Origin of the sequence: uncultured Salinisphaera sp., from assembly GCF_964012375.1 — a bacterium.
In the GTDB taxonomy this organism is placed as follows: Bacteria; Pseudomonadota; Gammaproteobacteria; order Nevskiales; family Salinisphaeraceae; genus Salinisphaera.
The window spans coordinates 1-56,531 of sequence record NZ_CAXGSH010000001.1; the positions used below are offsets into that span (position 1 = coordinate 1).

Genomic DNA, 56,531 nt, shown 5'->3' on the forward strand with positions numbered 1-56,531 from the left:
CTCGCTTATGTAGCGTTGCTACACAGCGCTCCCGGTGCCTTGTCTTGCAGCCTCATGACTCGCGCCGGGCGGTTCCTGGCGATGTCGCTTCGTTCCGCCCGCTTCTTGAACGCACAATCCGGCCCGCGGGCCGGTCAAGGTAGTTAAACCATGGCGCAGGAAATCAAGGTTCCGGACATCGGCGATTTCGACTCCGTCGAGATCATCGAAGTGCTCGTCGCCGAGGGCGACACGGTCGAGGAAGAACAGCCGCTCATCACGCTGGAATCCGACAAGGCCACCCTCGAAGTGCCGTCCACGGTCGCCGGCAAGATCACCGAACTGAAAGTCTCGGAAGGCGATACCGTCTCCGAAGGCGACGTGATCGCGCTCATCGAAGCCGCCGATGAAGACGGCGGTGAGGATGAAGGCGACGACGATCCGGACGACGCCAGCTCAAATGAAGGCGATGACGGCGAAACCGAAAGCGACGAGCAGAAGGACAAAGACGACAAGGCCGCGAAATCGGACAAGTCCGGCAAGTCGGACAAGTCGAACGAGAAGAAATCCGAGTCCAAGGACAAATCGGCCGACAAGAAACAGTCGTCCGATTCGAAGCAGCCGAAAAAGAAGGCGGACAAGCCCGCGAGCGGCGATCACGACTACGATTGCGACGTGCTCGTTCTCGGCTCCGGCCCGGGCGGCTACAGCGCCGCCTTCCGTGCCGCCGACCTGGGTCTGAACGTCACCCTGGTCGAGCGCCACAGCGTGCTCGGCGGTGTATGCCTCAACGTCGGCTGTATTCCCTCCAAGGCCCTGCTGCATTCGGCCAAGGTGATTGAAGACGCGGCCAACATGGCCAATCACGGCGTCACTTTCGGCAAGCCCGAAATCGATCTGCCCAAGCTGCTCGACTACAAGCAGTCCGTCATCGACCAGCTCACCGGCGGCCTGAAATCCATGGCCTCCAAGCGCAAGGTCAATATCGTCAACGGCACGGGCACCTTTGCCGACGCCCACACGCTCAAGATCGAAGGCAGCGACGACACCGACCAGATCACCTTCAACAACGCGATTATTGCGGTCGGCTCCGAGCCGGTCATGCTGCCCGGCTGGCCCGAGGACGAGCGCATCTGGACCTCGGAGGAAGCCCTATCCCCTGACGAAATCCCAGGCTCGCTGCTCGTTGTCGGCGGCGGCATCATCGGCTGCGAAATCGCCAACGTCTATGCCGCCCACGGCACCGAAGTGGACGTGGTCGAAATGACCGACAGCCTCATTCCCGGCGCCGATAAGGACCTCATCAAACCGCTCACCAAGCGCATGAAGAAGCGCTGCGGCAATATCTGGGTGTCCACCAAGGTCACCGGCTTGGAAGCCGGCGACAAGCTCACGGCGAGCTTTGAAGGCGACGACGCGCCCAAGTCCAAGGACTACGACCGCGTGCTGGTCGCCATCGGCCGCAAGCCCAACGGCGCCAAGATTGGCGCCGACAAGGCCGGGGTCGAAGTCGACGAGCGTGGCTTCATCGGCATCGACAAACAGTGTCGTACCAACGTCGACAACATCTTCGCCATCGGCGACGTCTCCGGCGAACCCCAGCTCGCCCACCGGGCGACGCATCAGGGCAAGGTCGCCGCCGAATGCTGTGCCGGCGAAAAAGCCGCCTTCGATGCCAAGGTCATCCCCTCCGTCGTCTATACGGATCCGGAAGTCGCCTGGACCGGTGTGACCGAAACCCAGGCCAAGAAAGACGGCATCGAATACACCAAGGGCGCCTTCCCCTGGGCCGCCAACGGCCGTGCCATCGGCCTCGACGCCACCGACGGCAACACCAAGCTGCTGTTCGGCAGCGACGGCCGCATCATCGGTGCCGGCGCGGTCGGTAGCGGTGCCGGCGATCTCATCGCCGAAACCTGTCTCGCCATCGAAATGGGCGCGAACGCCGACGATATCGGCCTGACCATCCACCCGCACCCGACGCTGGCCGAAACGGTGGGTATGGCCGCCGAGGCAGAAGCCGGGACGCTCACGGATTTGTATATTCCGAAGAAGAAAAAATAGCGCGGCTCACACTCTGCTGCGATCAAAAGGCCGGCCGTTCGCCGGCCTTTTTTATGTTCGCCCGCGACAGTTGCTCAGGTTGCATGCTGGCGCTACTGTGGTGATGAACATTTGTGGGGATGCCACGTGAGCCGCTTGAGCATCGATATACCCGACGAACTGCACCGTGCAATCAAATCGGAAGCCTCGCTGAGGGGGCTGAGCTTACGAGACTACGTCTTGCGTCGGCTGGGGACGTCAGAACACCGCGAACCCAAAGCAGACGGACCGCGATTCAGCGACTCCGGGTTGAGCGGCCTTTGGGCCGATCGAAACGACATGGCGGACCCGGATGCCTGGGTGCGTGATCAGCGCAAGGGCCGTCGGTTTGAGCAATCGCCGGGCGATGATGCTGATTGATACCGATGTGGTGATCTGGGCGACGCGCGGTGATGCGTCCGCGGTGCAGACCGTCGATGCAATAGATCAGCCGGCTCTATCGATCGTCACGGTAATCGAGCTCATGCAAGGCGCACGGGATGCGCGGGAGCTTGAGAATATCGAACGTGGTCTCGACAACTGGGGCGTCAACGTCGTGCCAATCAATGCGGCAACTGGCAACATCGCCAGAGATTTGATTAGAGATCACGTGCTCTCCGACGGTCTATTCCTGGCGGACGCTCTCATCGCGGCTACAGCGATACATAATGAACTCACGCTGTTGAGCGGCAACCGAAAGCACTTCGAAAAGATTGAGCGCTTGGATTTCCGAGCGTTCATGCGATGAATGCTTGCTGTTTCCGCCGCCACCGGATGCGTAGACATCGGATCAGTGTCGAGATCGTCGACGACTACTAGCGGGTGCTCCGATGACCGAACTAACCAACATTCACCCGGGCAGAAATTCTGCTTGATGACTTTCTGAAGCCGATGGCACTGAGCCAAAACCGACTGGCCCGTGCAATCGACGTGCCGCCCGTCGTATTAACGAGATCGTGCTGGGAAAGCGGGCGATCAACGCGGATACCGCGGTACGGTTGGCCCGGTATTTTGGAACGAGCGAGCAATTCCGGATGGGATTGCAGGCCGATTACGATCTGGAAGAGGTGCATCGCGCCGAGGTCGCGTGAGCAACCTAGATAAGGATACTGTCCTCGGATATCCTTATACGCCTACGACTAAAAGCCGGCATTTTGCCGGCTTTTTTTATGGTTCTTGCGTTTACGCGAGTAGGCGGTTCGCCTATTGTTGATTTCCGTAGCTGCTCGCTAACGAAGGATCATGGCAGTGCTGCGAATGTTCAGCCGAGCGCCGTTATGCGCCAAGGTGTTCTCGGTCCGATGGGTTTAATCGTTCGCGACGTAGCGATCGAAAATACGCTTTCTTACGCGCTCTAACGTGATACATGCGCAACGAGATTGGCGGCTTTTAATAAACTTCGCTTAAATCTGAGTGCGAAAAGGGGAAATAGTGGCTTACGAATGGCTTCAAAATCGTTACCTACGATCAGTGGATCAGCTAAGACTCTGGCGCGAGAATCCGCGTTTAGACCCCGAAGAGACCCATTTAACTAATACCGACTACGCGGCCGATCTACTTAATCATTCTGGCGAACGCCAGTCGTTTATTGAATTAATAAAATCGATTGCGAAAAACGGTTTCATACCCGCAGACCCAATCGTCGTTTGGAAAAACGATAATAACGAACGGTTTTACGTTGCTGAGGGTAACAGGAGAGTTTTAGCGCTTAAGCTATTACGTCACCCGAGTAAAGCGCCTAAATCCATCCGAAGCATCGTTACAAAACAGGCTAGATTCATAAATCGCGATAATATCGCGAAGATAGAGGTTTCTATCGCCCCCAGCTTTGAGTCAGCCGAGTGGTATATCAATCAAAGACATGCAACAAGCGGGTTACAAAGGGGTTGGTCTCGACATCAGCAGCAACGTTGGATCGCAAAGCTTTACGATAAATATGAAGGCGACGTTTCTATAATCACGGAAATAACAGGGTTCACCAAACCGGAACTGGAGAGCACCCTTAGAATTCTCTATCTCAGAGACATCGCACTCAAACGTGAAGTTTTAGAACTTCTGGAGCCAGAAGAACGGGAAGCGGTTCGCTCTCATCGCTTGCCTATGACAATTCTTGAGCGTTGGTTCGATAACACAGTCGTTCGAGAAACGTGGGGTTTAGAGGCCAACGGAAGCAAAGCGAGCATAACATCTGACGAGTCGTCCTTTTACAGAGCTTATGCATTATGGATTTCTTTAGTTTTAAGACGGAACGAGCCCGATGTGCCTATCCAAATTAATACTCGAACTATTACGACAAATTTAGATCAGATTCTGGCGTATCTGCCTGCCGTAAAAAGCAGCATTTCTAACCGGAACGACGAAGAAGGCGAAGACAGTACTTCGGAAGAGGCAGCAGATGATGCGAGCAAAAACGACGCAGAGTCAGATGACGAAGTAAATTCTCCCAAGAAGACTCGAACGAACGTAAAAAACCCCAACAGGCCAAGGTTAGTACCGGAAGAGTGCGACCTCGATACTGGTAATCACAAACTTGAATCTCTTTTCGAAGAATTCAAAATTATTCCGTATCGCTACAAAAATTGCGTGGCGGCATCTTTGAGAGTATTCGTAGATCTCTCAGTGCTCGAACATATCAATTCCCAAAATCTAGTGGGCGCTATAGAGGCGCGCTATCATTGTGCTCTTAAGGATGTTCCGTTGAAAAAGCGATTGGAATATCTGAAGTCTAATACAGAGTTAAATAAGGACGCGGTGAAGGTGATTAGTAAGTTAGTAAACTCAGATAATGAATATAGCCTAGATACGCTGAACAATTACATTCATGGCACGAATAATCATCACACTAATAAAGCTTTTCTAAACGGATTTTGGGACTTTCTCTTTCCTCTCTTAGAGGTATTGCTGGATATCGAGTACCGCTGATGAGCTCAATGATTTCACCATTACGCTACCCAGGAGGGAAGGCGAGACTAGCGGTTTATATAGAAGAGCTTTTGACAAAAAATCGGCTGGACGGTGGCACGTATGTCGAGCCATTTGCCGGGGGCGCCGCTATTGCGTGGACGTTACTCGATCGAAAAATAGTGAGTAAAGTCTATTTAAATGATCTGAGCGAAAGTGTATACGCGTTTTGGTATTGCGTTTTTAATAGGACAGATGACCTTTGCAAAAAAATTAAGGCGGCGAAAGTAACCGTCGATGAATGGGATATACAAAAGAAAGTTTATCGCTCGGTTAACGCGAGCGTATTGGACAGAGCATTTGCGACGCTTTTTTTGAATCGTACGAACCGATCAGGAATCCTTTCTGCAGGCATGATCGGAGGACGGGAGCAGAAGGGGACATACAAGATCGATTGCCGGTTCAATAAAGATAGTTTGACGGACCGTATTAAACAGATCGCTGCACACGGGTCGAAAGTTATTCTATCTCGGATTGATGCGCGTGAATTTCTCATCGAAATTCAGGAAGGTTTAGGTGCGAAAAGTTTGATCAATATCGATCCTCCGTATTTCGACCAAGGGAGAAAGCTCTACTTGGATTTCCTACAACCGGATGATCACCGCGACCTCGGCGAAATAGTACGAAGTATTGGCAGCCCGTGGATTGTGACCTACGATAATACGCCGGAGATAAAGGAAATTTATGAAGGATGTGTGCAACGGTATTATGGGATTACATATACAGCGCAGACAAAAAGAAAAGGCAGAGAGATCCTTATATTGTCCCGCCTACTCAAAGACGTTGATATCCCGCCGGATATAAATAGGACTACGTTTGAAAGAATGCGGCGGGATGAAGCGCGAGCATTCTGTTGTGAAGTCGTAACTTAAGTGGGTGGGCTCGGCGGAATCGCGATATCGGTACTATGCGGAACAGTATGAGTTGCGGAATCAGGGGACAATATGAGATGGCCCGGCTATTTCGGACACCGAGATCAGGGGTTAGTGGCTAGCTTACGTTCGTAGTTTTCGGGTGTTTGATAACTCAGCGACTGGTGTAGTCGCTGGCGGTTATAGAAGACCTCGATGTAGTCGAAGATCGCAGACTTGGCCTGGGATGGCGACTCAGGATATCGGGGGACAGTATACTAATCTCTGATATTGGGCGGTGAACTCGACTGCCAAAAAGGTGTGGTGCGACTCGACCCAGGGCCATTCAGCCGCTTTATAGACAATAGCGTGCGGCCCTTGATGGCGGGTAATCGTTCAACGCTGTAGTTTCTTCATGATTTTTCCGAAGGGAAATTATGAAGTATCTCGCCCGTGCCACCACACTGATGGTGATCAGCTTCCTGACCGGGTGCGCCGGTATCGTCGGCGGCGAACTCGCCCGGGTCGATCAGACGGCGGTAGCTGTACCGGTGTGTGACGTGCACGACGGCCCGACGCCCTATTACTTCGAGGTGGATACCGGCTCCGGTAACGATTACATGGATGAGAATCCGGCTGGGTGGTTGTCCGGGTGGACGTTCGGGCTGTTGCCGACCTATTGGCTGTCGCCGGTGCATGCGCAGGCGCGTTTGTACCACCAGAATGTGCAGATCGCGCGCTATCAATATGGCGCGCGGGTTCACAAGTTCTATGGCCTGCTGTGGGCCTTGCCACTTGTCCCGATCAATGCCTTGGTGGCGGATTACAACGAAGTGCCGGCCAACGAAGGTCTTGGCCTGATGGTGGGCCCCATGATTGTTCGCAAGGCGAAGGCACAAGCCTATCTGGATGCGATCGAGAAGCGCGGCCTGGCGCCGGACGAGGTTTGTTACCAACAGGCGGACAGAAAGCGTTAGCCGGCCGCGGTACATGTGCCGCCGGTTTTCGGCGGGATATATACCGGGCTGCAGGCCTGAAGCGACGCCCTGACCCGCGTGCCTGGATCCGGGGAAAGCATTCTTATCTCAGTCCCGGCTCTTAGGCTTCGGCCCGGGCGCCTGTCTGTGAAGCGTTCGCCCGAGGCGCTTCTCGGCCCGGTTGATGAACACCTCATTGCCCAGCGGGCGGCCGGTACGTAGGTGTTGCTCGACCTGTTCGGCTTCATCGGCGGGCACGCCGGCAGCCAGATAATCGCTCCAGTCGTCAGCCAGGTTGGGTCGGCGCGATAGTTTGATATGGGGATCGCCCCGGTTCGATACATGGGTCTTGGCACTCGACCACGGCCATTCGGCGGGGTCGGTGACGATATCCGCCGCTACGGGATTGCGTTCCACATAGCGTATGGCAGCCCAGAGGTGGGCGTCGTCCATGGGGTAGGAATGAAATCGCTCTTGCCAGAGGTGGCCACGCCAGTTTTCGCGGAAGTTGATATGTCGCGTATAGCGCCGATGGGCTTCGCCCAGCGCCGCGCGCAGGCCGTCCGAGTGGCTTGGCGTCAGGATGAAGTGCACCTGGTCGGGCAGGAGGCAATAGGCGATCACCGTGGTATCCGCCTTCGCCGCGAACTCGTTGATCAGCGATAGATAGAACCGGTAGTCGTCGTCGTCGAAGAAGACGGGCTGGCGGCGATTGCCGCGCTGGGTGACGTGGTGCGGTGTGCCGGGTAGGACGACACGGGCGAGGCGGGCCATGCGGATGCTCTAGCGGGGTCGGGTGTGGGAGTTAAGTATACTGTCCCCGAATAGATGCTGCGTGATTTGCTTTTGCCGTTTTGTGATTGGCGCGGCTCTCACTTCGTTGCAGAGACTGTCGGCCTGCGGTGACGGCATGGGGCCGCGCCGATGCGTCTTTCGATGGAGAGCAGCGATGAGTGCAGTGTCTATCAAGCAGGAAGTGGTCGATGCGTTCGGTTGGCAGCAGGATGCCTGGCCGGATACGGCGGATGGCTGGATCGAGCGGGCCCGTAGCGTCGGCGATCTGCTGGCCGAGGATGCGGTGGTGCGCGATCGCGCCAATCGCAGCCCGCATGCCGAGGTGGAGCTGCTCAAGAACGCCGGGCTGGTCACGCTGCTGGCGCCGAAAGCCCTTGGCGGCGGTGGCCAGCGGTGGTCGACCGCCTATCGGGTGATTCGCGAGGTGGCCCGGGGCGATGGCTCGATCGGTCAGCTGCTGGGGTATCACTATCTGTGGGCCTGGGCGGCGCGTCTGGTGGGCACGCCGGATCAGATCGAGGCCATCGAGCGCCACTATGCCGCCGGGCAGCTGTTTTTCGGCGGCGCGGTGAACCCGCGCGATAACGATCTCAAGGTGACGGATACGGGCGATACGCTCGTGTTCAACGGCCGCAAGAGCTTTTCCACCGGCAGCGGGGTGGCGGATCTGACCGTACTGGAAGGCGTGCTGGAAAACAGCGGCGAGCATGTGTTCGCGGTGGTGGATTCGCGCCAGGACGGGCTGGAATTTCTGGGCGACTGGGACAACCTCGGCCAGCGTCTGACCGAATCCGGCGGCGTCGTTATCCGCGACGTGGAAGTGCTCTGGAGCGACGCCCTCGGCTTCGTGAACAAGCGCTATCAGCCCAGCGTGTATGCCACCCTGAACGTGCCGGCCATACAGCTGGTGTTCACCAGCTTTTATCTGGGCATTGCCGAAGGTGCGCTGGCGGCCGCGCTCGAATACAACCGCCGGCACACGCGCCCCTGGCCCTACGGCGGCGACAACAAGACCCGTGCGGCCGACGAGTTCTATGTGCTCGACGGCTTTGGCGATCTGCAGTCGCGGCTGTGGGCCAGCCAGGCATTTGTGGAACAGACCGTGGCCGTGGTCGATGCGCTGTTGCACCGGCCGCGCGAGGCGGTCAAAGCCCGCGAGCGCGGTGAAGCGGCCGTGAAGGTAGCCGCGGCGAAACAGCGCATCGTGGATACCGGGCTGGATATTGCGACCCGGCTGTATGAATTGACCGGCGCTCGGGCCAGCGCTAACAAGTACGGCTTCGATATCTACTGGCGCAACCTGCGTACCCACAGCCTGCACGATCCGATTGCCTACAAGCGGGTTGAGGTCGGCCGCTTCGCCCTGCTCGATGAGATCCCGGAGCCGACCTGGTACACCTGAGCGTTTGTCGAGCTGGGGATGCCGCGCAAGGGACGTCGCGAAGCGTTCCAATGCTGCGCAATCGTTGCCAGCCAGCTCGTCTTTCTGGGTCAGAGCCGTTGGTCAAAGGAGGGAACCGAACCGGCTCGAATACCAGGCGTCGTTAGCGTGCTGACCGGCGTGGAACGAGCCGTGGACTTGCGGCTAGCCGGCGAGCTGGCCCTGCACATAGGCGAACAGGCGCTGAAAGCTGGCGTTTTCGCCGGCGCTGAGAAAACCCTGCTCGGTAATCAGCGCCTGGGCGTCGCGCCAGACCGCCGCCAGGTCCCGGTCGAGCGCGGCGGCCTTATCCTTGGACAGCGCGCCGGTGCGGCGCGCGCTGGCGACTTGATGGCGCAGCGTATCCACGCGCTGCTTTACCGCCTCGCGGTCGGCACGATTGACGGCGTAGTGGCCCGGGTCGACATGCGCTTCCAGCCCGGTGCCCCGCACCAGACGGATAAGCGCGTTGGCCGCGGTGAATCGACCCTGTACCGGATTGACCTGCAGGGCCGCGTTTTCGCCCAGATCGGTTTCCACCAGGCAGCCGCTGGTATGCGCGAACTGCTGCAAGGCGCTATCCAGCCGGCCGGCATCAATCGCGTAATCGCGCGCGCCGGGCGAACAGGCCGCAAACGCGGGCGCGGCGGCGCTGGCCGCAAACAGGGCGAGTATCCAGAGGCCGAGTGATTGACGGGTCATGGCGATTGGGTCAAGAACATGGTCGTCTTGTGACCGCGAATGGCGCGCGAAATTGCTGATCAGCCTATCTCCGGTCGCGGCCACACGGCGGACAGGCAACTCAAGCCACAGTCACGGCTGCGTGACCTTGCGGCGTAATACCTCGGCCGGGCAACGGCCCACCCAATCCGCTACAAGGGCAGGAACTGGCATACCGCGTCGTGCCGCCGGCCATGCCCGGTTAAGGCATAGCCGGCAATCGGTCTCGGGCTGATTGTTTGCCTGGGCGCTCTAGCTGTACGCGGGGGCGCCCATGTCGACGGCCGGGTACGCCTGCGGCGACGTAACCGAGCGCTCCGGTTGCGCGTCGACGCCACGCGCCGGCTGGCTGGCCAGCTGGAACTGCTGTACCAGTTTCACCAGTTCGGCCGCCTGGCCGCGCAGGCTTTCGGCCGCCGCCGCGGATTCCTCCACGAGTGCGGCGTTCTGCTGGGTGGTTTCGTCGATCTGCGTTACGGCCTCGCTGGCCTGGCGTACGGCCTCGTTCTGTTCGCGGCTGGCGCTGCTCATTTCCTCGACGATGGTGCTGACGTTGGTAATCGCCGACACGACCTGCTGCATGGTGGCGCCGGCACGATCGGCAAGCGTGGTGCCCTGGCCAATACGCTCCACGCTCGTCTCGATGAGCACCTTGATTTCCTTGGCGGCGTCGGCGCTGCGCTGGGCAAGGTTGCGCACCTCGTTGGCCACCACGGCAAAGCCGCGGCCCTGCTCGCCGGCGCGCGCGGCTTCCACCGAGGCGTTGAGGGCAAGGATATTGGTCTGGAAGGCGATACCGTCGATCACGGCAACGATGTTGCTCACCTGAACGCTGCTGTCGTTTATCTCGCGCATGGTCGCCACCACCTGCTCGACGACGTCGCCGCCTTCTGCGGCCACTGAGTTCGCCTCGCCCGCCAGCCGGTTGGCGGTGGCCGCGTTTTCGGCGTTGTGGCTGGCGCTGGCGCCCATTTCCTCCATCGAGGCAGAGGTCTGTTCCAGAGCCGCGGCCTGTTCTTCGGTGCGCTGGCTCAAATCGCTATTGCCCTGCGCGATCTGGCCGCTGGCGGTGGATACACTCTCGGCATTGCGCCGCACTTCGGCCACCACGGTGGTCAGGCTTTCCACCATGGCCTGCTGGGCGGCCAGCAGCTGGCCGATCTCGTTGGTCGAATGTACGTCGATGCGCTGGGTTAGGTCGCCCGCGGCCACTGCCTTGGCCTGGTCGACTGCGCGCCCGAGCGGCCGGGTTATGCCGCGAGCGATCACGATGGCCACGCCCAGGGATATCAGCACCGCGATCACGCCCAGGCCGATCGTCTTCATCATGGCGGCGTCGTATTCCGCCTGGCTGGTTTCCATGCCACGTGCGGCGACGGTGAGCTGGAGGTCGATGAGCTCGTTGATTTTGTGGCTGATCGGATCAATCGTGGCATAAAGTTCGCCGTCGTGATTTTCCAGCTGGTTGCTAACCAATCCGGAATAACCCTTCAGATCGCGCAGCAGGCTGTCGACGGCGGCGTTGGCGGGGCCAAACAGTTTTTCCGCCTGCTCAACCAGCGCGGTTTCGGTTGCGGTAAGCCGGGTGGATCGATACGCCTGCCAGTCGCTGTTGATCGTGGTTCGAGCGGACTGGATCGCCTGGGTGGCCTCTTCGGCAGTCAAGAGCCCGGCGTTCGCCTTGTTGAGCGCATCGATCACATCCACCGCATAGGCGTCGGAGATTTTTTTCAGCCCCTTGAGCGGCACCACGCGGTCGTTGTACAGCGAGCGCATCTCGGCGTTGACGGTGCTCAAGCTGTAGGAATTAAGCGCGCCGCTTATCACCAGGAAAAATACCGCTACCAGAATGCTCAGGCCCAGTTGTTTGCTAATTGATAGGTTGCTGATTTTCAAAAATGTTCTCCGATATTTGGAGCCGGGATTAGGGGCCGGTTAAATGATGAAGCGGGCGAAATGGGTCGGGCGCGCAAGCTGTGGCCGGCCGAGTGCAGCGGTTAAAAGCGCGGCTGGGCGTCATAGCGCTACCGGGCCGGGCCAACGCCGCAGCCGTATGCGGTGATGCAATACGTGCGTTGCGATTCGTATGGCGCGCTGTCCTTGAATGTCGTGGGTGCCCGGCAGAGCCGACAGCAAAAGCGGCGCTTGGCATGACCGGCGTTTGGTTTGCGAGCGGCTGACTTGCCTTAATTTCTCGGCGATTCGAGGGATAACTTTAGAGAGATGAAACGAAATTTCGTTATCGTTGGATGGTGCGCTTACGCGACAGCATGGCGGCGAAGCCGAGGCCCGGCGACGACAATGCGGCTGGCCGTGCTGGTGCGGTTCAATGCCGGGGCGTGGATCGTTTGATCGGTGGCGCAGTGGGGAGCGCGGGACTTTATCATCGAGCAATGATACGTATGATGGCGTTCTAACCGATTGCAGTCTTACTGGCAGGAGCCACCCTATGTCCGACTACACCCAAGGCCTTGTGAATGCATGCCGGTTCGAGCGCGGGATCACCACTGCCGGCCAGCCCACGGCTGCACAGCTCGAAGCGGCCCAGGCCCAGGGGGTGAAGACGGTCATCAACCTGCGCCCCGACGGCGAGATGACCGACTTCGACGAGGCCGCACTCGTTCGCAAAACCGGCATGAACTATGTGCATATCCCGGTAGCCGGCGCGGACGACATCAACGACAAGAACGCGCGCCTGCTCGACGAAGCCCTGGTGCCCGGTGCCCTGCCGGCGCTGGTGCATTGCGGCAGCGCCAATCGTGTGGGTGCTCTGATTGCCTACCGGGCCCGCTTCATCCAGCACAAGAGCGATCACGAATCCATGGGCCTGGGCATTGCTGCCGGCCTCGACCCGGATGGGTCCCTGCTGGACGCGGTGGCGCGCAAGATCGGCTGATCGGTGACGACCGCGGGCATGTGCCCGCAGGTGAAGCGCCCGGGTCAGGCCACCGGGGTCAGCAAGGCGCGCCCGTCGAAGTGCGCCCGCAGATTATCCACCACGAGCTGGCCCATGGCGGTGCGCGTTTCCATGGTAGCGCTGGCGTAATGCGGCGCCAGCACGACGTTATCCAGGGCGTGCAGGGCGTCGGGCACCTGCGGCTCGTTGGCCAGCACGTCCAGGCCGGCGCCGCGGATATCGCCCTGCGTCAGGGCGGTTATCAGCGCCGGCTCATCCACGGTCGAGCCGCGGCCCACGTTGATTAGAATGCCTTCCGGCCCGAGCGCCTCCAGTACGACGGCGTCCACCATGCGGTCGGTCGCAGGCCCGCCCGGCACGACCACCACCAGAAAGTCGCTGTCCGCGGCGAGTGCGACGAGGCTGTCGTAGTAGCGATAGGCGACGTCTGCGTTGCGACGGCGCTGGTGATAGCCGATGGTCATATCGAAAGCGGCCGCACGCTGCGCGATCGCCTGCCCGATACGTCCGAGGCCAAGAATGCCCAGCCGCTTGCCGCTGACACGATGCGCCAGCGACAGGCCGTCCAGCCAGCGCCCGGCGCGGACATTGCGATCGGCGCGCAGCAGCTGGCGGGACGTGGCCAGCATGAGCAAGAGCGCGAAGTCGGCCACGTCGTCGGTGAGCACATCGGGCGTATGCGTAACGCGAATGCCGCGTTGGCGGGCGTAGTCGAGGTTGAGCGCGTCCGTACCGATGCCCGAAGACGCCATGATTTCGAGCACGGGCAGCCGCTCCAGCCGGTCGATCGGCGGTGCCTGAACGGCGTTGGTGGCCATGCCGCGAATAAGCGGGCCGACCGCGTCGATCATTCTATCGGCCTCGTCTGCGCTGTCGGGCAGGCTATATACGATGAACGAGGCCTCGAGCTGGTCGAGTACGTTCGGCGGCATGCGACCGGCAACGAGTACCGCCGGGCGGCTCATCGCACGGCCTCGGCCAGCGCGCTCAGGTGGGACATGGCTACGGCTTGTGCTCATGAATACCGCCATGCTGACGCGTTATCGCTCGTTTGGCGAGCGAATGGTGGGTACGCGCCGCCGTGGTCGCGCAGTGCTGGTTCAGTCGCTGAGCAGGTCCGCCAGTTCGCCGGGCAGGTCGAGCTCGGTGTTTTTCGCTTCGCCTTCGCTCAGCGCGTGGTCGAGCGTACGGGCCACGCTGCGGGCCAGCATTCTGGCGTCGGCCTCTTCCAGTTCGGTCCGAAACATCAGCTTGTAGTAGAACTCCTCCAGGCTGACGGGCACGTCGGTCGTCTCGGCGCGATTGCCGCCGGCGATGACCGCGTCCGCGATTTCGTCCGGTAGTTGCGCTGCCATGTCCTGAGTCTGACCCTTGGGCAGATGTTCGCATAGCGCATCGAGGGCGATCAGCGTGCTCTGGTGGGCCACATCCGGATCGAGCTGCGGACAGCCCTCGTAGACACGGGCGATGAAACGATCGGTTTGCATAGGGATATCCTGATGCGTGTCGCGTGCTTGCGGCACTTTTCAAATACCCGCTCAGCTTGGACCCGGCCGCTGCCCACTGAAATACCGATAAACCCGTAGGTACAGGCCGCCGCGACCCGCCTGCGCGCAGCCGGTTATTAATCCGGCCCAAAAACAGGCTATTCAATAGCTGATTTTTCGCGTTGACGCCGCGCGCATGCGAGAGCATTGCTGCCACGGCCAACGGTCGTGAAGCGTTGGGAAGAAACGACGCATGAGTGCCGCCGTTTCGTCCAACGGCATTGAAAACGGCCGACGTCGTCAGCTGTTTTGGTGCCGGATTAATAGGGCGCGCCAGATAACGTCGGCGGCTGCGGCGAGCCGTACCGCGATTCGCCGACGCGATTCTGCCGTTGGCCCGCCACCGGGTAGGCGCCAACAAACGCGGTCGCACCCCGGGACGAGCACGCGCATGCGTGCGGCTATACAACTTGTGCCGCCATTTAATTCGACCGCGCTGCCAGGCACGGCATGGCGAGCAAGCGAGCGCCGGGCGCAGCTAGGCTGGCGTAGGGGCGTCGCTTTCAAGCAGTTCGAGGGCCATGCGTACATAGTCCATATGCGACACGATACCGACCAGCGTGGCGTTATCGACTACGGGCAACGTGCCCTGGCGACCGCCGAGCAATAGCTTTCCGGCCTCGATCAGCGAGGTTTCGCTGCTCACGGTGTCAAAATTGTGCTGAAGCACCTCGACCAGCGGAATCTGCGCCATGCGCGGGCCAAGCTGATCGGAGCCGTGGGTTTCGGCAATCTTGAGCGCTTCGCGCAGTACGATCTTCTGGGTCACCAGCCCGACCAGCTGCTCGCTTTCGTCGAGTATCGGCACGTGGCGGATCTGATGTACGCCCATCAGTTCGCGGGCGTCGTAGAGCGTCTGGTCGTGTTTGAGCGTGAAAACGTCGGGGGTCATGATGTCGGCTACGCAGGCACGGGTGGCGGTGCTCATGAGTGTTGTCTACTCCAATGGCGCATATACGCGGGCGATCTCGAAGCGCGCTTGTCCGCCTGGGCACGCGGGCTGCCGTAGCGGTGGTGGTGAACGCGGTTTGTCGGTTTATAGCAGCCATCGATGTGGCCGGCTTATCAGGGGACTATCGGCCGAAACATCGCGGGCGTGAATCGAGCAGCCGCCAACCCGGGTCGTCGTGGCCGTCGCGCCCCTTTCTCATAGTCTGCCAGCGTGCCTGTCACGGCAGGCGGTCGCCGCGCCGGGCAACGGTCTTCGCCTGTTTTTTGCCGTAACATGGCCCGCCTGTTCCATCCATTAAAGCAGGATCACACCATGGCCAAAGCCAGTGCCCGTCATATTCTTGTCGACAGCGAAGACAAGTGCCTCGAACTCAAGAAAGACATCGAAAACGGCAGCGACTTCGCCGAAATCGCCCGCGAGCATTCGTCCTGCCCCTCGGGCCGCAAGGGCGGCGAGCTGGGTACCTTCGGGCGTGGCCAGATGGTGCCGGAGTTCGACGAAGTGGTATTCAGCGCCCCGCTCAACGAAGTGCAGGGCCCGGTGAAGACCCAGTTCGGCTATCACCTGCTGGAAGTCACCGAACGCGGCTGAACGTCGCAGGCGATCAGCCAGACTGAAACGCAACCCCAACGCCCGGTTTCGACAGCGCGCCCGAGGCGTGAGGTCGAGCCGGGCGGGTTGCGGGTCGCGAGCGCTACGCGGGCGCTCGCGACCAGGATAAACGCCCGTTAAGCCGTGCATCGAGTTCGGTTAATGTCGAACGGGCGTCCAACGGCCAGGCCACGGCCAGCCTTACGCCTTCGGCGTGATAGGCCGCATCGACGACGTCGCCCTCGTGTTCGGCCAGCCAAGCCCGTACTGGCTGCTCGTCGGCGAACGCCAGTTCGAGGGCCAGGCGGCACCGAGGCACGTATTCCCGTGTCGGCAGATCGGCCAGCAACGCGCTTACCGTTTGTGAATAGGCCCGAGCGAGGCCGCCGGTGCCCAATTTGATGCCGCCGAAATAGCGAATGACCACGCAGGCGATCCGGCCCAGGCCACTGCCTTCGAGCACCTGATACATCGGTCGGCCCGCCGTGCCGCCCGGTTCGCCATCGTCGGCAAAGCCGATAGCGTGATCTTCGCCCGGCGCACCTGCGATATAGGCCGAGCAATGATGCGAAGCGTCGGGGTAGTGCTCGCGTGCGCGCGAGATCAGTCGCGGTACGTCGTCGGGCTCGGCAACCGCCGCACACCAGCCGATGAACTGGCTTTTGCGTATTTCGAGCGTGACGCTGTAGGGGGCGTCGAGCGGTGCGCTCGGCATGCGAAAGCGCATGAACATTCCTCGTCAGGCGTGGCTTGTCGGCCACGGTGGTGACCCATACGCGTATTGCACCACAGCGAGGTGTGCGACACAGGCCTGCGGTTATTTGCCAGGCCGCCGAGCCGGGCTCGGCGTTCAGGGCGACGAGCGCGGCGGGTTGCGAACGGCAATCGATTCGTCGTCTTCGCGTACTTCCGTAGCCACGGCATGCGCATCCGCACCTTCCTGGCGACGCTGCCGTGCGTATTCGATTTCGCTGTCGATGGGGTCGCGCTTGAGCGCGACGCCCAGCTCGCGTACGAACGTGTTGTCCGCATCCAGGTCAATGACCTGGGATACGATCTGGGCGATGTAGTGGGGGTGCCAGTCGGCCTCGCACAGTGTTTCGGTGACCGCGCGGGCGGTGTCGTTATCGACCCGCGAATTCAGCGCGCTGTTCACGCGGGCGAAACAGGCGTCGGTATCGGAGTTGTTGGCCATGCGTGGCCTCCTTGATTAGCGTTCCATATTAGTTGCGCGCAATAGTATGTCGCATTTCCTATTCCGGCAGCGTCCGAACGAACGCAGCGGCGCCGCCGTTGGCTTGTTGGGTACGCACAGGCCCTAGAATGCGTGGCATGTTTCATCGGTTTTCGAAAAGTCATGATCGATCCTGTCCCTGATCGGACGCTGGCGGACTGCGCCGAGCGCTTCGGTTTCAGCCGCTCGGCCATGCAGCAACTCTGGGCCGCCGTGGTCGAGGGCGGCGGCGATATGGCGATGTTCGACCATCCCGAGTTCGCCGGGCCGGGGCAGTGGATGCGCGGCGGCCTGATCCTGATCACCGAGCCGGGCAACCAGGTACTCAAAAACCGTATCGATGCGGCATGCAACACGTTGTCGCGGGTAATGCGGGAGAGCTGGGACGTGAATACGTCGGATCATCGAAGAATCCATGCCGGTGCCCGCGGCTGGGATACCGTGCGCGTCGAACGTGAGGTCTGGTGGCCCCACCATCTCGGCGAGCCGGACGCCACGGGCGAACAGAACGCGATGGCCTACGCTTATTTCGCGGCACCCCGCCGGCTAGCGGTTCGCCGCGCCGAGCGGGTTTCGCTCTACGATACCGGCGACCATCACATTACGGGCCTGGCGCAGTCGCAGCAGCAACAGGCCGGGGAGATGGTCTTTACCAGCCAGCTCGGCGAAGTCGCACTCGCGGACATGGTCGCGGTGGCGACGCCTGCCGCCTCGGATCCGGAGCCAGCGACTGAACCGACGCCCGGCGCCGGCTCATCGAGCGCCGAAATCCTCGACGCGCTGGAGCGGCTGGGTCAGCTCCAGCGCCAGGGCGTGCTCACCGAGGCCGAATTTGCGGCCAAGAAACAGGAACTCCTGGCCCGGCTGTAGATCGTATCGACAGCGGCATGACAGCCTGCATACGGCCCGCGCACGCCATACCTGCGGCCAGGATGAACGAGACTATGAACAGAAACCATGTCCTCTCGCTCGCTTTAAAAGGCGAACGCCGCACGTTCGAAACCGATAGCGGCACAATCAGTTATTACTTCGCCAACGAGGGCGAGTCGGGCCAGCCGCCGCTGGTGCTGATTCACAGCATTAACGCGGCCGCCTCGGCCTATGAGGTCAAGCCGATCTATGATCGCTATCGGCGCCAGCGGCCGGTGGCTGCTATCGATCTGCCCGGCTACGGGTTCAGCAGCCGGCGGGCGATGCGCTATACGCCACGCCGCATGACCGATGCGATCCATGCCTGGGTGGCGCGTATCGCCGCCGATACCGGTGCCGCGCAGGTGGATGCCATGGCCTGTTCGGTGGCCTGCCAGTATCTGGCCCGGGCCGCGCAAGAGCGCCCCGAGTGCTATCGCAGCATCGGCCTGGTGAGTCCGGCCGGCGTTGACGGCGATCCGCAGCCCGGCGCCAACGCCGACGCCACGCGCGGCAAGACCTGGTTGTATGGGGCGCTGACCGCATCCTCCGCGGTGTCGAAGACGCTGTTCGCCGGCCTGGCGAGCCGGCCGAGCATTCGCTACTTTCTGGAAAAGACCTTCGGCGGCAAGGACGTGGAGCCGGGGCTGGTGGACTATGCCTACCGCAGCGCCCATCAGCCCGGCGCCCGCCATGCGCCGTGGTCGTTCCTGTCCGGTTATCTGTTCAGCGCCGACGCGGCCGGGCTCTACCGGCGTCTGAGCCAGCCGGTATGGCTGGCCTACGGTACGCGCAGTGATTTCTCCGATGCAGCCGCGCGCGATATCGTGCAGCAGCATACGGCCTCCACGGTCGTGTCCTTCGATGCCGGGGCGCTGCCGCACTTCCAGCAGCTCGAAGCCTTCGTTGCCGGCTACGATCGGTTTCTGGCATCGCTCGAGGCCTCCGCCTGAGGCCCGTTCGGCGCGGCGGGGCGACCGAATACCCATGGATAGCGCAGACCTGCAAAAGCTGGTGACGCGGACCATGCCCTTCGGCAAATACGAAGGTCGCGTGATTGCCGATCTACCGGGGCATTACCTGAACTGGTTCGCCCGTAGCGGTTTTCCGCCGGGCGAAACAGGTCGCCTGCTCGCCCTCATGCACGAGATCGACCACAACGGCTTGAAGCCGTTGCTGGCGCCGCTGCGCCGCCCTCAGCGATAGAAACGTGCCTTGAGCAGCGTATCGATGTCTTCGTAGAACCCGGCAAAGCGATCGGCCGCGTTGGCCATGATCTTGGACAAACCCGGATCGGGCTCGCGTTCGGCCAGGGTGGCGGCCATGTAGTGCTGCTGGTCGACCGCGCCGAGCAGTCGGATGAGCAGCCCGCGCTCGAAGGCCGTGCCGGAATCGCCCACCACCGGCGCAAAGCGTTCGAGCGTGGCTTTTTTCTGCGCGTCGCGGGCTGCCTTGATGATCGGCGGGTCGATCTTGCGCTCGATATCCAGGGCCGGGTAGTCGGCGGTGAGGCTCTCCAGGCGGGCGGCGAGTTCGCCGCAGTAGTCGGTCACCTCGGTGACGACCTTTTCCACGTCGTCGGATTCGAGCTTCACGTAGAAGATCTTGTCGACCTGTGACAGCCCGTCCACGTTGGAATACAGATCGCTGTAGCCGGCGTTGAGCTGGTCACGCAGGGACTTGCCCTGGGTGTTCGACTGGTCGTGCGTCGCGGTGTCCGGGGCCTTGCCCGTGTCGCGATCCAACGCTGCACAGCCGTTGAGCGTGGTCATCACCAATAGCCCGATAAGCAGGCGTGTGGTGACGAATAGCATGCGAGCGGGGGCGATGGGATGGGTCATGGCGTCGACTACCTGGGCGCGGCCGCGCCAATGGATTCACGCCATCCTAGCCTGTTCGTGCCGCCTGCGTGTTGTATCAAAAAGACGACTTTGCGTGATCACCGTCAGGACGCTGCGACTGTGCCGTACCCGCGTGATGCGAGTACGGCACAACCGCTATGCCAGATCAGCGCGCCAGGCTGTGCAGCAGCGACTGCAGCTGCCGTGGCGGAATCTCGTGGCCGTTGAGCACGACAGCATCCTTGCCGGAATGCAGCTTGAGCCCGACCGCGCCGTCTTCGCGCATGAGAAAGCCCTGCTGAACCAGCATCTTGATCTGCGAGTTAAGATCGCGGGCCATGGCCGGCCGCTCGCTGGCGAGGTTGTCGGCGACCCAGTCGATGAGCTGCTGGTCGACGAATACGTTGGCGTCGAGGGTCAGCCGCTGGGCCATGGCCAGCATGGGCATGTCGCGGGTGGCCTCGGCCACGCGCGACGGTATTTCGCCGCTGTCGATCAGCCCGGCCGCGATCTTGCCGCGAGCCTGACCGTGGCCGGTTTCCAGCGGCGGCACCGTTACCGTCAGTTTCGGCGTGCCGGCCAGAATCTTCGGTGCCAGCTCCATGAGCACGCGCCCGGCGAGTGCCTGTGCCTGCTCAGGCGATTGCCGGGTCGTGTCGATATCGCGCAGTGCCAGCACCGCCTTTTCCATCGGGTCGGCGTTGAGGCCGGTCAGGTCAAGCTTTATGGCGGCCTTGTCGAGGTCGATATCGATCGGCTCGCCTTGATCGGGCTGCGCATTAATCTGCAGATCGGTGATGTCATAGCCGGCATGCAGCTCGACGGTGTCGTTGTCGCCGTTGGCGGTGTCGGCGTGCAGCCGCATGCCATAGGCGATATCGAATACGCCGTCCTTGTCGGAGATTTGATAGCGGCCGAGGCTGGCTTCGAAGCGGCTGTCCCAGTCCAGCTCGCCATCGCCAAGATCGTCCATGGCGCTGCCATCGCCGCTGAGCCGGATATCATCGACCACGATACGACCCTCGGGCCCGTCGAGCTTCAGGCCGCCGCCCTGCAGCTGCAGCTCGATCTGGTTACCGTCACGGCTGTAGTAGCCGTCGAGCCCCTGCCAGGCGACCTGGGCGCCGGGATGGTCGGGCACTTCCTTGTCGAAGGCCGGCGATTCGATATCGATACGATAGCCGCCGCCGAAACCGAGCCGGGTGTCGGCTACCAGCGGCGATTGATCGAAAAAGCCTGCAACCTCGGGCGTGAAATCCTGGGGCAGCTCGCTATGGATTTTCGCCCAGCCGAACACGAACAACGGGCCGTGGGTGATCTCGTGATCGATATCGAAGGTCTGGTCTTCGATCTGCACGCGCGTTACCGCATGCGAGTGCAGCCAGCCGCGCTGGTACTCGGTGAGCTCGATGGGATAGCCGTACTCGGCACTTGCCTTGGCTATGCCGTCACGAAAGCGCGTTTCCACCTTGGCGCCGATGAAGTATGGGGCAACGCCCGCGATCAATATCAGCAGTATCACGACTACGGCGATACCCATTCCCTTCTTGCTCATCGACGACTCTTGGTTGGCTGAAACAGGCGCGAAGTCTAGGGATTGACATGCGCGAACGCAGCAATTTCCTGCACGCCCGCACCGCGACGCCGCCGGGCGGCGTGCAAGCATCTGTTTCGGCGGGGTAATCGATGTATCCGGAAGCTAGCGTCTAATGTGCTGATCGAAAAAGATATTTTGTCTGCGCGAATGTGAGGGTTCAGTTCGGCCTCGAGTAACGTTCGGACGGCCCTGTATAGAACGGTCGTTGCCGGCATCCGTGTCGGGTCATTTCGCTTGGCCCGGGATTCGCCGGGCGACGGCGGCCATGCGTAGACTCGGGTTGCACCTTCAATCCTATGCCGGGTCTGCCATGACGATGTGGTATCGCTTTCAAGCCGGGTTGCTTCGATGCAGTCGGGGCGTGCGGCGCCTTGTCGCGATCTGGCTCGCGGTGCTCTGTGTCGCGGCATCGGCCCACGGCGCCCAGGCGCCGGCGCAGCCGCCGATATCGAGCACCATCGCCATGATCGGCGCCGGCGACATGGGCCAGGCGCTGGGCAATCTGTGGGCGGCGGCCGGCTATCGCGTGATTTTTGCCACGCGCCATCCGGACAATCTGGGCGATGTGGTCGCACGCGCTGGGCACGGTGCCCGGGCCGCCAGCGTGGCCGAGGCCATCGACAAGGCCGGCATCATCGTGCTGGCAGTGCCCTATGCCGCCGAACCCGACATCGCCCGTGTCCATGCCAGCGCCATGAAGAACAAGGTGCTTGTGGATGTCGACAACGCGTTTGAGCGGCGGGACGGCGAAATCGCCAAACAGGCGCAAGCGCTGGGAGAGGCCGTCTACTCGGCCCGGCTGTTCGAAGGCACGCGCTTCATCCGCGCCTTCAACCTGAAAAGCGCGCACAGCTTCCCGACGCCGGATGCCGTCGAATCGGCCGATTTCGAGGTGCCCTACACGGTCAACGATGACAGCGTACGGCCCATCGCCGAAGCGCTTATCCACGATACCGGCGGTACGCCGGTCTACGAAGGCGGCCTCGAGAACGCCCGCGAATACTAGCCCGAAGGGGCATGCGGCCTCGCGACGACATCGGCGGCGCCCGCTCCACCGTGCAAGGTCGTGTACCGCACCGGCTTTCGTGGTCCAACGGGCATGGGGCCAGCACCAGGGAAATGCACGTTTACAGAAGTTTTGAAGAACGGCCGATAACGACCGATATGTATCCGAACCCCGGTTCTCGGCACGACCATGGCAGCAACTGCAACCGATATGGCGGACTCGACGGCAAGCGTTGAAGAGCAGCGTCTGCGCGTGCTCATGGAATACGCGCTGATGGATTCCGGCGCGGAGGCCGAGTTCGATGCCATCACGCGTCTGGCCGCACAGATATGCAACGTACCGCATGCCCTCATTACGTTCATCGAAACCGATCGGCAATGGTTCAAGAGCCGGTTCGGTGTCGAGGCAACGGAGGTGCCGCGCGATATTTCTTTCTGTGCGGCAGTGCTGGAAGAAGACGGGCTCATCGAAATTCCCGACGTCCGCCGCGACCCGCGATTTGCTGACAACCCCATGGTTGTCGATGCGCCCTATGTTCGCTTTTATAGCAGCATCATTCTCAAGGTGGCCGGCGGCCATCGGCTGGGCTCGCTGTGCGTGTTCGATCCCACACCGGGTCCGCTCAATGACAGTCAGCGCGCCGGGCTGCAGGATCTGGCCGATCTTACCGTTACGCTCATCGAGCAACGCCTGGCCAAGCGCAAGGCGGAAACCCGTGAGGCCATGCTCGGCAGCCTACTCGAGGCGCTGCCCGGCGGCGTGGTGGCCTGTGATGCCCGGGGCGAGCTGACCCTGTTCAACTCCATTGCACGCAATTGGCATCAAAGCGATCCCATGCGTATCCCCCAGTCGCAATGGGCCGAGTACTTCCACCTGTATGAAGCCGATGGCGAAACGCTGCTCGTGCCCGAACGCGTACCACTGGTGCGGGCCATGCAGGGCGAGTCGGTACGCGATGCCGAAATATGCATTAAAGCCGCGAACGTAGCCCCGCGCGAGATTCTATGTAGTGGGCGCCCGTTTTTCGACTCCCAGGGCAATCTGCTCGGTGCGGTTGCAGCGATGTTCGATGTAACCGCGCGCAAAGCGCGCTCTCGCGAGATTGCACAGGTCCGCCAGTACTTGCAGGCGGTAGTCGATGCCGCGACCGAAGTCGCAATCATGGCTGCGGACACCGAGGGTCTGATCACCCTATTCAATCCCGGGGCGGAGCGGCTGTTGGGCTACATTGGCTCCGATGTAGTGTCCCGGCTCAGGCTGACCGACCTGTACGCGCCAAGAGAGCTGGCTGCCTTTACCGCCGAGGTCGAGAAGGAGGTCGGGCACGCGCTCACGCCGATCGAGGCGTTGACCGCGCGCCCGCTGCGTGGCCAGATCGAAAGCCGCGACTGGCACTTCGTGTGCGCGGACCGAAGCCATCGCATGTTGCGTCTGGTTCTGACCGCCATACGTGATCATGCCGATGAGGTGATTGGTTTCCTCGGTATCGCGATCGACCGCAGCCAGCTGCTGGCCATGGAGCAGGCGCTGCAGACCAGCGAGGCGCGTTTCAGGACCGCTTTCGACAGCGCCCCCCAGGGTATGGTGCTGGTGTCGCTCAACGGGCAGTTCCTCGAGGTCAATCAGTCGCTGTGCGACATGCTCGATTATTCGCGCGAGCAGATGCTGCGCATGGACTTTCAGGCGATTACGCATCCAGACGATCTGCACAACGATCTCACCCACGTTCATCGCCTCATGAACGGTGAGATTTCGTCGTTTCAACTCGCCAAACGCTATTTCACACGTACCGGCGAAATTATCTGGATCCAACTGTCGGTTGCGATGACGCGCGACAGCCGTGGCAAGCCGCTCAACTATGTGGCCCAGATTCGTGATATCACCGCCGAACGCCAGCTCGACCGCATGAAAAGCGAGTTCGTGGCCGTGGTCAGCCACGAACTGCGTACGCCGATCACCTCTATCAAGGGTGCGCTGGGGCTGCTCAACTCAGGCGCGCTCGGTACGGTGCCGGCTGGGTTCGAGGAAATGCTCTGCGTCGCAGAGCGCAACGCAGAGCGCCTGAGCGTATTGGTCAACGACCTGCTCGACTGGGAAAAGCTCGCTGCGGACAAGATGGCGTTCGACTATCAGATATACGATCTGCGCGACCTGCTCGAGGAATCGCTGCTCACCAACAAGGGCTATGCCGACAGTTTCGATGTGTCGCTAAACCTTGCCGGCGACGAATCGCTGCATGTTTATGTCGATGCGCTGCGTTTCGCGCAGGTGCTGTCCAATCTCTTATCCAACGCGATCAAGTTCTCACCCGCCGGCGACCAGGTGACGCTCGCCTACGAACGAAAAGGTGATCAAGCATTGATAAGCGTCGCCGATAATGGCCCGGGCATACCTGCAAAGTTTCGTCACAACCTGTTCCAGTTATTTGCCCAGGCCGATAGCAGCAATACGCGCCGTCAGGGCGGGACGGGCCTGGGGCTTGCGATCAGCAAACAACTGGTCGAATACATGCGGGGGCAAATCGATTTCGAAAGCACCGAGGGCGTCGGCACCGAGTTTAGGGTTGCCTTGCCGCTAGTAGAACAGGGTATAAAGCCGGAAGAGGATCAAGGCAGTGGCAGGTGACGTGATGGCAACTTTGGATCGGGTGCTTCATGTCGAGGACGATGAGTCGATCGTCGCCATCGCCCGTGTGGCGCTGGAAACCGTGGCCGGATTGACGGTGCTCAGTTGTACCAACGGCTACGAGGCGGTCGAAAAGGCCCCGGAATTCGAACCCGAGTTGTTGTTGATCGATGTGATGATGCCGGGAATGGATGGTCCGAGCACGCTGGCTGCCCTGGCCGAGGTCATCGATCTCGAGCGGATCCCGGTCGTGTTCATGACCGCGAAGACCCAGCCGGCCGATCATGAAAGCTACTACAAGCTGGGCGCGGCGGCGGTGATCGTCAAACCGTTCGACCCGCTTGAACTAGGTCAACGGCTCATGGGCATATGGGACAAGTTCGATGCCGACCCGGCCGATTGATTTCGCCCAGCAGCTGTCGCGAATGCGCCGCGACTATGGCGTGGGCTTGCGTCAGGAGCTGGCGGAACTCTCGGCCTGGGCGCAGGACGAAGCGAGCCGCCGTGGCAATACGGACGATTGGCAGCAGGTGCGCCAGCGCCTGCACAAGCTTGCAGGCGGCGCGTCCACCTTTGGCTTTATCGGCGTGGGTCAGAGCTGTCGCGACTGCGAGCACGCGCTGGACGCGATTCTCGATGGCAACGCGCCGGCCGTGTATGACGCCGTCATCGAGCGCATGGCAGCGCTACCGGATCTGCTTGCGCTGACCGAGTCCGAGTCGGGGGGCGAAGTTGAAACAACGGACGATATAAGCCCCGCCCGCCAGGAAGAGCCGCTGGTCTATATTCTCGAGGACGAGCCCGAGACCGGCGAACAGCTTAGCCAGATACTGGAAAGCTTCGAGTACCGCGCGCGTCTGTTCGACAACGGCCAGGCCCTGCGCACGGCCTGTCGCAGCCAGCGGCCCGCGGCGTTGATACTCGACCTGCATTTCGCGGGCGGCGACGATATCGGTGGTCTTGCGGTCGGCGAGGCCATTCAGGCGGAAATGGACAAGCCTTTGCCGATGTTTGCCAGCGAACAGTCCGCCGATTTTGAAACACAGCTGCGTGCGGTGCGCGCGGGTGTAGTCGGTTTTCTGGCCCGACCGCTGGAACCGATCCGTGTGGCCGGTCTGCTCGAAACGCATCTGCGGGCACGCCACGCCGCGCCGCTGCGCGTGCTCATGGTCGACGACGACAACGCGATGCTCGACTATCACCGGCTGATCCTGGAAAGCGCCGGCTTTACCGTCAAGACATTAAGCGAGCCCCGGGACACGCTGGCACTGATGGAACGCTTCAATCCGGATGTACTCGTGCTCGACGTTGACATGCCACGTTGCAGCGGGCCGGAGCTTGCCCAGATGGTGCGTTATCACCCGCGCTGGCTGCAGATGCCGATCATGTATCTATCGGCCATCGAGGACGCCAACGCTCAACTCGAGATGATGACCAAGGCCGGCGACGATTTCCTGATCAAGCCGATCGCGCCCGATGCGCTGGTCGCGTCCGTACAGGCACGGGCGCGGCGGGCCCGCGAACTCTCCGTCGCCTTGTCGCGCGACAGCCTGACGGGCCTGCTCAAGCATGCCGATATCAAGGAGCGCATGGCGACTGCCCTGTCGCAGGCGCGCCGCCGCAGGGAACCGATTGCAGTGGTCATGCTCGACATCGACCGATTCAAGCGCGTCAACGATACCTATGGTCATCTGGTGGGCGACGAAGTCATCCGGATGCTGGCCAATCTGTTGCGTCAACGTCTGCGTACCACCGATCTGATTGGTCGCTATGGCGGCGAAGAGTTCGTCGTGGCCCTGCCCGGCTGCGGTGCCACAAAGGCAGTGGAAATCATCGACGAACTGCGTGAATCATTTGCACAATTCCAGTTCAGCGCGGGCGGTGACTCCTTCACCTCCAGTTTCAGTGCGGGGGTGAAAGTGCCCGACGGCGAGGAGGATCTGCAGGCGCTGCTTACCGCGGCCGATGCACGCCTGTATGCGGCCAAGAAGGCCGGCCGCAACCGCGTGGTGGGCGCGGCCGCGACCGCGGTTGGGTCCGAACCCAGTCACGATCAGGACCGGGCCGCGCGCCAGCCATAGGGCGCGGTGGCTAGTGCACCGTCGGCGGCTCGGCGTCGGGGTTGTCGATCAGCGCTTCGACGTCGGCCGGCGTGAAGGTATAGACCGTGTTGCAGAAATGGCACTGGGTTTCTACCTGCCCCTGTTCCTCCACCACGCTGCGCAGCTCCTGCGCGCCGAGCTGATGCAGGGCCCGGCCAAAGCGTTCACGTGTGCAGGTACAGCTGAACTTGACCGGCGCCGGGTCGAACACCCGCGCGTGTTCCTCGTGGAACAATCGGTGCAGCACCTGCTCCGCGCCCAGGCCGGTCAGCTCGGCGCCGGTGATGGTATCGGCAAGATGATTGATGCGATCCCAGGCGTCGTCATCGCCGGCTTCGGCGTCGTGCACGACTTCTTCGGGCAGTTTCTGGATCAGCAGCCCGGCCGCATGCTCGGCGTCCGTGGCCAGCCATAGCCGCGTGGGCAGCTGTTCCGACTGGGCGAAATATTCTTCCAGACAGCCGGCGATATCGGGTTTGTCCAGCGCGACGATGCCCTGATAGCGCTGCCCTTCTTCCGGATCGAGCGTAATGACCACGTGGCCGCCTTCGGCCAGCGCCTGTAGCGTGGGTTCGGCGATCGTGGCCAGCGCGTCGTCGTCGAATCGGGCCACGCCACGCAGGCGCTGAGCGCGGTCGCCCACGCCGGGGTTCGACTCGGCCATCAGCAGTTTCAGCGCCCCCTTGCCACGGAATTCGATGCTCAGCGTGCCGTCGAACTTGATGGTTGCGGTCAGCAGCGCACAGGCGGCCAGCAGCTCGCCCAGCAGGCGCTCTATCGCCAACGGATAGCCGTGGTTGGCAATGGCCTGCTGATAGGTGCTGTGCAACTGTGCGATTTCGCCGCGCACCTGGGTGTCGTCGAAAATGAAGCGCTGCAGTCGATCGGTGGGCATGGCGGACATCGGCGTTCTCCTGGATCAGTCGACAAGGTGCGTGCCCCGGCGGGCGAATTCAATGCATGAACGTCGGGCTTGGGCTATGGAAATGATAAATTGCGCCGCCTTCAGGCCGCCGGCCGTCGTCACGGCAGGCGCCCACCCCATTCTGGAACGACAGGTCGTGCGATGACAGCCAACGACACTCAGGCGCCGGTCACGCTCCGGCGTATTCTTTCGCTCGCGGTGCCGGCGCTGGGCGTGCTTGCCGCCGAGCCGTTGTACGTACTGGTGGATACGGCCGTGGTGGGCCATCTGGGTGCACGCCCGCTTGCCGGGCTGGCGCTGGGCGGCACGGTGCTGTCGGTGCTCACCAGCCAGCTGACGTTTCTGTCCTACGGCACCACGGCACGCAGCGCGCGTCTGTACGGGGCGAATCGGCGCGGCGAGGCCGTGGCCGAAGGCGGCCAGGCGACCTGGCTTGCGATTTTCGTGGGGCTGACGGTTCTGGCGCTCGGTCAGCTGTTCGCCTATCCGATGCTCTCGGCGCTGGCCGGCAATCCCGACGTGGCCCAGGCAGCGGCGTCGTGGCTGCGGATCGCGTTGATCGGCGCGCCGGCGATTCTCATCACGCTGGCCGGAAACGGTTGGATGCGCGGCGTACAGGATACGGTGCGCCCGCTGTATTACATTCTGGCCGGCAACATCCTTTCGGCGATCGCCTGCCCGCTGCTGGTCTATCCGCTCGGCTTCGGACTGGAAGGCTCGGCCATGGCCAACGTGCTCGCCCAGTACACCGCGGCCGCGTTGTTTCTACGGGCGTTGCGTGTCGAGCGTGCGCTGGTGCGTCCGAGCTGGGCGATCATGAAAGCGCAGATGGTGCTCGGCCGCGACCTCATTCTGCGCAGCGCCTCTTTTCAGATCTGTTTTCTGTCGGCGGCGGCGGTTGCCGCGCGTGAATCCGCTGCGGCGCTGGGCGCGCATCAGATTGTCTACCAGCTATGGGTATTTCTGTCGCTGGTGCTGGATTCCCTGGCCATCGCCGCCCAGGCCATCATCGGTGCGGAACTGGGTGCGAGCCGCACCGAACGTGCGCGGGCAGTAGCCTGGCAGATCACGCGTTATTCGTTCGGCCTGGGCGTGGCGCTGGCAGGGCTGTTTGCCGCCCTCGCCGGGGTTCTGCCGCGACTGTTCACCAACGATGCAGCCGTACTTGCCCAGATTCCCCATGCCTGGTGGTTTTTCGTGGCCCAGCAGCCGGTGGCCGGCATCGTGTTCGCGCTGGACGGCGTGCTGCTCGGGGCCGCGGATACCCGTTTTCTGCGCACCACGACGCTGGCCTGTGCGCTGGGTGCCTTCCTGCCGTTGATCTGGCTGTCGTGGGCGTTCGGTTGGGGGCTGGCCGGCATCTGGGTGGGGCTGACCCTGTTTCTGGTCACCCGCATGGTCGCAGTGGTCTGGCGTACGCGTACCGATCACTGGGTCGTCGCCGGTGCCTGAGTCGGCGCTCAGCCTTTGGCAAAGCGGCTGAGCGCGTCGCCGGCCAGTCGGTAGGTGGTCCATTCCGACTGGGGGCGTGCGCCCACCGATTCATAGAAATCGATCGCGGGCGTGTTCCAGTCGAGTACGCTCCATTCGAAACGCCCGCAGCCTGCGTCGACCGCCAGCCGTGCCAGGTATTGCAGCAGCGCCTTGCCGGCGCCGCGACCGCGCGCCTCGGGCGTGACATACAGATCTTCCAGATAGAGACCGTTGCGGGCCAGCCAGGTGGAATAGCTGTAGAAGCACACCGCAAAGCCGATGGGCTCGCCGGCGTCTTCGCAGATGAAGGCAAAGGCCCGCGCGCCGTCATCGAACAGGGATTGCTCGATCGTTTGCTCGGTGGCGACCACTTCGTCGAGGGCTTTTTCGTAAATCGCCAGTTCGCGCACGAAACGCAGAATCAGGGTCACGTCGGCGCTTTCGGCCGCGCGGATCTGTAGGTCGGACATGGTGATTGATCGGTTTGGGTCGTTTTACTTGGCAAACAACTGGCTGCGGTCGGCAAACGCCTTGAATTCCAGCGCGTTGCCACAGGGGTCGAGCAGAAACATGGTGGCCTGCTCGCCGGGCTGACCCTGAAAACGAATATGCGGCTCGATGACGAACTCGGTACCGCGTTCGCGCAGGCGCTCGGCCAGCGTTTCCCATTCCGCCCATTCCAGCACGATGCCGAAATGCGGAATCGGCACGTCGTGGCCGTCGACCGGATTGGTGTGGGCGTTTTGCTGAGACGGGGTTTTCGGGTGTTCGTGAATAACCAGCTGGTGGCCATAGAAATCGAAATCCACCCACTGATCGCTCGAGCGGCCCTCGCTCAGGCCGAAGGTTTCGCCGTAAAAGCGCCGTGCGGCAGGCAGGTCGTGAACCGGGATGGCCAGATGGAAGGGAGACAGCGCCATGACAACGTCCTGAACCAAGAGTCAGGCGCTCGATTGTGGCCAGCCGTATCGACGACGGCAACCGGCTAGCTGGGAACCACGCCGAAAACGCTCAGCAGCGTATACAGGCCGAGACCGGTGGCGACGACCACGACGAAAGCGCCCAGCAAATTGCCCACAAGCCCGTTCCGGTATTCGCCGAGCAGGTCGCGACGATTCATGACCACGAGCAGGAATATCGCGATCAGCGGCAGGAGGATGCCGTTGGCCGCCTGGGCGATCACGATGGCACGCACCGGCTCGGTACCGAACCAGGCGAAGGCCATACCGATCAGGATGATCGAAGCCCAGATCGCGCGAAAGCGGTTGCTGGTCAGATTCGGTTTGCTTCCGAGCGCGCCGGTGAGGGCATAGGCCGCGGCCAGAGGCGCGGTCACCGAACTGGTCATGCCGGCCGCGAACAGTCCGATCGCGAAGAACCACTTCGCGGCGGGCCCGAGCAGCGGCTCCAGCTGGGCGGCCATCTGGCCGGCGTCCTCGATCGTTGTCTGGCTGGTAAAAAAGGCCGCGGCCGCCGTGATCACGATGGCCAGGGTGATGAGTCCGCCGAGTGCGATCGACAGGCCGCTGTCTACACGCGACTCGCGCAGCGCACGCTCGGTCGGTATCTCGCGCGGCCATTTGTCCTGGACCGCGGCCGAATGCAGAAAGAAGTTATAGGTGACCACCGTGGTGCCGACCAGCGCGATCAAGGTCAGCACCGAGCCTTGCGGCAGGCCCGGCGCGAAGATGCCGGCGAGGATGGCGCCGATATCCGGACGCACGATGATGGCCGTGAGGATGAACACCACGCTCATGGTCAGAACGAGCGCAACAAGTACGCGTTCTATGAGTTTGTAATGGCCGGTGGCCAGCAAAGCCAAAGCTGCGCCGCCCACGATCAGCGCCCAGACCCGTGTGGACAGCCCGACGACGGTTTCCAGGCCGAGCGCCGCGCCGGTGATGTTGCCGGTTTCGAATGCGGCGGTGCCCAAACCGATCGCGACGACAACGAGGGCGATGACCGCCCAGCGCAGCACCGGCGTGTCGAAGCTCCGGCGCAACGCGTCGCCCAGGCCCAGCCGCGCGACAATGCCCAGACGCGCACTCATTTCCTGCAGCACCAGCGTGGCGAAGATCGAGAACACCAGCGCCCATAGCAGCGCATAGCCGGTTTCGGCGCCGGCCACGCTCGCGGTGGTCACGGTGCCCGGGCCAATGAACGCGGCGGCGACCAGCAGGCCGGGGCCGAATTGCTTGAGGCGAGACGTCCGAAGGCGTTGCAGCATGGCGCGCCCGTGTTTCGACACGGCTGTAAAGACCTGTCGTCGATTACAACACAGTCGCGATGCCGGCGGATTCAAGCCGACATGCCTTCACCATGCAGGCGATTCGTGCCAATCTGAAACGGAATTTCTTTGGGGGACGCCTGCGCGCGCAGCCGCGCCGGCGAACTATTGCATGGATCTGATCATCTCTCTCACCCCGCCGCTGGCTGCGGTGCTGCTCGCGCTCGCCACACGGCGCGTCAATATGTCGTTGTTTCTGGCGATCTGGATCGGCGGCTGGTTCGTGGCCGGCAATCCGGTGGCCGCGGTGGGCCAGACCTTCGACTGGTTTGCCGAGGTGATGACCGACGAATGGAACGCCCGTTTTCTGGTGCTGGTATCGCTGCTGGGCGCCGGCGCGGCGTTCATGTATCGCACCGGCGGCTCGCATGCGGTTTCGCGCTGGCTGTCGCGGCGTATTTCCACCGGGCGCAACGCGCAGTTGCTGACCTGGCTGCTCGGGCTGGTGATCTTTTTCAACGACTACGTCAATTCGGTGATCGTGGGTAATGCCACCCGCGATCTGACCGGCGAACATCGTGTGTCGCGCGAAAAGCTGGCCTATCTGCTGGATTCCACCTCGGCACCCATGGCCACCCTCGGCCCCGTTTCCGACTGGATCGGCTATCAGGTGTCGCTGATCGCGGCCGCGTTCACCGCTTTGAGCCTGACCACGGAAAAGCCCTACATGGCGTTCCTGCAGTCGATTCCGTGGAACTTCTATGCCCTGCTGTGCCTGGTGGCAGTGCCCACGATCGTGATTCTGGGCGACTTCGGGCCCATGCGTGCGGCCGAGCGGCGTGCCGAGGAAGACGGCGACCTGGTCGCGCCGGGGGATACGCCGCTATCGGCGATCGAGAACGATCTCGGCGAAGCGGATACCGAAAACGGCCGGCTTTATCACTTCCTGTTGCCGCTCGGCGTACTGCTCGGCGTGGCCTGCTGGGCGCTGTGGTATACCGGTGGCGGCGCCGAGGGCAAGCCGCTCATGGATGCGCTGGCCGATACCGACGTGGCCGTGTCGCTGTCCTGGGCCGCGTTTGCCATGGTGTGCACAGCCATGGGCCTGGCCCTGCTGCAACGGCATACGCTCGAAGCCTGTGAACAGACCCTGCTGGCCGGTTTTCGTACCATGCTGCCCGCGCTGGTGATCATGGTGCTGGCGTGGACGATCGGTACCGTCACCGGCGCGCTGGATACCGGCGAACACGTCATCGCAGCCACCCGCGACTGGCTTTCGCCGGGGCTGTTGCCGGTGCTCATCTTCGCCATCGCGATGGTGATCTCGTTTGCGACCGGCAGTTCCTGGGGCGCGATGGCCATTCTCACGCCGGTCGCGGTACCGCTGGCCTATAACATCGGCGATATCACGCTCGTGCATATGGCGATCGGTGCCATCTTCTCCGGTTCGATCTTTGGCGATCACTGTTCGCCGATCTCGGATACCACGGTGATGTCGTCGATCTTTGCCGGTTCGGATCATATCGCCCATGTGCGCACACAGATTCCCTATGCGCTGGTGCCGGCAGTGGTGGCCGGACTGCTCTATATCGCCTCGATGGCGGTTTCGTCCGCGTGGGTGCTGCTGGCCGCCGGTCTGATCATCCAGACGATCGCGATCTGGATGATTGCGCGTGCGACGCCGGGCTGAACACGTTCCGCGCGTTCAGCCCAGTGCCAGCCATACGCCGACCGCCATCATCAGACTGCCGGCCACGCGATTGAGCCGCACCACGTTGCGCGGCTCGCGCAAGAAGCTGCGCACCGCATGCCCGCCGCCCGCATAGACCAGTAGCGAACAGAACTCGATAGTCAGAATGGCGCCGACCAGCACCAGAAGCTGGGGCGCCAGGGCGTTGTCGCGGTTGAGAAACGGCGGCAGCAGCGCGATGAAGAAGGCCCAGCCCTTGGGGTTTGCGATTGCGGTCACAAAGCCCTGGGTGATCAGGCCGGCCGGACGTAGTGCGTCGCCGTCCCGGTTGGCGGCCGGCAATGCCGATTCGCCGCTGGCGCGCCACATCGCGATACCCAGATAGACCAGATAGGCGCCGCCGGCGAGTTTGAGCGCGGTGAACAGCGTCGGATAACTCAGCATGAGGGTCGCGGCACCGATCACCGCCGAAACGGCCACCAGCCCCACGCCCACCAGCTCGCCGGCCATCATCCAGAGCGTGCGGCGCACGCCGATGCTCATGCCCAGGCTCAGTGACAGCATCATGCACATGCCCGGCGTGAGCGAGACCAGCATGAAAGTGGGAATGAACACGGATAATTTCGGTAGATCGAACATCGACCCGAGGTCCTGCGGCTTGGGCTACGGCCTTTCGACACAACGGGTTCGATGCGCTCGGCCGACGGGACGGCTCATTGTATCGTTCGTGAGGTCGGCGTTCGAGCATGCCCGAACGCCCTAGGCAGACATCCGGATTGCAGCCGGCGGTAATCGCTGTGACCGTGACCGTCCTGTTTCCCGTCGGGCGATCGCCCCATGGCCAAGAACATTGTCGTATGTTGCGACGGCACCAACAGCCAGTTCGCCAGTTCGAACACCAACGTCGTCCATCTCTACAACGCGCTCGTGGACAGCCCGGACCAGCGCGTGTTCTACGAACCGGGCGTGGGCACCTTCGGCGCGCGCTTTCTTGGCGTGAACGTGGGCGAAACCCTGGGCAAGGGTCTGGGTGCGGCGTTCGGGTACGGCATTACCCAGAACCTGGTCCGCGCCTACCGATTCCTGATCGATACCTATGCCCCGGGGGATCGTGTGTTCCTGTTCGGCTTCAGCCGGGGCGCCTTCGCGGCCCGCTCGCTGGCCGCGTTGATCGATCAGGTGGGCATACTCGAACCCGGCGATCACGCTCGTGCGAAAGAGACGGTGAAAGCATGGCTCGACGGCGATACGTCGGCGGTCGAGCGCTACCAGCAGCCGCTGACCCGCTGTGCGCCGCATTTTGTCGGCGTCTGGGAAACCGTGGGCGCGCTGGGCGTGCTGATCCGGCTGCGAAGCTTTCACGACAACAAGCTCAGCCCTGGCGTATGTCATGCCTTCCACGCGCTTGCGATCGACGAAAAGCGGCGCAAGTTCGAGCCCACGCCCTGGGACGAAAGCGCGCTCAAGCCCGGCCAGAATGCGCGCCAGCTGTGGTTTGCCGGCGTGCATAGCGATGTCGGCGGCGGCTACGACGAACGCGGCCTGGCCGATATCACCCTGGGCTGGATGCTCGAACAGGCGCAGGCCCAGGGGCTGGCTCTCAAGCCGGACGCTTTCGATCGGCTACAGGGCGACCCTGCCGGCACGCTGCACCACTCCTACCACGGCCTCTGGCGACTGCTGGGCCGCTACGTGCGCCGGCCCGGGCGCGACGATGCCTTCCACCCCTCGGTCGGAGCGCGCCTGCGCCGGGTCGGCGACTATGCCCCGGACAACCTGCCGGTCGAGGTGCGCCGCCGCCTTGTCGAGCAGCCGGCCGACGACTGATAGGCCAGGCCACGAGCGGGCAGTGGAGTCTAGTCCTCGCCGCCGCCCGGCTCGTAGCCAAGGTTGGGGCCGATCCATTTTTCGGCGGTGGCGATATCCCAGCCCTTGCGCGCCGCATAGTCCTTGACCTGATCCTTGGCTACGCGGCCGACCACGAAATAGCGCGATTCCGGATGGCTGAAATACCAGCCGGATACGGCCGCACCCGGCCACATCGCCCGCGATTCGGTCAGCTCGATGCCGGTACGTGCCTCGACGTCGAGCATCTGCCAGAGCGTGTCCTTCTCGGTATGTTCCGGACAGGCCGGATAACCCGGGGCCGGACGGATACCGTGGTACTTCTCGCCGATGAGGTCGCTGTTGGACAGGGATTCGTCCGCGGAATGGCCCCAGATTTCGGTACGCACGAACTTGTGCAGCCATTCGGCGAAGGATTCGGCCAGACGATCGGCCAGCGCTTCAACGAGAATGGCGTTGTAATCGTCGTTCTGGGCCTTGAAGCGCTGCACGATTTCGTTGGAACCGAGCCCGGCGGTGACCGCAAACGCGCCCACCCAGTCCTTCTTGCCCGACTCTTTCGGGGCGATGAAGTCGGCCAGCGAGCGATTGGGCACGCCTTCGCGATGCTCGGTCTGCTGACGCAGATTGTGCATGATATGCACGGTTTCGCTGCGATCGTCGCTTAACACGTGGATATCGTCGCCCACGCGCTCGGCCGGGAAGATGCCGGCCACGCCCTTCGCGGTGAGCCATTTGTCTTCCACGATCTGCTTGAGCATGGCCTGGGCCTCGTCGAAGAGCTTGCGCGCCTCGGGGCCCTTGTGGGGGTCGTTGAGGATGTCCGGATAGCGACCGCGCATCTCCCAGGACAGAAAGAACGGCGTCCAGTCGATGGTGTCCACGAGCTGTTCCAGGGGGAAATCCTCGAACACATAGACGCCGGATTCGTCGCTGGCCTCGCCGCTGATATGCGGCGGCGCCTCGCGCAGGGCGTAGTCGGTGGTTTCGGGCAGCTGCGGGCGCGGCGGCTCGTAGTTGTCCCAGTCCAGCTTCACCGCGTTGGCACGCGCATCGGCCAGGGTCAGGAACTTGTCCTTGCGCTTGTTGGCGTGGCGCTCGCGCAGCTTGTCGTAGTCGTCCTTGAGCTCGGCTTCCAGCTTGGCACGGCCCTCGGCGCTGACCATGCGTGAGGCCACCGGCACGGAACGGCTGGCGTCCTTCACCCACATCACCGCGCCGTCATAGACGGGGTCGATCTTGACCGCGGTATGGGCACGCGAGGTGGTGGCCCCGCCGATCAGCAGCGGCGTATTCATGCCGCGACGCTGCATTTCGGCGGCGACGTTGACCATTTCGTCGAGCGAGGGGGTGATCAGCCCGGACAGGCCGATGACGTGCGCGTTGTGCTTCTCGGCGGCGTCGAGGATGTCGTTCATCGGCACCATCACGCCGAGATCGATCACCTCGAAGTTGTTGCACTGGAGCACCACGCCGACGATGTTCTTGCCGATGTCGTGCACGTCGCCCTTCACGGTCGCCATGATGATGGTGCCGTTGTTCGAGCCCTTGTCGGCCTCTTCTTTTTCTTCTTCGATGAAGGGCAGCAGATAGGCCACGGCCTTTTTCATCACGCGCGCGGATTTCACCACCTGCGGCAGGAACATCTTGCCGGCACCGAACAGATCGCCCACCACGTTCATGCCGTCCATGAGCGGGCCTTCGATCACATCCAGCGGCCGGGTGGCCTGCTGGCGGGCTTCTTCGGTGTCTTCGGTGACGTAGCTGTCGATGCCCTTGACCAGGGCGTGTTCGAGGCGCTTGTTGACCTCGAACTCACGCCAGGCGAGGTCTTCCTTGGAATCCTTCTTCTTGCCCTTGCCTTTGTATTCCTCGGCCAGGTCGAGCAGCCGTTCGGTGGCATCGTCGCGCTTGTTGAGGACGACATCCTCGCAGGCCTCGCGCAGCTTTTCCGGAATGTCGTCATAGACTTCCAGCTGCCCGGCGTTGACGATGGCCATGTCCAGCCCGGCCGGAATCGCGTGGTAGAGAAACACCGAGTGCATGGCCTGGCGCACGGTTTCGTTGCCACGAAACGAAAACGATACGTTCGACAGCCCGCCGGAGACATGACAGCCCGGACAGGATTCACGCACGCGCCTGGTGGCGTTGATAAAGTCCACGGCGTAGTTGTTGTGCTCTTCGATACCGGTGGCGATGGCGAAGATATTGAGGTCGAAGATGATGTCTTCGGGCGGGAAGTCGAGCTTTTCGATCAACAGCTGGTAGGCGCGCTCGGCGATCTCGACCTTGCGATCCTCGGTATCGGCCTGGCCCTGTTCGTCGAAGGCCATGACCACCACGGCGGCGCCGTAGTCCAGACAGGCCTGGGCCTGTTCCAAGAACTTGTCTTCGCCTTCCTTGAGCGAGATGGAGTTGACCATCCCCTTGCCCTGGATACATTGCAGCCCGGCCTCGATGACTTCCCACTTCGAGGAGTCGACCATCACCGGCACCTTGGCGATATCCGGCTCGCCGGCGATCAGGTTCAGGAACTTGCGCATGGCCTCGACCGAGTCGAGCATGCCCTCGTCCATGTTGATATCGATGATCTGGGCCCCGTTCTCGACCTGCTCACGGGCCACCGACAGCGCGGTGTCGTAATCCTCTTCCTTGATCAGCCGTTTGAAACGCGCACTGCCGGTAACGTTCGTGCGCTCGCCGATGTTGATGAAGTTGATTGCTGAGGTCATAAGACGGGTTTATCCGCGGATTGGGAAGATTTCACAGATTTGAAGAAGCGATCAGTCGCCCGATCGGTTGAAGCGCCGGTATTGCAGCGTGGTCTGGCCGAAGTTCAGGAGCAGGCCCACCGAGGCCTCGGACGCCTGCAGATAATGAATCGTCTGCGCCTTTTCGTGATTGGCCAGATCGGCGACCGACCTGAGTTCGACAACCACGTTGTCGTAGCAGATGAAGTCGGCGCCGTAGTCGCAGTCCAGATCGCGGCCCTTATAGCGAACCGGCAGCGCAACATCGCGCTTGAACGGGATATCGCGTTCGCCGAATTCGAGTGCAAGCGCTTCCAGATAGACGCCTTCCGGATAACCATTGCCGAGCGTGCGATGCACTGCCATGGCCGCGCCGATAATGGCGTAGGTTTCCGGATCACGATCATCCATGCGAGCGCACGGCCGGGTTGTGGATCGTTGAAACGCCGTTCATCAGGCCGATGCCGTGAATGGCTCGAGTCCGGACAGGCGCATGGCCCGTTTGATTTCGGGGCGCCGGCGGGGGGCCTTGCCTTCGACGGCCTTGGCGATCGCGCCGATATGTTCGGGCGTGGAGCCACAGCAGCCGCCGGCCATGTTGAGCAGGCCGGATTCGGCCCATTCGCCGATATGTTCGGCCATTTCGTCGGGCGTGAGGTCGTATTCGCCGAACTCGTTGGGCAGGCCGGCGTTCGGGTAGGCATGCACGTAGCAGGGCGCGATCCGCGACATCTCGGCCACGTAGGTGCGCAGCGCATCGGGCCCGAGCGCACAGTTCAGGCCCATGGTCAGCGGCCGCGCATGAGCCACCGAGTTGTAGAAGGCCTCGGTGGTCTGGCCGGAGAGCGTGCGCCCCGAGGCATCGGTGATGGTGCCGGAAATCATCAGCGGCACGTCGATGTTTCGCTCGCGCAGGATCTTGCGGTAGGCATAGATCGCGGCCTTGGCATTGAGCGTATCGAAGATGGTTTCCATCAGGATGATATCGACGCCGCCGTCGAGCAGCGCTTCGGCCGCTTCGCCGTAGGCTTTGGCCAGCTCGTTGAAATCGGTATTGCGCTTGCCGGGGTCGTTGACGTCGGGCGAGATCGAGGCGGTGCGATTGGTCGGCCCGATCACGCCGGCCACCCAGCGCGGCTTGTCCGGCGTGGCGTATTCCTCGGCCACGCTGCGCGCGATCTTCGCGGCTTCCAGGTTCAGCTCTACCGCCAGGTCTTCCATGTGGTAGTCGGCCTGGGCAATGGTCGTCGCCGAGAAGGTGTTCGTGGTGAGGATATCCGAGCCGGCGGCGGCATATTGTGCGGTGATATCGCGGATCAGCTCCGGCTTGGTCAGCGTAAGCAGATCGTTGTTGCCCTTCAGATCGCTTTCCCAGTCCGCGAAACGTTCGCCGCGATAGTCGGCCTCGTCCGGGTCGTGGTTCTGGATCATCGTGCCCATGGCGCCATCGAGTACGAGGATGCGCTGCGCCAGCGCGCCTATCAGATCGCTCATGGATACCTTGAATGTGTGTATGGGCGCGCAGTATATCCGTTTATCCGGATAGACGGGAAGCCGAAGGCGTGTCCGGGTCGCTGAATGCGCGCGGGCGACGCGCAACGCACGGTGGGCGTTGCTTGACGGCGGGGCCGGGGGTGCTAGGCTTCGCGCTATCGCAGGTGTCCGAGCGCGAAAACGCTCGGGTGAAACGGGAAGCCGGTGCGTTGCCACGAAAACTCGTGACGACAAGGCCGGCACTGCCCCCGCAACGGTAGGCGAGTTGGATTCGACACATACGCCACTGGGTCTTGAAACCCGGGAAGGCGTGTCGAAGGCCCGCAAGGGCGCTCGCAAGTCCGGAGACCGGCCTGTGATACGAGGCAGCGACATCGCGGCGGGCGATGAGACGGCAGACCGGCGGCGTGCGTTCGCGTGCGCCGTGTTCCCCGTTTTGTCCCTTTTCGGCGCTATTTCGCGGCTGTATCCATTGCGGCGCGCGGGTGTGTGCGCCAGGGACCATTGGGGGAACCATGTCCATCGATCGTCATTTTCATCGCGCATCAGCGCGCGTCGTGCTGCTGTGCGCGGCATCTGCGGCGTTGCCCGCGGTCGCACAAACGTCTGCCGATACCGGCACGGCCCACGCCATGGCCGGCGAGCGCACGGCCCGGCTCGACGATATCCAGGTCACCGCGACGCGTACGCCACAGCGGGTGAGCAATACGCTGGCCGCCACCACGGTCATCGACCGCGCCGATATCGAGCGTTTGCAGGCCCGTTCGGTACGCGATCTGCTACGGCGAACGCCCGGGCTCACGCTGACCAACAACGGCGGGCCGGGCAAAGCCACCTCAATCTTTCTGCGTGGCACCGAGTCCGACCACACCCTGGTGCTGGTGGACGGCGTCGAGTATCGCTCGGCCACGGCCGGGGCGGCTGCCATCGAAGACCTGGCGGTCGAGCAGATCGAGCGTATCGAGATCGTGCGTGGGCCGCGCTCGTCGCTGTATGGCGCCGATGCGATCGGTGGTGTGATCCAGATCTTCACCCGCGACGGGCGTGGCCAGACGGGCACCCGGCCTTATTTCCAGGTCGGCGCGGGCAGCGACAGCAGCTATGAAGGCCAGGTGGGCGTGTCCGGCAGCGACGACAACTCGCACTACAACCTGAGCGTGAATGGACGCCGTACCGACGGCTTCGATGCCTGTACGCCGGCCGCGGCCGGCACCGGCGGCTGTTTTACCGACGAGCCGGACGACGACGGCTATGACCGGGTATCGGTCGCCTTCAACTACGGTCAGATATTCGACAACGGCGTCGAATGGGAACTGAACTTCCTGCGCGCTGAAAGCAGCGTGGAATTCGACGGCACCTCCCAGAACTCGAGCGATACGATCCAGCAGATCATCGGCACTTCGCTTGCCTGGCGGCCGCTCGATACCTGGCGCACGAAACTGACTTACGGCAACAGCCGCGACGACTCCGACAACTTCCTCGACGGGCGCTATGTCACCGCCTTCGAAACCCAGCGCCATCAGCTGAGCTGGCAGAACGACATCACCCTGCCCAACGATGATCTGTTCACCCTTGGCGTCGACTACAAGCTCGAAAACGTCGACGGCGACAACGACGGCGATCGCCGCAACGACTTCACCGGCGATATGCGCGAAGACAGCCGCGACAACAAGGGCGTGTTTGCCCAGTATCTGGGCGACTGGGGCCGTCATCATCTGCAGCTGTCCGGGCGTGGCGACGACAACGAACAGTTCGGCGAGCATGCCACCGGCAGTGCGGCCTACGGCATCGATTTCGCCGACGCCTATACCGCCAGCATTTCCTATGGCACCGCGTTCAAGGCACCGACCTTCAACGAGCTGTATTTCCCCAACTACGGCAATCCCGAGCTGGACCCGGAAGAATCGGACAGCGTCGAAGTGGGCCTCGACGGCGATCACGGCTGGGGCCGCTGGTCGCTGCATGCCTATCAGACCGAAATCGACGATCTGATCGCCTACGATTCGGCCACCTTCGCCCCGGGCAATATCCAGAAAACCCGAATCCGTGGCGCAGAGGCGAGTGTCGGCACCGTGCTCGCCGACTGGCAACTCAATGCCCAGTTCACCTGGCTGGACACCGAAAATCGCACCGCCGGCCCGAACCAAGGCAACGAGTTGCCGCGGCGGCCTGGCCATACCGCTCAGTTCGACGTCGATCGCGCCTTTGGCCGCTACAGTGCCGGGGCGAGCCTGACGGTGGCCGATTCGAGCTATGACGATGCCGCCAACGAAAACGAGCTGGACAGCTATCAGCTCGTCGACCTGCGCGCCTCGGTCGCGCTCGCACGCGACTGGCTCGCACAGGCCAGCCTCAACAACCTGTTCGACGAGGAATACCAGACCGCGCGGTTCTACAATCAGGACGACCGCAACGTTTTCTTCACGCTGCGCTACCAGCCGCAGTAGCCTCAAGTCGCACGGCCCGTCCGGGCCGTGCGCTACCAACGGAGTCCGTATGAGCGACGAATCCCGCAGCGACGACGACGCCAAGGCCGCACGCCACAAGGCAACCATGCAGAAACAGAAAGCGCGCGTGGATGCGGCTATCGAGGCCGCCGATACCGAACGCGGCGTGCTGTTGCTGCTCACCGGCAACGGCAAGGGCAAATCGTCCTCGGCGTTCGGCATGGTCATGCGCGCACTGGGCTACGGCCACCGGGTGGGCGTGGTGCAGTTCATCAAGGGCCAGCAGCTTTCCGGTGAAGAAATCTACGTGCGCGATCACTGCCCGCAGGTGGCCTTCCATCAGATGGGCACGGGCTTTACCTGGAACACCCAGGATCGCAGCGGCGATATCGCCGCGGCCGAGGCGACCTGGGCCAAGGTCGAGCCGATGCTCACCGACCCCAGCTTCGATCTGGTCGTGCTCGACGAGCTGACCTACATGATCGGCTACAGCTATCTCGACGAACAGACAGTGCTGGATGCGCTGGCCAACCGCCCGCGTGAACAGTCGGTGGTGGTCACCGGTCGCGGCGGCGGCGCGGCCCTGCGCGAGCTGGCGGATACGGTGTCCGAGGTCAAGGACATCAAGCATGCCTTCAAGTCGGGCATCAAGGCGCGCAAGGGCGTCGACTACTAGGCAATGGCGCCTGGCCCGGCTACCTGGCGGCGCTGGTCTGCACGCGACGATCTGCCGTCGGCCGCGGTGCAGAGTATTCCGGCAGCGCTCCTGCTGCCGGGCTGGCAGGCCGGCGTGGCCGATAGCGGGCTGGCGGTTGCTTTCGACCGACCCTGGCATTGTCTGAGTTCGGCCGTGGCCTGCGGCGGCTGGGGCACCGCGCAGGGCTTTGCCAACCGCCACGTCGACGACCACGACCGGGCCGCCTTGAATACACCGCAAACCCTCATCGCCGATTTCGCGGTGCAACGCGGGCTGGCCGCGCCGTGTGTCGGCATGCTTACCGCCGCCTCGATGCGCAGTCTGCGTATCGCCACGGTCGATATCGAGGGCGAGCTTGTGTGTGTGTTCGTGACCGCCGGCCTGGCCAACGCCCGGCGTGCCGGGGATTGTGCGGACCGGCGTGAACTACGGCCCGGCCCCTGCGAAATGGGCACCATCAATCTCGCCCTGGCCACCACGCTCGCGCTTACGCCGGCGGCCCAGGTCGAAACCCTGACGACACTCACCGAGGCCAAGGCCGCGACGTTGCAAGCACTCGATGCGCGCAGCCCGATCTCGAATGCCATCGCGACCGGCACCGGGACCGATGCCACGGCCGTCTTCTGTGCCGATACGGGCGAGGCGCTGCAATATACGGGCAAGCACACTCTGTTTGGCGAATATGCGGCGCGTCTGGTCATCGACGCGCTTGCCGACGCTATCCGCCCACAGTCAGGCTGGGTCGATGGCTGCTAAGACGCTTATGATCCAGGGCACGGCGACCGATGCCGGCAAGTCGACGCTGGTGGCCGGGCTCGGCCGGGCCTGGTATCGGCGGGGCGTGTCGGTGGCCCCGTTCAAGCCGCAGAACATGGCATTGAACAGCGCGGTGTCGGCCGATGGCGGCGAGATCGCCCGTGCCCAGGCGGTGCAGGCCGCGGCCTGCGGGGTCGCACCCACCATCGATATGAGCCCGGTGCTGCTCAAGCCGTCGAGCGATCGCAACGCGCAGGTCATCATCCACGGCCAGGCCGTGGCCGGCATGTCGGCCAGCGACTATCACCACTACAAGCCCACGGCGATGGCTGCGGTACAGGCCTCGTATACCCGTCTAATCAGCCAGTACGAGCGTGTGCTTGTCGAAGGTGCCGGCAGCCCGGCCGAGATCAACCTGCGCGCCAACGATATCGCCAATATGGGGTTTGCCGAGACCGTGGACTGCCCGGTGGTCCTGGTGGCCGATATCGACAAGGGCGGCGTGTTTGCCCAGATCGTGGGTACGCTCGCGCTGGTGTCCGAATCCGAGCGCGCACGTATCGCGGGTTTCGTCATCAACCGCTTTCGTGGCGATATCGCCCTGCTCGAACCCGGTCTGGAATGGCTCGAACGCGAAACCGGCAAGCCGGTGTTCGGCGTGCTGCCCTGGCTCGACGGGCTCTATCTCGAAGCCGAGGATGCCATCGCCCGCGACCAGCGCCTGGATGACGATGCCCGCTTCGTGGTGCAGGTGCCGGCGTTGCCGCGTATCTCCAACCATACCGATCTGGATGCGTTGCGCCTGCAGCCGGGCGTGGATCTGCAATGGGTCGGGCCGGGCCAGCGCCCCGGTGGTGCCGATCTCATCGTATTGCCGGGCTCCAAGAATGTGCGTGCCGATCGGCAATGGCTCACGGCCAACGGCTGGGACGGCCATATCGCCCGGCATCTGCGCTACGGCGGGCACGTGCTCGGCATCTGTGGCGGCTATCAAATGCTCGGCTGCGTGATCGACGATCCCTGCGGCGTGGAAGACACGCCGGGAACGGTCGAGGGGCTGGGCGTACTGGATATCGCCACCGAGATCCGCCGCGAGAAACATCTCGAGAATGTCCGGGGCCGGCTTGTCGTGGCCGGCCTGTCGGACGATCAGGCGGCGGTCGCCGGCTATCGTATTCATTGCGGGGTGACCCGCGGTGCCGATCTGGCCCGGCCGTTTCTCGAGCTCGAAACCGGCTTCGACGGCGCGATCAGCGCCGACGGGCAGGTCGCCGGCACCTACCTGCACGGCCTGTTCGACACGGCCGAGGGCTGTGCGGCGCTGCTTGCCTGGGCCGGCTACGAGAACGCGGTCACCGAAGATGTGGCGGCCGTGCGCGAGCGTCAGTTCGAGCGCCTGGCCGATGCCGTAGAAGCCGCCATCGATATCGAGGCGCTGCCATGAGCCCGCGCCGGCTGGTCTGGCTGCTCGCACTGGCTTTGCCCCTGTGTCTGCTGGCCGCGGTCATGCTCGGCGCGGTGCGTCTGCCGGCGCTGGATGTGCTGGCCGTGCTCGTGGGCCGCGACGAGGGCATGCAGCGGCTGGCGCTGATCGTGCGGCAACTGCGTTTGCCGCGTGCACTGCTTACCGCGCTGGTCGGCGCGCTGCTGGCGATCTGCGGTGCGGCCATGCAGGGGCTGTTTCGCAATCCCCTGGCCGATCCGTCGTTGATCGGCGTGACCGCCGGCGCCTCGGTGGGCGCGAGCCTGGTCATCGTATTCGCGGGCGGGGCGGCCGGCTTTATCGGCCTGTCGCTGGTGTCGCTGGGCGCGTTTGTCGGCGGCACAGCGGCGGTGCTGCTGGTTTATCGGCTGGCCACCGGTCCCCAGGGCACGTCGGTGGCGACCATGTTGCTCGCAGGCATTGCGATCGGTGCATTGGCCGGCAGTATCGGCTCGTTGCTGGAATTTCATGCCGACAACGAAATGCTGCGCCGGATCAGTCTCTGGCGCATGGGCGGGCTCGACGGGGCCAACTGGTCCCGGGTGGCGATCGTGGCTGCCGTGGCCGCGCTGATATTCGTCGTGCTGCCGCGTCAGGCCGATGCCCTCAATGCCTTGTTGCTGGGCGAGTCCGAGGCCCGGCATCTGGGCATCGCCGTGGACCGCATCAAGCGCCAGCTGGTGCTGCTGACGGCGGCCGGGGTGGGCGTGTCGGTGGCGGTGGCCGGCGCGATCACCTTCGTGGGGCTGGTCGTGCCGCATATCGTGCGCATGCTCATCGGCCCCGATCATCGTTGGCTGTTGCCGGCCTCGGCGCTGGCGGGCGCGATTCTGTTGCTGGTGGCGGATACGCTGGCGCGTGTGGTTGTGGCACCGACCGAGCTGCCCGTGGGCCTGCTGACCGCGCTGCTGGGCGCGCCGTTTTTCATCTCCTTGTTGCGGCGTCGCCGCGAGTACGGCCTGTGAATACGCCCCTGCTCGAAGTCGTGGGGCTGACGCTGACTGCTGGCGGGCGCGCCGTGGTCGAGGCCGCCGAGTTCGGGCTCGCCGCCGGCGAGCACCTGGCCGTGATCGGGCCCAACGGTGCTGGCAAGTCGAGTCTGGTTCATGCCCTGATTGGCGATACGACGCCCGCAGCCGGCGCTATCCGTCTGGGCGGACGGGCGCTGGCGGATTGGCCGGCGCGCGAGCGCGCCTGTCGGGTCGCGCTGTTGCCCCAGGCCAGCGCGCTGAGCTTTCCGTTCACCGTGGCCGAAGTCGTACGGCTGGGGCGTAGCCCGCACGCATCGGGCAGCATCGCCGACCGGCAAATCGTGGCCGAAACGCTGGCGGCCTGCGATATCGCCCATCTGCGCGATCGACCCTATACCAGGCTGTCCGGGGGCGAGAAACAGCGCGTGCAGCTGGCCCGGGTGATGAGCCAGATCTGGCGTGTCGAGGACGCCGACGATCGGCTGCTGTTGCTGGACGAACCGGTGGCCGCGCTCGATCTCGGCCATCAGCGCCTGGTGATGCGCCAAGTGGCCGCGCTGGCGGCCCAGGGCGTGGCGGTGGTGAGCGTGCTGCACGACATCAGCCTGGCCGCACGCTATGCCGATCGCATGCTGGCGCTTCGCGATGGCCAGACCATCGCTGCCGGCACGCCGGCCGCGGTGGTCACCGCCGAACGTATGCAACGCCTGTTCGACACCCAGACCCGGGTGATCACCCATCCGGATACGCATACCCCGGTCGTGCTGCATGGCTGAACGCTTCACCGGCCCGCGGAGAACGATATGAAGACACTCGTGCTGGGCGGCACGCGCAGTGGCAAGAGCCGTCATGCCGAAGCGCGGGCCCTGTCGCTGCCCGTAGCGCGCTGGTTCTATGTGGCCACGGCCCAGGCCGGCGACGACGAAATGGCGGCCCGTATCCAGCATCATCGCGAACAGCGCGATACGCGCTGGCAAACCATGGAAGCCCCGCGCGCCCTGGGCGCCTGCCTGCGCCGGCTGGACGGCCCCGACCGTTGTATTCTCGTCGACTGTCTGACGCTGTGGTTGAGCAATTGTCTTGCCGAGGACACGGGCACGCTGACATGGGCCGAGGAACGTGATGCCCTGCTTGCGGCGGTCGACGCCAGCCGGGCGAGACTGATTTTCGTATCCAACGAGGTCGGCTCCGGCATCGTGCCGCTGGGGGCGCTGTCGCGGCGGTTCGCCGACGAGGCCGGGCGGCTGCACCAGGCGCTGGCCGAACGCTGCGATACCGTCACGCTGGTGGTTGCCGGCCTGCCCCTCACGCTCAAGGAGAACGGCGCATGACCGACTGGCTGCACGAGCCGATCGCCCCGATCGATGAAGCCGCCCGAGCCGGCGCGCGCGCCCGCCAGGCCATGCTCACCAAGCCGCCCGGTTCGCTTGGCCGTCTTGAAGGCCTGGCCGAGGCTTTTGCCGGCTGGCAGGGGCAGAGCGTCCCGGTGCTCGCGGATATCGATATCGTGGTGTTCGCGGCCGACCACGGCGTGGCGGCTCGCGGCGTGTCGGCGTTCGATCAGGCCGTAACCGGCCAGATGATCGCCAACTTCGCCGCGGGCGGCGCGGCCATCTGCGTACTGGCACGGCGTCACGATGCCCGCCTTTCGATCGTGGATCTCGGCGCGGTGGCCCCGCCGGCCGACTGCGCCAGCGTGATCGATGCCCGTATCGCTGCCGGCACCGCCGATTTCACCCAAAGCTGTGCGATGCAGGCCGGCGAGCTCGAACAGGCATTGCAGGCCGGGCGCGAGCGTGTGTCGCCGTCGGCGCATCTGTTCATCGGCGGCGAAATGGGCATCGGCAATACCACCAGCGCGGCAGCGATACTGGCCGGCCTGAGCGGCGCCACGCCGGCACAGGTCGTCGGCCGGGGTACCGGTATCGATGCCGCCGGGTTGGCGCGCAAGCAGGCGGTGGTCGAAGCGGGGCTGGCCCGGCATCGCGCAAGTTGGCAGGGCGCTACCGGCTCGGCACGGGCGTTGTCGATGCTGCGCTGTGTCGGCGGCTTCGAAATCGCCGCGCTTACGGGCGCTTTCGTGGCCGCGGCCCAGGCGGGTGTGCCGGTGTTGGTGGATGGTTTCATCGCCAGCGTGGCGGCACTGTGTGCCCGCGAAATCGCGCCGGACTGTGCGAACTGGCAGCTGTTCGGGCATCGTTGCGCCGAAGCCGGCCACTGTTACCTGCTCGATATGCTCGAAGCAAGGCCGCTTCTCGATCTGGACATGCGTCTTGGCGAAGGCAGCGGCGCGGCCCTGGCGCTGGGCGTGATCGGCGACGCCCTCGCCCTGCATGCCGGCATGGCCACCTTCGACGAAGCCGGAGTGACGAACCGCGATGGCTGAAGCCACGACAACGCTCGTCGATCTGCTGCGCCATGGCGAATGCGAAGGCGGCCCGATCTTTCGTGGCAGCCTGGACGTGGCGCTGTCCGAGGCGGGGCTGGCGCGTATGCAGGCGCAGGCCGATGCGCAGCCGGGCTGGCAACACGTCATCGCATCGCCGCTGCGTCGCTGTCGGTTCTTTGCCGAGCGGCTGGCGGCCGCGCGCGGGCTTTCGATCGAGATCGACGCGCGCCTGCGCGAAATCGATTTCGGTCGTTGGGAAGGCCGGCCGGTGTCCGAGGTCTGGCGCGACGACGCCGACGCCGCCCAGGCCTGGTTCGACGACCCCGAGCACAGCGGCCCGCCGGGCGGCGAAGCCCTGCGTGATCTGCGCGACCGCGCCCGGGCCGCCTTCGACGACGCGGTCCATGCCCATGCCGGTCGCCATCTGGTGCTGGTCGCCCACGGCGGGCTGATACGTGCCCTGCTGGCCGACCTGCTCGATATGCCCGGTGCCGCGATGCACCGTATCGAGGTGCCCTATGCCTGTCTCACGCGGCTGCGCGTGGTGCACGACGAGGCGCGGGATTTCATCCAGCTGGTGGCCCACAACATCGACTTCGGCGCGGCCTCGTCATGCGCACGGTGAACGCGTTCTTGCAGCCTCTGTGGCTGGCTTTCGGTCTGCTCACCACGCTGCCGATGGGGCGGCTGATTGTCACGCCGGTAACGGCGGTCGATTCCGGCCGGTCGGTGCTGTGTTATCCGCTCGTCGGGCTTGTCATCGGCGCGGTGCTGGCGGGCGCGGCGGCGGCGCTACAGGCGGTCGATGCCGTACTGGGCGCCGGGCTTTTAGTGGTGCTGTGGGTCGTGCTCACCGGTGCGCTGCATCTCGACGGGCTGGCCGACTGCGTGGACGCCCTGTTCGCCGGCCACGGCCGCAGCGATCCGGCGCGTACGCTCGCCGTCATGAAAGACCCGGCCGCCGGGCCGATGGCGGTGGTCGCGCTGGTGCTGCTGCTCGCACTCAAGAGCGCGGCGCTGATCGCGCTGTGGCCGCAGGTGGGGGCTGCGTTGCTGGTGGTGGCCGTGCTGGCCCGTACCGCGGCCAGTCTGCTCATGGCCAGCACCCGCTACCGCCGTCGCGAAGGCCTGGCCAGCACGATGGCGTTGAATCTTTCGCGTCGCGATGCCTGGGCGATGGCAGCGCTAGTCGTCGTGCTGACCCTGGCGTTCGCGGGTCTGGCGCTCGGCGTTGTCGCAACGCTGGCTGCGCTCGCGGTGGGGGTGTGCTGGCGGGCGCTCTGGCAGCGGCGTATCGGCGGCTATACCGGCGACGTGGTCGGCGCGCTGATCGAGCTGGCGGAAACGACCGCCCTGGTCGCCGCGGCCTTGTGGATAGGCCCGTGGAGCTGACCCTGGCGACGATCGGCGGCCTGGTCCTCGATGCCCTGCTGGGTGAGCCGCGTGTCGGCCATCCGCTGGTCGGCTTTGGTCGACTGGCTGAGGCGCTGGATCGTCGCCTGCCGCGTCGCCGCTGGGCCGGCGGGCTGGCCTGGCTTGTGCTCGTGGCAGTGCCAGCGGTCGCCGGCGGGGTGGCTGTCTGGGTGCTGCCGCCCCTCGCCGGCTGGCTGGCCGCGACGGTCGTGCTGTGGCTGTGTATCGCCTGGCACAGCCTCAAGGCGCATACGCGCGCCGTTGAAACCGCTTTACAGGCCGACGACGTGGTCGGCGCACGGCGTGCGGTGGCCTGTCTGGTCAGCCGGGATACGACGCCCATGGACGTGGCCGCGATTCGTCGCGCCGCGCTCGAATCGCTGCTGGAAAACGCCGGCGACGGCGTGCATGCCACGCTGTTCTGGTTTGCTGCCGGCGGGCTGGTCGTCGGGCCTGCCGGCGCCGTGGCGGCGGCCGTCGCGCATCGTGCGATCAACACCCTCGATGCGATGTGGGGCTATCGCACGCCGCGTTATCGGCGCTTTGGCTGGACGGCCGCACGGGCGGACGATCTGGCCAACTGGCCGAGCGCCCGCCTGACCGCGCTGTCGTTCGTGCTGGTTGGCAACGCGCGCTGGGCCCTGCGCTGCTGGCAGCAACAGGCGAAGGCACTGGCCAGCCCGAACGCCGGGCCGGTGATGTGTGCCGGCGCCGGTGCAATGGGTGTGCGTCTGGGCGGCGGCGCCTATTACCACGGCGTCTATCGACAGCGGCCGGCTTTCGGCTGTGGTGTGTACCCTGGCGGCGGCGATATCGAGCGGGCCATCGCCCTGGTCGGGCGCACCCTTGTTTTATGGGGCGTTGCGATCGTGTTGCTGGACTGGCTATGGCGTTGAATCACGGCGGTCGACTGGGCGAGGCGAGCCGGCGCTACGGCATCGCCGAAAACCATTGGCTGGATCTGTCCACCGGTATTGCGCCCTGGTCGTATCCGGTGCCCGAGGTGCCGGATCGCGTCTGGGCACGGCTGCCCGAGGCCGAGGATGGGCTGATCGCGGCCGCCGCCGACTATTATCGGACCCCGGCCGACGCCGTCACTGCCCTGCCGGGCAGCCAGTTCGCGATCCGCGAGCTGCCGCGGGTCATCGCTGCACATCGTGGGTCGGGGCGTGTGGGGGTGCCGGCCGTGGGCTATGCCGAACATGGCCGGGCCTGGGCAGCGGCCGGGCACGAGATCGTGACCTACGACGATTTGCCGGGGCTTTCTGCGCTCTCGCATACGCTTGATCATGCGGTGGTCATCACGCCGAACAATCCCACCGGCGAACGTGCCGATATCGAACGCCTGTGTGCGCTGGCCCATGGGCTCGGCCGACGGAACGGCCTGTTGCTGGTCGATGCGGCGTTTGCCGACTGCAACGACGGTCTGGACCACGGCGGTCTGCCGGCCAACGCACTCGTGCTGCGCTCGCTGGGCAAGTTCTTCGGTCTGGCCGGGCTGCGGCTGGGCTTCATGATCGGCCGCGGCCCGGCGGCGACCGCCCTGCACGAGCAGCTACAGCCCTGGGGCGTGAGCCATCCGGCCCGCTGGATCGGCCGCCACGCGCTGGTCGACCGGGCCTGGCAGGCCGGCCAGCACCGCCGCATCATCGATAGTTCACGATCGCTGGTCGAACTACTGGACCAGCATTTTTCCTATCAGGTCGTCGCCAGCGCCGGGTTGTTCGCGAGCGTGTTTTTCGATGACGACGAACGGGCGGGGCGTGTTCATACGGCACTGGCCGAACAGGCGATATGGACCCGGCTGGGCGATGACGGGCGTTGGCTGCGTTTTGGTCTGCCCGGGGGCGGCTCGGCCGCGGCGCGCCTGGACGCGGCATTGAATACGATTGCGATACGAGAGCTGTGCTGATGTGGATCTATCGATACGCGCGGCAGGGCAAAGCGTGCATGCTCGCAGTGCTGCTGCTGTTCGGACTGTCGTGGTCGGCGTCGAGTGTGGCTGCCGCGGTCGCAGCCACCGATTTTCGCGGCGAGGTCGTACGCCTGGACGCGCCGGCGAAACGTATCGTCGCGCTTGCGCCGCATTTGGTGGAAAACCTCTATAGCGCCGGTCTGGGCGATCGCATCGTCGGCGCCGTGTCGTACAGCGATTACCCGCCCGCGGCCCGGGCGATCCCCGAAGTCGGCGGCTATACCAATATCAGCCTCGAAGCGGTGCTCGCGAAAAAACCCGATCTGGTGGTGGCCTGGGCCTCGGGCCAGGGCGGCGATCCGGCTACCCTCGCACGCTTCGAGGCACTGGGTATTCCCGTGTATGTCGACCGGCCGCGCCGGCTCGAGGATATCGCCCGTGCAATTCGGGACCTGGGGGCGCTTGGCGATACGCGCGACACGGCCAACGCCGCGGCCGCGCGCTTCGACCGCCGGCTGGCTTCGCTACGCCAGCGCTATGCCAGTCGCCCGCCGGTGAGCGTGTTTTATCAGGTGTGGGACGAGCCGTTGCAGACCCTGGCCGGCGACCAGTTCGTCGGTCAGGTCATCCGGCTGTGCGGCGGGCGCAATATCTTTGCCGACGCGGTATCGCTGGCGCCCAAAGTCGGCATCGAATCGGTGCTCGAGCGCGATCCGCAGGCCATCGTGGCCAGCGGCATGGGCGACGACCGCCCCGACTGGCTCGATGACTGGCGCGACTGGCCCGGGCTGCAGGCGGTGGAGAACGATCATCTGTTCTTCGTGCCGCCGGATCTCATCCAGCGCGCCACGGTACGCATGCTCGATGGCGCAAGCATGCTGTGCCGGCAGCTGGAACGCGTGCGCGGCGACGGCGACTGAGATCGATGGCCGACGATATGACCGGCGCCATCGACAGGCCAGCCTTCCGGCGTGATTGACCCGACCCAAACAGATTATTCGATAGACGATTTTTCTGTTTGATAACGCGCGTTGCGAAACCATGCACGCCGTGGCCGACGGCCTCGAAGCGATGGAAACAAACGACGGGCCAGTGCCGGCGTTCATTTTACGAAAGCGTTGCAAACAGCGGACGCAGACCGCTGTTTTGGTTCCGGGCTAATAACGCGGCGGCATCGCTCAGGGCCGGCGCCGCCACCGGCTCTTCCAGCGCAATTGCTGGCCTGCGGCCATGAAGTATCGGATCGGGCAGTATTCGCGCGAATGGCGTTAAGGAAAAGTTAAAAAATGCAGGTGGCATGCATATAAAAAGCCGTATCGGTCGTTGCTGATATGTGCGGATATAATTAAAAGCATCGTATAAACAATGCTTTGGAAGTACTAAATTGGCATTCGATATGGTTAGTCCAGGTTGCTTTTGGAAACCTGGCCAAGCTATTGCCTTCATGGCTTTGAAATCGGGTACTGTCTGCTCAGGGATCCTACTGAGACGCACGTGCAACAAGCCGACTCCACCCGCCCGTTCAAACGCGACGACGCCGGCCGGCGCTATGCACAGACACGCTATAGCGGTGTGTTTCAGCGCCTCGTGGCATGGCGTGAACAGCGGCTGGCGAAACGTCTTCTTGCCCACCCCTATACCGATTGCAACGGTCATATCGTGGATTTGCCCTGTGGCTACGGGCGTTTCTATCCGTTGCTCAAGCAGATGGACTTCAAGGTCAGCGCCATGGACCAGTCGCAGGCGATGGTCGATATCTACAGCGGCCACGACCGGTTCGAAGCGGCAGACCATGCCGAGCGTGCCGACGTACTCGAGCCCTTGCCAACAAAGGCAGCGCCGGCAAAACGGGTGCTGTGCGTGCGCCTGTTTCAGCACCTGCATCATCCCGAACTGCGGGTACGGGCCTTGCAGACCCTCGCAGGCGACGGCCGCCAGATCGTGATGACCTATTACGACGACGGCTCGCTGCATTACTGGACCAAGCGGGCCGCCATGCGACTCAAGGGCAAGAAGGTGCGGGTGAAAATGATCCCCCGGGCGGCTTTCGAGTCCGAGGTGGAGCAAGCCGGTCTTCGCGTTCTCAAGCGCGTGAAGCTGTTTTGGGGCATCCATGCCCAGACCTGGGTGTTGCTAGCACCGCGTTAGTCCCCGTCGCGCGCATCGTTCGCGGCGTAGCCGCGGCCGGTGTTACAGCGGGCGCGTACGCCATCGGCGCTGTCCTGCGCTGCAAAGCCAGTAAAACACGCGTGTTCGACGGTAACGCATGCTTTCGAATTGGAAGCCCGTCCCCTTGCGAGCACAACGGACAATTGCGCCCGCGCCGGCTTCGTGCAAAGGTCTGTGAAACGTTATTCCAATAAAACGTAACCACAGCGAAGGGAGGAGAACCGATGCTGCGATCAATGGCGCGTTGCCTGATGGCGGGCCTGGCCCTGACGACGATTTCCAGCACGGCGGCGCTGGCCCAGCCCGAGGCCATGCCGCGCACCATGGTCTGGACGTCCTACGACCTGGGGGCCTCCGGCTATGCCGAGGCCTCGGCGATTGCCGATGCCTTCGGACGCAAGTACGGCATGCGCGTGCGTATCCAGCCTTCGGGGTCGGCGATCGGGCGTCTGCAGCCGATCTTCAACGACCGCGCCGATATCGGCTTTCTGGGCAACGAGACCTTCTTTGCGACCGAAGGCCTGTTCGATTTCGCTACGCCGCGCTTCGGGCCGCAGGATCTGCGCGTGCTCATGGGCAAGGTCAATTCCTTCGGCATGGCGGTCGCCGCCGACGAAAACATCGACTCCGTGGCCGATGTCGAGGGCAAGCGCGTAGCCTACCCGGCCGCCAACCCCTCAAGCAGCCTGAAGTGCGATGCCATGCTCGCCTTTGCCGGGCTCAGCCGTGACGATGTGGAAGTGGTCACCTTTCCCACCTATGCCGCGACCATGAGTTCGGTAGCCGAGGACAAGGCCGACGTCACCTGCACGGTGACTGCGACCGGCCAGATGTACGAGCTGGCCGAATCGCCGCGTGGTATCAAATGGCTCGATCTCGATCCCGACGACGCAGCGGGCTGGGAACGGCTCAACAACATTGCGCCGTTGTTCAAGCCGGTATCGGAAACCCAGGGCGCCGGTCTGTCGAAGGACAACCCGGCCCAGCTCATGGCCTATCGCTATCCGGTGCTGACCGTGCGCGCAGACATGGACGACGACACCGCCTATGCCCTGACCAAGGCGCTCGACGAAACCTACGATATCTACAAGAACGCCACCTCCACCGCGTCGCGCTATGCGATCAAGGATGCGGCAGTGCCGCCGATCGATGCGCCGTTTCATCCCGGCACGATCCGCTATCTCAAGGAGATCGGCGTGTGGAGCGAGGACTCGGCGCAGTGGAACGAGGCCCGTCTGGCGCGTCTGAAGGCGCTGCGCGCAGCCTGGAGCGACATGATGGCGGAAAATTCCGACCTGCCCGAAGACGAGTTCGCCGAGCTCTGGAGCGAACGTCGTGAACAGGCGCTGGCCGAGCTCGAAAACCGGTAACGCCAACCCCGACAAAAGCTCGATACAACGCCCGTCCGGTGCCCCCGGCGGGCGTTTTGTCGTCGATGAGGAAACAACCGACATGACTGCACGCCTGCAAAACAAGATTGCCATCATCACCGGCGCCACCAGCGGTATCGGCGAGGCGACGGCTCGCCGTTTCGCCGAGGAAGGCGCGACGCTCATGCTCGCCGCGCGCAGCGTGGACAAGGGCGAAGCGCTGGCCGCCGAGCTTGGCGATAAGGTCGCCTTCACCCGAACCGACGTCAGCAACGAAGACGAAATGGCGGCCCTTGTCGATGCCACGGTCGACCGCTTCGGCCGGCTGGACTGCCTGTTCAACAACGCCGGCGCGGGCGAGCGCAGCACCGCCGAAACCATCGACGAGGCCAGCTTCGACCATTTCATGCGCCTGCTGGCCGGCAGCGTGGCCTTCGGCATCAAGCACGCCGCGCGGGTGATGAAGAACCAGGGCAGCGGCAGCATCATCAACAATGCCAGCATCGCCGGGCACCGGCTCAACCAGGGCGGTTATCTCTACTCCGGCGCCAAGGCGGCGGCCGCGCACTTCACCCGTATCGCCAGCGTGGAACTCGGCGCCTACGGTATCCGCGTCAACGCGATCTCCCCGGGTGCCATCGCTACGCCAATCTTCTGGGGCGGCTCGGCGCGGGCGCAAACGCTCTCGGAGGAAGAAAACGCTGCCAAGCTCGACAAGCTCACGAGCAATCTTGCCCAGGCCACGCCGCTGCCCCGCTCGGGTTATGCCGTGGATATCGCCAACGCGGCGGTATTTCTAGCCAGCGACGAGGCCGGGTTCGTCAACGGCCACGACCTGGTGGTCGACGGCGGGCGTATTCAGATGTTCAACGAAAAAGGCTAGAACGTTTTCGCCTGATGCGTACTAGCCGTCGGCGTGACGGCGTGCGTGCAGTGACTGGACGCGCTCGGCCAGATCCGGCACCGGGCCGTCGACGAGCACGTCCGGCGCGATTTCGTGAATCGGCCGGGGCGTGACCGGCGGCTTGGCGGCGCCCAGTTCGGTCAGCCATGCCACCAGCTGATTCGAGCTGCTGGCATAGACGATACGGCCCAGGCCGACCCAGGCGTGCGCCGCCGCACACATCGGACAGTGTTCGCCCGAGGTATAGACCGTGCTCGCTGCGCGTTCATCCGCGCTCATATGCTCGGCGGCCCAGCGGGCCAGGGCGAACTCGGGGTGGCGGGTGGCATCGCCGGCACCTTCGGCGATACGGTTGCGGTCTTCGGCGCGTACTCGACCCTGGCCGTCCACCAGGACCGAGCCGAAAGGTTCGTCGCCGGCCTCCAGGGCTTGTTCGGCAAGCGCGAGACAGCGCTCCAGATAGGGTCGTTCCTGCGAATCGATCATACGAATTCTCTCAAGGCGCTG

The 56,531-nt window shown here is 63.5% G+C and carries 51 protein-coding genes, 4 pseudogenes and 1 riboswitch; of the genes and pseudogenes, 35 read left to right on the top strand and 20 right to left on the bottom strand.

What is annotated here, in order from left to right; genetic code table 11:
- The first annotated feature begins 150 nt into the window (after window positions 1–150).
- From lpdA to ABNU97_RS00025, 5 genes and pseudogenes are all read left to right on the top strand, one after another.
- The gene (lpdA, locus tag ABNU97_RS00005; RefSeq protein ID WP_348764698.1) at window positions 151–2,043 is read left to right on the top strand and encodes a dihydrolipoyl dehydrogenase; all 1,893 of its coding nucleotides are present in this window, start codon (window positions 151–153) and stop codon (window positions 2,041–2,043) included.
- Between the two features lie 385 nt (window positions 2,044–2,428).
- Window positions 2,429–2,809: a type II toxin-antitoxin system VapC family toxin gene (locus ABNU97_RS00010; RefSeq protein WP_348764699.1), complete on the top strand. Its 381-nt coding sequence runs from the start codon at window positions 2,429–2,431 to the stop codon at window positions 2,807–2,809.
- A gap of 82 nt (window positions 2,810–2,891) precedes the next feature.
- Window positions 2,892–3,152, top strand: a pseudogene (locus tag ABNU97_RS00015) (HigA family addiction module antitoxin).
- A 340-nt stretch (window positions 3,153–3,492) separates the two neighbouring features.
- A complete protein-coding gene (locus ABNU97_RS00020) occupies window positions 3,493–4,983 on the top strand; it encodes a ParB N-terminal domain-containing protein (RefSeq protein ID WP_348764700.1) in 1,491 nt (496 codons plus the stop codon).
- Complete coding sequence (locus tag ABNU97_RS00025; protein WP_348764701.1) at window positions 4,983–5,894, top strand: DNA adenine methylase; 912 nt, start codon at window positions 4,983–4,985, stop codon at window positions 5,892–5,894. Before ABNU97_RS00020 ends, ABNU97_RS00025 begins: the two co-directional genes overlap by 1 nt.
- A 104-nt stretch (window positions 5,895–5,998) precedes the next feature.
- Here the strand turns inward: ABNU97_RS00025 and ABNU97_RS00030 are convergent.
- A pseudogene (locus ABNU97_RS00030) lies at window positions 5,999–6,115 on the bottom strand (IS3 family transposase); the annotation flags it as partial.
- Between the two features lie 195 nt (window positions 6,116–6,310).
- On the opposite strand from ABNU97_RS00030, the gene ABNU97_RS00035 reads away from it, so the two are divergent.
- On the top strand, window positions 6,311–6,850 hold the full coding sequence (locus tag ABNU97_RS00035) for a hypothetical protein (RefSeq protein ID WP_348764702.1): 540 nt from the start codon (window positions 6,311–6,313) through the stop codon (window positions 6,848–6,850).
- Between the two features lie 108 nt (window positions 6,851–6,958).
- Here the strand turns inward: ABNU97_RS00035 and ABNU97_RS00040 are convergent, their stop codons facing one another.
- Window positions 6,959–7,624 (bottom strand): transposase, encoded by a 666-nt coding sequence (locus tag ABNU97_RS00040; RefSeq protein ID WP_348764703.1) that lies wholly within the window; start codon window positions 7,622–7,624, stop codon window positions 6,959–6,961.
- A gap of 175 nt (window positions 7,625–7,799) precedes the next feature.
- On the opposite strand from ABNU97_RS00040, the gene ABNU97_RS00045 reads away from it, so the two are divergent.
- A complete protein-coding gene (locus tag ABNU97_RS00045) occupies window positions 7,800–9,047 on the top strand; it encodes an acyl-CoA dehydrogenase family protein (RefSeq protein WP_348764704.1) in 1,248 nt (415 codons plus the stop codon).
- Window positions 9,048–9,230: 183 nt separating this feature from the next.
- Here ABNU97_RS00045 and ABNU97_RS00050 read toward each other — a convergent pair whose 3' ends face one another.
- Window positions 9,231–9,767: a hypothetical protein gene (locus tag ABNU97_RS00050; protein WP_348764705.1), complete on the bottom strand. Its 537-nt coding sequence runs from the start codon at window positions 9,765–9,767 to the stop codon at window positions 9,231–9,233.
- Between the two features lie 270 nt (window positions 9,768–10,037).
- Window positions 10,038–11,681: a methyl-accepting chemotaxis protein gene (locus ABNU97_RS00055; protein ID WP_348764706.1), complete on the bottom strand. Its 1,644-nt coding sequence runs from the start codon at window positions 11,679–11,681 to the stop codon at window positions 10,038–10,040.
- Window positions 11,682–12,234: 553 nt separating this feature from the next.
- On the opposite strand from ABNU97_RS00055, the gene ABNU97_RS00060 reads away from it, so the two are divergent.
- Window positions 12,235–12,681, top strand: a complete 447-nt coding sequence (locus ABNU97_RS00060) for a sulfur transferase domain-containing protein (RefSeq protein WP_348764707.1) — start codon at window positions 12,235–12,237, stop codon at window positions 12,679–12,681.
- A gap of 44 nt (window positions 12,682–12,725) precedes the next feature.
- On the opposite strand, the gene ABNU97_RS00065 is transcribed toward ABNU97_RS00060, so the two are convergent.
- The 3 genes from ABNU97_RS00065 to ABNU97_RS00075 all read right to left on the bottom strand — a co-directional run bounded on the left by ABNU97_RS00065 (window position 12,726) and on the right by ABNU97_RS00075 (window position 15,177).
- The gene (locus ABNU97_RS00065; RefSeq protein ID WP_348764708.1) at window positions 12,726–13,667 is read right to left on the bottom strand and encodes a 2-hydroxyacid dehydrogenase; all 942 of its coding nucleotides are present in this window, start codon (window positions 13,665–13,667) and stop codon (window positions 12,726–12,728) included.
- Window positions 13,668–13,802: 135 nt separating this feature from the next.
- Window positions 13,803–14,189, bottom strand: a complete 387-nt coding sequence (locus ABNU97_RS00070) for a DUF2267 domain-containing protein (RefSeq protein WP_348764709.1) — start codon at window positions 14,187–14,189, stop codon at window positions 13,803–13,805.
- 538 nt (window positions 14,190–14,727) lie between these two features.
- Complete coding sequence (locus tag ABNU97_RS00075; RefSeq protein ID WP_348764710.1) at window positions 14,728–15,177, bottom strand: CBS domain-containing protein; 450 nt, start codon at window positions 15,175–15,177, stop codon at window positions 14,728–14,730.
- A 336-nt stretch (window positions 15,178–15,513) separates the two neighbouring features.
- Between ABNU97_RS00075 and ABNU97_RS00080 the strand changes: the two genes are divergently transcribed.
- Complete coding sequence (locus ABNU97_RS00080; protein ID WP_348764711.1) at window positions 15,514–15,792, top strand: peptidylprolyl isomerase; 279 nt, start codon at window positions 15,514–15,516, stop codon at window positions 15,790–15,792.
- 103 nt (window positions 15,793–15,895) lie between these two features.
- Here ABNU97_RS00080 and ABNU97_RS00085 read toward each other — a convergent pair whose 3' ends face one another.
- A complete protein-coding gene (locus tag ABNU97_RS00085; RefSeq protein ID WP_348764712.1) occupies window positions 15,896–16,519 on the bottom strand; it encodes a YigZ family protein in 624 nt (207 codons plus the stop codon).
- A 123-nt stretch (window positions 16,520–16,642) separates the two neighbouring features.
- The gene (locus ABNU97_RS00090; protein WP_348764713.1) at window positions 16,643–16,987 is read right to left on the bottom strand and encodes a hypothetical protein; all 345 of its coding nucleotides are present in this window, start codon (window positions 16,985–16,987) and stop codon (window positions 16,643–16,645) included.
- Window positions 16,988–17,149: 162 nt separating this feature from the next.
- Here ABNU97_RS00090 and ABNU97_RS00095 point away from each other — a divergent pair, with 162 nt between their 5' ends.
- The 3 genes from ABNU97_RS00095 to ABNU97_RS00105 all read left to right on the top strand — a co-directional run bounded on the left by ABNU97_RS00095 (window position 17,150) and on the right by ABNU97_RS00105 (window position 19,141).
- The gene (locus tag ABNU97_RS00095) at window positions 17,150–17,896 is read left to right on the top strand and encodes an SHOCT domain-containing protein (RefSeq protein WP_348764714.1); all 747 of its coding nucleotides are present in this window, start codon (window positions 17,150–17,152) and stop codon (window positions 17,894–17,896) included.
- A gap of 74 nt (window positions 17,897–17,970) precedes the next feature.
- Window positions 17,971–18,888 (top strand): alpha/beta hydrolase, encoded by a 918-nt coding sequence (locus tag ABNU97_RS00100; RefSeq protein ID WP_348764715.1) that lies wholly within the window; start codon window positions 17,971–17,973, stop codon window positions 18,886–18,888.
- Window positions 18,889–18,922: 34 nt separating this feature from the next.
- Complete coding sequence (locus ABNU97_RS00105) at window positions 18,923–19,141, top strand: DUF3820 family protein (protein WP_348764716.1); 219 nt, start codon at window positions 18,923–18,925, stop codon at window positions 19,139–19,141.
- Here the strand turns inward: ABNU97_RS00105 and ABNU97_RS00110 are convergent.
- Window positions 19,132–19,776, bottom strand: a complete 645-nt coding sequence (locus ABNU97_RS00110; RefSeq protein ID WP_348764717.1) for a hypothetical protein — start codon at window positions 19,774–19,776, stop codon at window positions 19,132–19,134. The two genes, ABNU97_RS00105 and ABNU97_RS00110, sit on opposite strands and share 10 nt — an antisense overlap.
- A gap of 166 nt (window positions 19,777–19,942) precedes the next feature.
- A complete protein-coding gene (locus ABNU97_RS00115) occupies window positions 19,943–21,331 on the bottom strand; it encodes a YdgA family protein (protein WP_348764718.1) in 1,389 nt (462 codons plus the stop codon).
- A gap of 403 nt (window positions 21,332–21,734) precedes the next feature.
- On the opposite strand from ABNU97_RS00115, the gene ABNU97_RS00120 reads away from it, so the two are divergent.
- The 4 genes from ABNU97_RS00120 (at window position 21,735) to ABNU97_RS00135 (ending at window position 27,085) form a co-directional block, all read left to right on the top strand.
- Window positions 21,735–22,379 carry an NAD(P)-binding domain-containing protein gene (locus ABNU97_RS00120; protein ID WP_348764719.1) on the top strand — a complete coding sequence of 215 codons (645 nt, stop codon included), beginning with the start codon at window positions 21,735–21,737 and terminating at the stop codon, window positions 22,377–22,379.
- A gap of 210 nt (window positions 22,380–22,589) precedes the next feature.
- Complete coding sequence (locus ABNU97_RS00125) at window positions 22,590–25,004, top strand: PAS domain S-box protein (RefSeq protein ID WP_348764720.1); 2,415 nt, start codon at window positions 22,590–22,592, stop codon at window positions 25,002–25,004.
- Between the two features lie 4 nt (window positions 25,005–25,008).
- On the top strand, window positions 25,009–25,407 hold the full coding sequence (locus ABNU97_RS00130) for a response regulator (RefSeq protein WP_348764721.1): 399 nt from the start codon (window positions 25,009–25,011) through the stop codon (window positions 25,405–25,407).
- Complete coding sequence (locus ABNU97_RS00135) at window positions 25,388–27,085, top strand: diguanylate cyclase (protein WP_348764722.1); 1,698 nt, start codon at window positions 25,388–25,390, stop codon at window positions 27,083–27,085. The genes ABNU97_RS00130 and ABNU97_RS00135 overlap by 20 nt, the downstream gene beginning before the upstream one ends.
- Window positions 27,086–27,095: 10 nt before the next feature.
- Here ABNU97_RS00135 and hslO read toward each other — a convergent pair whose 3' ends face one another.
- Window positions 27,096–28,010, bottom strand: a complete 915-nt coding sequence (hslO, locus tag ABNU97_RS00140; protein ID WP_348764723.1) for an Hsp33 family molecular chaperone HslO — start codon at window positions 28,008–28,010, stop codon at window positions 27,096–27,098.
- A 162-nt stretch (window positions 28,011–28,172) separates the two neighbouring features.
- Here hslO and ABNU97_RS00145 point away from each other — a divergent pair, with 162 nt between their 5' ends.
- Entirely contained in the window at window positions 28,173–29,483 is a 1,311-nt protein-coding gene (locus ABNU97_RS00145) for an MATE family efflux transporter (protein ID WP_348764724.1), read from the top strand.
- Between the two features lie 8 nt (window positions 29,484–29,491).
- Here the strand turns inward: ABNU97_RS00145 and ABNU97_RS00150 are convergent, their stop codons facing one another.
- The 3 genes from ABNU97_RS00150 to ABNU97_RS00160 form a co-directional block, all read right to left on the bottom strand.
- Window positions 29,492–29,974, bottom strand: coding sequence for a GNAT family N-acetyltransferase (locus ABNU97_RS00150; protein WP_348764725.1), 483 nt, complete (start codon window positions 29,972–29,974; stop codon window positions 29,492–29,494).
- Between the two features lie 24 nt (window positions 29,975–29,998).
- Complete coding sequence (locus tag ABNU97_RS00155) at window positions 29,999–30,424, bottom strand: VOC family protein (RefSeq protein ID WP_348764726.1); 426 nt, start codon at window positions 30,422–30,424, stop codon at window positions 29,999–30,001.
- A 65-nt stretch (window positions 30,425–30,489) separates the two neighbouring features.
- A complete protein-coding gene (locus ABNU97_RS00160) occupies window positions 30,490–31,731 on the bottom strand; it encodes an Nramp family divalent metal transporter (protein ID WP_348764727.1) in 1,242 nt (413 codons plus the stop codon).
- 172 nt (window positions 31,732–31,903) lie between these two features.
- On the opposite strand from ABNU97_RS00160, the gene ABNU97_RS00165 reads away from it, so the two are divergent.
- Window positions 31,904–33,421 (top strand): Na+/H+ antiporter NhaC family protein, encoded by a 1,518-nt coding sequence (locus tag ABNU97_RS00165; protein ID WP_348764728.1) that lies wholly within the window; start codon window positions 31,904–31,906, stop codon window positions 33,419–33,421.
- 15 nt (window positions 33,422–33,436) lie between these two features.
- On the opposite strand, the gene ABNU97_RS00170 is transcribed toward ABNU97_RS00165, so the two are convergent.
- Window positions 33,437–34,060, bottom strand: coding sequence for a LysE family translocator (locus ABNU97_RS00170; protein ID WP_348764729.1), 624 nt, complete (start codon window positions 34,058–34,060; stop codon window positions 33,437–33,439).
- A gap of 198 nt (window positions 34,061–34,258) precedes the next feature.
- On the opposite strand from ABNU97_RS00170, the gene ABNU97_RS00175 reads away from it, so the two are divergent.
- Window positions 34,259–35,248 carry a DUF2235 domain-containing protein gene (locus tag ABNU97_RS00175; RefSeq protein ID WP_348764730.1) on the top strand — a complete coding sequence of 330 codons (990 nt, stop codon included), beginning with the start codon at window positions 34,259–34,261 and terminating at the stop codon, window positions 35,246–35,248.
- A gap of 29 nt (window positions 35,249–35,277) precedes the next feature.
- Here the strand turns inward: ABNU97_RS00175 and metH are convergent.
- The 3 genes and pseudogenes from metH to ABNU97_RS00190 form a co-directional block, all read right to left on the bottom strand.
- Window positions 35,278–37,998: pseudogene (gene metH / locus ABNU97_RS00180) on the bottom strand (methionine synthase); the annotation flags it as partial.
- A gap of 51 nt (window positions 37,999–38,049) precedes the next feature.
- Window positions 38,050–38,427, bottom strand: a complete 378-nt coding sequence (locus ABNU97_RS00185; RefSeq protein ID WP_348764731.1) for a GxxExxY protein — start codon at window positions 38,425–38,427, stop codon at window positions 38,050–38,052.
- A 60-nt stretch (window positions 38,428–38,487) separates the two neighbouring features.
- Window positions 38,488–39,510, bottom strand: a pseudogene (locus ABNU97_RS00190) (homocysteine S-methyltransferase family protein); the annotation flags it as partial.
- Window positions 39,511–39,655: 145 nt separating this feature from the next.
- A riboswitch (cobalamin riboswitch) is annotated at window positions 39,656–39,882 on the top strand.
- Between the two features lie 143 nt (window positions 39,883–40,025).
- Here ABNU97_RS00190 and btuB point away from each other — a divergent pair.
- The 16 genes from btuB (at window position 40,026) to ABNU97_RS00270 (ending at window position 56,003) form a co-directional block, all read left to right on the top strand.
- Window positions 40,026–41,957, top strand: coding sequence for a TonB-dependent vitamin B12 receptor (btuB, locus tag ABNU97_RS00195; RefSeq protein ID WP_348764732.1), 1,932 nt, complete (start codon window positions 40,026–40,028; stop codon window positions 41,955–41,957).
- A 49-nt stretch (window positions 41,958–42,006) separates the two neighbouring features.
- The gene (gene cobO, locus ABNU97_RS00200) at window positions 42,007–42,633 is read left to right on the top strand and encodes a cob(I)yrinic acid a,c-diamide adenosyltransferase (RefSeq protein WP_348764733.1); all 627 of its coding nucleotides are present in this window, start codon (window positions 42,007–42,009) and stop codon (window positions 42,631–42,633) included.
- Window positions 42,634–42,636: 3 nt separating this feature from the next.
- Window positions 42,637–43,410, top strand: coding sequence for an adenosylcobinamide amidohydrolase (locus ABNU97_RS00205; protein WP_348764734.1), 774 nt, complete (start codon window positions 42,637–42,639; stop codon window positions 43,408–43,410).
- Window positions 43,400–44,854, top strand: a complete 1,455-nt coding sequence (locus ABNU97_RS00210; protein WP_348764735.1) for a cobyric acid synthase — start codon at window positions 43,400–43,402, stop codon at window positions 44,852–44,854. The genes ABNU97_RS00205 and ABNU97_RS00210 overlap by 11 nt, the downstream gene beginning before the upstream one ends.
- Window positions 44,851–45,858, top strand: coding sequence for an iron ABC transporter permease (locus ABNU97_RS00215; protein ID WP_348764736.1), 1,008 nt, complete (start codon window positions 44,851–44,853; stop codon window positions 45,856–45,858). The genes ABNU97_RS00210 and ABNU97_RS00215 overlap by 4 nt, the downstream gene beginning before the upstream one ends.
- Window positions 45,855–46,640: a heme ABC transporter ATP-binding protein gene (locus ABNU97_RS00220; protein WP_348764737.1), complete on the top strand. Its 786-nt coding sequence runs from the start codon at window positions 45,855–45,857 to the stop codon at window positions 46,638–46,640. Before ABNU97_RS00215 ends, ABNU97_RS00220 begins: the two co-directional genes overlap by 4 nt.
- 27 nt (window positions 46,641–46,667) lie before the next feature.
- Window positions 46,668–47,195, top strand: a complete 528-nt coding sequence (cobU, locus tag ABNU97_RS00225) for a bifunctional adenosylcobinamide kinase/adenosylcobinamide-phosphate guanylyltransferase (RefSeq protein ID WP_348764738.1) — start codon at window positions 46,668–46,670, stop codon at window positions 47,193–47,195.
- Window positions 47,192–48,250, top strand: a complete 1,059-nt coding sequence (gene cobT / locus ABNU97_RS00230) for a nicotinate-nucleotide--dimethylbenzimidazole phosphoribosyltransferase (protein WP_348764739.1) — start codon at window positions 47,192–47,194, stop codon at window positions 48,248–48,250. The genes cobU and cobT overlap by 4 nt, the downstream gene beginning before the upstream one ends.
- On the top strand, window positions 48,243–48,878 hold the full coding sequence (locus ABNU97_RS00235) for a histidine phosphatase family protein (RefSeq protein WP_348764740.1): 636 nt from the start codon (window positions 48,243–48,245) through the stop codon (window positions 48,876–48,878). Before cobT ends, ABNU97_RS00235 begins: the two co-directional genes overlap by 8 nt.
- Before the next feature lie 8 nt (window positions 48,879–48,886).
- Window positions 48,887–49,645, top strand: a complete 759-nt coding sequence (gene cobS, locus ABNU97_RS00240; protein WP_348764792.1) for an adenosylcobinamide-GDP ribazoletransferase — start codon at window positions 48,887–48,889, stop codon at window positions 49,643–49,645.
- Window positions 49,636–50,562 (top strand): adenosylcobinamide-phosphate synthase CbiB, encoded by a 927-nt coding sequence (gene cbiB, locus ABNU97_RS00245; RefSeq protein WP_348764741.1) that lies wholly within the window; start codon window positions 49,636–49,638, stop codon window positions 50,560–50,562. The genes cobS and cbiB overlap by 10 nt, the downstream gene beginning before the upstream one ends.
- Window positions 50,553–51,578, top strand: coding sequence for a threonine-phosphate decarboxylase CobD (gene cobD, locus ABNU97_RS00250; RefSeq protein WP_348764742.1), 1,026 nt, complete (start codon window positions 50,553–50,555; stop codon window positions 51,576–51,578). The genes cbiB and cobD overlap by 10 nt, the downstream gene beginning before the upstream one ends.
- Before the next feature lie 38 nt (window positions 51,579–51,616).
- Window positions 51,617–52,501 (top strand): cobalamin-binding protein, encoded by an 885-nt coding sequence (locus ABNU97_RS00255; protein WP_348764743.1) that lies wholly within the window; start codon window positions 51,617–51,619, stop codon window positions 52,499–52,501.
- 574 nt (window positions 52,502–53,075) lie between these two features.
- Complete coding sequence (locus tag ABNU97_RS00260) at window positions 53,076–53,729, top strand: methyltransferase domain-containing protein (RefSeq protein ID WP_348764744.1); 654 nt, start codon at window positions 53,076–53,078, stop codon at window positions 53,727–53,729.
- A 245-nt stretch (window positions 53,730–53,974) separates the two neighbouring features.
- Window positions 53,975–55,120 carry a TAXI family TRAP transporter solute-binding subunit gene (locus tag ABNU97_RS00265; RefSeq protein WP_348764745.1) on the top strand — a complete coding sequence of 382 codons (1,146 nt, stop codon included), beginning with the start codon at window positions 53,975–53,977 and terminating at the stop codon, window positions 55,118–55,120.
- Window positions 55,121–55,202: 82 nt separating this feature from the next.
- Window positions 55,203–56,003 (top strand): glucose 1-dehydrogenase, encoded by an 801-nt coding sequence (locus tag ABNU97_RS00270; protein ID WP_348764746.1) that lies wholly within the window; start codon window positions 55,203–55,205, stop codon window positions 56,001–56,003.
- A gap of 21 nt (window positions 56,004–56,024) precedes the next feature.
- Here the strand turns inward: ABNU97_RS00270 and ABNU97_RS00275 are convergent, their stop codons facing one another.
- Window positions 56,025–56,510, bottom strand: a complete 486-nt coding sequence (locus ABNU97_RS00275) for a nucleoside deaminase (RefSeq protein WP_348764747.1) — start codon at window positions 56,508–56,510, stop codon at window positions 56,025–56,027.
- Window positions 56,511–56,531: the final 21 nt, after the last annotated feature.

Bases quoted from the DNA above. Each gene is read 5' to 3' on its own strand.
- lpdA (WP_348764698.1), top strand. From the start codon at position 151: ATGGCGCAGGAAATCAAGGTTCCGGACATCGGCGATTTCGACTCCGTC.
- ABNU97_RS00010 (WP_348764699.1), top strand. From the start codon at position 2,429: ATGATGCTGATTGATACCGATGTGGTGATCTGGGCGACGCGCGGTGAT.
- ABNU97_RS00025 (WP_348764701.1), top strand. From the start codon at position 4,983: ATGAGCTCAATGATTTCACCATTACGCTACCCAGGAGGGAAGGCGAGA.
- ABNU97_RS00035 (WP_348764702.1), top strand. From the start codon at position 6,311: ATGAAGTATCTCGCCCGTGCCACCACACTGATGGTGATCAGCTTCCTG.
- ABNU97_RS00040 (WP_348764703.1), bottom strand. From the start codon at position 7,624: ATGGCCCGCCTCGCCCGTGTCGTCCTACCCGGCACACCGCACCACGTC.
- ABNU97_RS00045 (WP_348764704.1), top strand. From the start codon at position 7,800: ATGAGTGCAGTGTCTATCAAGCAGGAAGTGGTCGATGCGTTCGGTTGG.
- ABNU97_RS00050 (WP_348764705.1), bottom strand. From the start codon at position 9,767: ATGACCCGTCAATCACTCGGCCTCTGGATACTCGCCCTGTTTGCGGCC.
- ABNU97_RS00060 (WP_348764707.1), top strand. From the start codon at position 12,235: ATGTCCGACTACACCCAAGGCCTTGTGAATGCATGCCGGTTCGAGCGC.
- ABNU97_RS00065 (WP_348764708.1), bottom strand. From the start codon at position 13,667: ATGAGCCGCCCGGCGGTACTCGTTGCCGGTCGCATGCCGCCGAACGTA.
- ABNU97_RS00070 (WP_348764709.1), bottom strand. From the start codon at position 14,189: ATGCAAACCGATCGTTTCATCGCCCGTGTCTACGAGGGCTGTCCGCAG.
- ABNU97_RS00075 (WP_348764710.1), bottom strand. From the start codon at position 15,177: ATGAGCACCGCCACCCGTGCCTGCGTAGCCGACATCATGACCCCCGAC.
- ABNU97_RS00080 (WP_348764711.1), top strand. From the start codon at position 15,514: ATGGCCAAAGCCAGTGCCCGTCATATTCTTGTCGACAGCGAAGACAAG.
- ABNU97_RS00085 (WP_348764712.1), bottom strand. From the start codon at position 16,519: ATGCGCTTTCGCATGCCGAGCGCACCGCTCGACGCCCCCTACAGCGTC.
- ABNU97_RS00090 (WP_348764713.1), bottom strand. From the start codon at position 16,987: ATGGCCAACAACTCCGATACCGACGCCTGTTTCGCCCGCGTGAACAGC.
- ABNU97_RS00095 (WP_348764714.1), top strand. From the start codon at position 17,150: ATGATCGATCCTGTCCCTGATCGGACGCTGGCGGACTGCGCCGAGCGC.
- ABNU97_RS00100 (WP_348764715.1), top strand. From the start codon at position 17,971: ATGAACAGAAACCATGTCCTCTCGCTCGCTTTAAAAGGCGAACGCCGC.
- ABNU97_RS00105 (WP_348764716.1), top strand. From the start codon at position 18,923: ATGGATAGCGCAGACCTGCAAAAGCTGGTGACGCGGACCATGCCCTTC.
- ABNU97_RS00110 (WP_348764717.1), bottom strand. From the start codon at position 19,776: ATGACCCATCCCATCGCCCCCGCTCGCATGCTATTCGTCACCACACGC.
- ABNU97_RS00115 (WP_348764718.1), bottom strand. From the start codon at position 21,331: ATGAGCAAGAAGGGAATGGGTATCGCCGTAGTCGTGATACTGCTGATA.
- ABNU97_RS00125 (WP_348764720.1), top strand. From the start codon at position 22,590: ATGGCGGACTCGACGGCAAGCGTTGAAGAGCAGCGTCTGCGCGTGCTC.
- ABNU97_RS00130 (WP_348764721.1), top strand. From the start codon at position 25,009: ATGGCAACTTTGGATCGGGTGCTTCATGTCGAGGACGATGAGTCGATC.
- ABNU97_RS00135 (WP_348764722.1), top strand. From the start codon at position 25,388: ATGCCGACCCGGCCGATTGATTTCGCCCAGCAGCTGTCGCGAATGCGC.
- hslO (WP_348764723.1), bottom strand. From the start codon at position 28,010: ATGTCCGCCATGCCCACCGATCGACTGCAGCGCTTCATTTTCGACGAC.
- ABNU97_RS00145 (WP_348764724.1), top strand. From the start codon at position 28,173: ATGACAGCCAACGACACTCAGGCGCCGGTCACGCTCCGGCGTATTCTT.
- ABNU97_RS00150 (WP_348764725.1), bottom strand. From the start codon at position 29,974: ATGTCCGACCTACAGATCCGCGCGGCCGAAAGCGCCGACGTGACCCTG.
- ABNU97_RS00155 (WP_348764726.1), bottom strand. From the start codon at position 30,424: ATGGCGCTGTCTCCCTTCCATCTGGCCATCCCGGTTCACGACCTGCCT.
- ABNU97_RS00160 (WP_348764727.1), bottom strand. From the start codon at position 31,731: ATGCTGCAACGCCTTCGGACGTCTCGCCTCAAGCAATTCGGCCCCGGC.
- ABNU97_RS00165 (WP_348764728.1), top strand. From the start codon at position 31,904: ATGGATCTGATCATCTCTCTCACCCCGCCGCTGGCTGCGGTGCTGCTC.
- ABNU97_RS00170 (WP_348764729.1), bottom strand. From the start codon at position 34,060: ATGTTCGATCTACCGAAATTATCCGTGTTCATTCCCACTTTCATGCTG.
- ABNU97_RS00175 (WP_348764730.1), top strand. From the start codon at position 34,259: ATGGCCAAGAACATTGTCGTATGTTGCGACGGCACCAACAGCCAGTTC.
- ABNU97_RS00185 (WP_348764731.1), bottom strand. From the start codon at position 38,427: ATGGATGATCGTGATCCGGAAACCTACGCCATTATCGGCGCGGCCATG.
- btuB (WP_348764732.1), top strand. From the start codon at position 40,026: ATGTCCATCGATCGTCATTTTCATCGCGCATCAGCGCGCGTCGTGCTG.
- cobO (WP_348764733.1), top strand. From the start codon at position 42,007: ATGAGCGACGAATCCCGCAGCGACGACGACGCCAAGGCCGCACGCCAC.
- ABNU97_RS00205 (WP_348764734.1), top strand. From the start codon at position 42,637: ATGGCGCCTGGCCCGGCTACCTGGCGGCGCTGGTCTGCACGCGACGAT.
- ABNU97_RS00210 (WP_348764735.1), top strand. From the start codon at position 43,400: ATGGCTGCTAAGACGCTTATGATCCAGGGCACGGCGACCGATGCCGGC.
- ABNU97_RS00215 (WP_348764736.1), top strand. From the start codon at position 44,851: ATGAGCCCGCGCCGGCTGGTCTGGCTGCTCGCACTGGCTTTGCCCCTG.
- cobU (WP_348764738.1), top strand. From the start codon at position 46,668: ATGAAGACACTCGTGCTGGGCGGCACGCGCAGTGGCAAGAGCCGTCAT.
- cobT (WP_348764739.1), top strand. From the start codon at position 47,192: ATGACCGACTGGCTGCACGAGCCGATCGCCCCGATCGATGAAGCCGCC.
- ABNU97_RS00235 (WP_348764740.1), top strand. From the start codon at position 48,243: ATGGCTGAAGCCACGACAACGCTCGTCGATCTGCTGCGCCATGGCGAA.
- cobD (WP_348764742.1), top strand. From the start codon at position 50,553: ATGGCGTTGAATCACGGCGGTCGACTGGGCGAGGCGAGCCGGCGCTAC.
- ABNU97_RS00255 (WP_348764743.1), top strand. From the start codon at position 51,617: ATGCTCGCAGTGCTGCTGCTGTTCGGACTGTCGTGGTCGGCGTCGAGT.
- ABNU97_RS00265 (WP_348764745.1), top strand. From the start codon at position 53,975: ATGCTGCGATCAATGGCGCGTTGCCTGATGGCGGGCCTGGCCCTGACG.
- ABNU97_RS00270 (WP_348764746.1), top strand. From the start codon at position 55,203: ATGACTGCACGCCTGCAAAACAAGATTGCCATCATCACCGGCGCCACC.
- ABNU97_RS00275 (WP_348764747.1), bottom strand. From the start codon at position 56,510: ATGATCGATTCGCAGGAACGACCCTATCTGGAGCGCTGTCTCGCGCTT.